Consider the following 57,370-nt stretch of genomic DNA (forward strand, 5'->3'; position numbering starts at 1 on the left):
CATATAAAGTCTCCAACTCTCATATAAAGTCTCCAACTCTCATATAAAGTCTCCAACTCTCATATAAAGTCTCCAACTCTCATATAAAGTCTCCAACCGTCTAAAAACGAATGGTTTCTGGGCACAATCCCATTATTAGTTGATAAGTGATGGCTATGGTACAATGGGCGTGTGGATATTAAAACGATTACTTTCGGGAAAGGTGGATTGCATGAAAATAAAAACAATTGAACCGACACCAAGTCCAAACACGATGAAGGTAATTTTAAACGAAGAGCTTGAAGCGGGTGTCAGCAACAACTATAAAAAAGAGCATATTGATTCGGCTCCGCCGTATATTAAGCAGATTCTTCAAATAGATGGAGTCAAGGGCGTTTACCATGTCGCTGATTTTTTGGCTATAGAGAGAAATGGCAAATTTCACTGGGAAGAAATTTTACCGAAAGTTAGAGAAGTGTTTGGAGAAGAGGCGGATACTTCAAATGACGGACAAATCAAGGCAGATGAACATTACGGTGAGGTAGAGGTCCAGGTGCAAATGTTTAAGGGTATTCCACTCCAGGTTAAGCTATCAACAGGAACGGAAGAAAAAAGATTTGGACTGCCGAACCGTTTTGCTGATGCCATGTCATCGGTACAATCGGAAGGGGATAATTATGTCCTGTTGAGAAAATGGAAAGACATGGGAGTCAGATACGGTGATCTTGATGAGATTGGACAACAGGTCACAGAAGAATTGGGCGCTGCATATCCTGGCGAAAGATTGAGACAGATTATATCAGATGCCAATAGGCCTGATGGCCAAAACGCGATTCAAACAAGAAGGTTGATCAAGCTCACTCCAGAAATGCTTGACGAGTCTGATTGGCGGAAAAGATATCAACTGTTAGAGCAAATGGACACGCCTGTGATGGAGGATATTCCGGTGCTTGAAAAAGCTCTGCATGATGAAAAATCTTCCATACGGCGACTTGCTGTTGTTTATCTTGGCATGATAGAGGATAAATGCGTTCTCCCTCTTTTATATGAAGGATTGCACGATCAGACGGTCACAGTAAGAAGAACGGCAGGTGATTGTCTTTCGGATCTTGGCTTTGTTGAAGCCATGGAGGAAATGAGTCAAGCATTGAAGGATAAAAGCAAAATTGTCCGTTGGCGCGCTGCGATGTTCCTGTACGAAGTGGGGGATGAGCGAGTTTTGCCAGCTCTTAAAGAAGCGGAAAATGATCCGGAATTTGAAGTCCAACTGCAAGTGAAAATGGCTATTGAGCGCATTGAAGGCGGGGAAGAGGCCAAAGGATCAGTTTGGAAACAAATGACGGAAGCAAGGAAACAAATTTCAAAGTAAAGAGATGGAGGAATGACTATGTCGATGGCATATGAGGAATATATGAAGCAAGTGGTCAAGCCGATGAGAGAAGAGCTTGTCCGTTCGAATTTCAAGGAGCTCTTGACTCCTGAAGAAGTTGAAGAGTTCATGAATAATGCAGCAGGGACCACCCTTGTTGTGGTTAACTCAGTCTGCGGCTGTGCTGCTGGGCTTGCGAGGCCGGCGGCTATCAAAGCAATTGAGGAAAGCTCTGTAACGCCTAATCAGCTTGTAACGGTTTTTGCTGGCCAGGAAAGGGAAGCGACCGCGAAAATGCGTGAGTATTTTACTGGATATGAACCATCATCACCTTCAATTGCGCTCCTACAAGGAAAAGAAGTTGTTCATTTCATCCCAAGGGAAGATATCGAGGGGAATGAAGTGGAACATATCGTAGACAACATAAAAAACGCTTTTGAAAAAAACTGTAAGTAAAAGGATTAAGAGCTTTGGGCACATGAGTAGCCCAAAGCTCTTAATCCGCAATTGATAAATAAACAAAAAAGCCTAGTAAAGCAATTAGTCCAATTGAAATTAATGCAGTCATCCATGACCCTCCTTATACAAAACAATACTCATATTATACCTCAACTTAAAATTTTTACCATTCATAACTTAAAAATCTTTCTTATAGGGCAATTCATTCGCATTTCATCAGGCAGTGAACACAATGAAATTCTTCTTCTAGCATTCTCTGTATCTCATGTTAAGTATGGTATAATTTAGACTATCCTCAACATAAAGAAGAGAAGAGGCAGCCTAGAATGCGCAAAATTTCATTAATCCTTCTTATTATACCTATCTTATTTCTTAATTCTGACTTTTCCAAAGCCATCAATATCGGGAAGCCGCTTGGCGAGAGCGAGCTTTATAGTTTGTTAGCTTTGCAGTCAGGGAAACTGCTTAAAGATACCATCATACTGCCGGAAAAAGAATTTGATAAAGAAGAAGCGGCTAAAATTATCAAGAGGTTGGATCACTTGCCGACTTCTATTTTATCTAATATAAACGAAAATGGAATTAAAATTATTCTTTTTGATGGAAAACTGACGGATCAGCCTTTTACAGAGAATTTAAAAGGAAAGGTGCCAAGGGGTTATCCAGAAACTATCTTATGGGATGATTTGCCAGGGGCTGGCGGATCACAATATGTTTTTGTCAAAATTGGCTCAAGTGAAAAAGGAAAAGGCCACAGCTCTGTAAATTTGGAATATCATGAGCTTGCGCATTCCCTTCAGAGATTTTCTTATAATCATGAAAAAGCTGACAAAATCATAACGCAAACGTGGAAAGAGGAAGCTGGCGTCCTATTTCCGAAGCGGGATTATTTTCTTGATTATAAAGAAGAGTATTTTGCTGAATGTTTCGCTTATTACTTTTATTCGAAAGAGACCCGGGAACAATTGAAAATGAAAGCCCCAAAGATGTATACTTTCTTAAACAGTTTATAATAAAGCGAGGGTGTTTTTTATGAAGCAGTATTTGGAATTATGCAATCATGTACTTAAAAATGGAACATTGAAGGAAGATCGGACAGGGACTGGAACAATCAGTACTTTTGGATATCAAATGAGGTTTGATCTGCAGGAAGGCTTTCCACTCTTGACCACAAAAAAACTCCATGTGAAATCAATTATTCATGAGCTGCTTTGGTTTTTAGCTGGAGATACAAATGTGAAATATCTGCAGGATCATGGGGTTAGGATTTGGAATGAATGGGCTGATGAATCTGGCGACCTTGGTCCTGTTTATGGAAAGCAGTGGCGTTCATGGCAGGGAGCTAACGGAGAAACAGTAGATCAGATTAAAGATATACTAGATCAGCTTAGCACAAAACCAGACTCTCGAAGAATGATCGTAAATGCCTGGAATGTAGGGGAGCTTGATAAGATGGCGTTGCCGCCTTGTCATTGTCTATTTCAATTCTATGTTTCAGATGGGAAACTCTCCTGCCAGTTATATCAGCGTTCTGCCGATATTTTTTTAGGCGTGCCATTTAATATAGCTTCCTATGCTCTATTGACCATGATGATGGCACAGGTTACGGGTCTGGAGCTTGGAGAATTTGTCCATACACTGGGCGATGCACATATATATAAGAACCATATCGAGCAGGTGGAACTGCAGTTAACAAGAGAACCAGGCCCACTTCCAAAAATGATCATCAATCCGGATGTAAAGGATTTGTTCGCATTCACCTTTGAAGATTTTTCATTGGAAGATTATAATGCTCAACCACATATAAAAGGAGCCGTGAGTGTATGATTTCTTTTTTGTGGGCCCAAGATGAAAATGGACTGATCGGAAATAATAATGACCTTCCTTGGAGCTTACCAGCCGATTTAAAGTATTTCAAAGAAACGACAATGGGCCATCCGATTGTAATGGGAAGAAAAACGTATGAATCTATCGGCAGGCCATTGCCTGGACGCACAAATATCATCTTGACAAGAGATCAGGATTATCAGGCTGAAGGTTGTCTCGTTTTTCATGCCAGAGAAGACCTGCTTGAATGGATTAAGGAAAAAGGATCAGAAGTATTCATCACCGGCGGTTCTGAAATATTTAAACTTTTTCTGGAAGACGCTGACCGATTGTATGTTACAAAGATCGGGGCTACATTTGAGGGCAATACATATTTTCCTGAACTTGATTGGAAAAAGTGGCGGTTAGTTTCTGCTGAAGAAGGCCCGAAAGATGAAAAAAATCCATATGATTATGAGTTCCAAATATACGAACGGGATTAAAAAAGCGAACCGGTGTGTTCGCTTTTTCTTATGCTAGCTCGCAAATAAAAGTATCAGCTCTGAGGATGTGTAGTATACAGTGATTAAAATTGTGACAGATTCAAGCAGTGACTTGACGACAGAGGAAGCGAATGAACTGGAAGTGATGATTGTTCCCCTAACTATATCCATTGGAGAGGAGTCCTTTTTGGATGGCGTTGATATAACTCCAGAAGAATTCATTCAAAAAATGAATAATTCGAAGGAGTTCCCAAAAAGCTCACAACCAGCGATTGGTGAATTGATTAAGCTGTATAGTCAGTTGACAGAGGACGGGAGTGAGGTCTTGTCTATTCACTTATCTGGGAAGCTAAGCGGAACAGCAGAATCAGCGAAGACAGCTGCAAAGATGGCTGACGGAAAAGTAAATGTGGTAGATTCCCTATTTATCTCCAAAGCGTTGGGCTTTCAAGTTAGGGAAGCGGCAAAAATGGCGAAGGAAGGACGCAGCGCAGACGAAATCATACGAAAAATACATGAGATTAGAAAAAATACCCATTTATTTGTTGTTGTCGATACTTTGGAGAATCTCGTTAAAGGCGGACGCATTGGGAAAGGGACTGCACTAATTGGCTCTATTTTGAATATTAAGCCGATCGCCATCCTGGAAGATGGGGAGTATTCCCCGGTCGCTAAGGTTCGAAGTCAATCACAGGCAATCAAATATATTGTGAAACAGTTTATGAAAGACGTGAAAGGGAAAACAATAAAATATGCTAGCATTGCTCATGCGAATGGACTGGATTTCGCCATAAAATTGAAAGAGCAAATTGAGGAAAAGGCAGATTTCCACTCTATTGAGATACTTTGGACCAGCCCAGTCATCAGCACTCATACTGGACAAGGAGCTATCGGCTTTTCATATTTTGCAGAATGACCAAAAATAGTTATAAAGATCGCTTCTAGATGGGACGCACGGAACAGATGCTTTCTTTAATGGTTTATATATCTTTTTATCCTAAACTGCATATGATGTTATAATGAAAGCATTTAAATAAAGTGAGTGGGCAAGCCAAATGAAAAAAATTGTATTTGCATTAATTTGCTTCATATTATTTCTTTCCGGGTGTGCAAATCAAATAAGGGAACTGACTAAGAAAGAAACGGCAATAGAAGAAAAACAGACGCCTCCCGCAGATTTTATTCCTCATGACATGAAGATAGTTTCTGTTGGGGATTCTTTGACCCAAGGAGTAGGCTCTGATGATCATCTTGGAGGATATATTCCCTTCTTAAAAGCGACCCTTGAGGAATTGAAAGGCATCAACAAAGCAGAATTTGCCAATCACGGCAAAAAAGGAAACAGAACGGACCAATTATTAAAGCGCCTAAAGCAGCCGAAGGTTATGTCAGACATCATGGATGCGGATTTGGTCATCATCACAATTGGCGGCAATGATGTCATGCAGGTTTTTAGAGAAAACCTCCTAGGTCTTAAACTGAATAAATTCATTAAAGCAGAAGATGAATATAAAGGCAGGCTTGATAACATATTAACTTTGATAAGGAGTTATAACAGCGATGCTGATATTATTCTCGTCGGAATCTATAATCCCTTTATTAAATGGTTTTCGGATATAAAAGAAATGGATCAAATTATCGACAACTGGAACAAGGTGAGTTCTGAAACGATCGCAGAGTTTGATCATGCGCTCTTTGTACCTGTCGCAGACATATTTGAAAATAATGAGGAGAGTCTGCTTTATACGGATTATTTTCATCCTAACACTCGAGGGTATGAGCTGATTGCAGAGCGGATTTATGATTACTTAAATGCCGAAAGAAGATTTTAAGTTGGAAGATTGCAGTACGGGGGAAAAATAATGGGTGATAAAAACTATTGGAAAATCGGCTTTTTAATCTTGGCTGCCGTGAACTTGATATTCATTTGCGGAATAGGGTTACTTCTGTTTTTGTCTTCGGATCAAACAGAAATTCCCAAAAATACAACTGACACAAGCACTTACTCTGAATTTACTATAGAGACCCGTAAAGAGGATTTGAACGACCTTATTAATTATTATATAGAAGAGGAAGGGTTAAATGGTCCCATCCACTATAATGTCTTTTTGACTGATGAGGTTGAGCTTTATGGAGAGGTTTCAGTATTTTCACAAGCGCTGCAGTTGAAAATGACTTTTGAACCTAAAGCATTAGACAATGGTGATTTGGTACTGGAACAGAAAGATGTTTATTTGGGCGATGTAAAATTACCAGTCTCTTATATCATGAAGTTTATCCGGGATGCCTATAAATTACCGTCGTGGGTCATCATTCAGCCAAATGATCAGCAAATATATGTGGCATTGCAGGAAATGAGGCTTAACAATGGAATTCAGGTAAGGGTGCAGGAATTTGACCTTGCAAGAGATCGGATATCCATGAAGATGCTCGTCCCTACTGAATAGAATAATGAGTCGTAAAAGGAGGAGTAGCAATGAAAATGGACGATCAGCTGCAATTGGCAACATTTGCTGGAGGTTGCTTCTGGTGTATGGTGAAACCGTTTGACGAGATGCCTGGCATCGAGAAGGTCGTGTCAGGCTACACAGGAGGAACAGTCGAAAATCCTACCTATGAGCAAGTCTGTTCAGGTGTGACTGGCCATACGGAAGCTGTACAAATCACCTTTGACCCGACAGTTATTTCATACAGCAAACTGATGGAGTTATACTGGCTGCAAATAGACCCGACCGATGCAGAAGGACAATTTTATGACCGAGGAGATTCTTATCGTCCGGCCATTTTTTATCATAATGAAGAGCAAAGGGCTATTGCAGAGGAATCAAAGGCAAATTTGGACAAAAGCGGGAAATTTTCTAAGCCTATCGTTGTTGCAATCGAGCCAGCTAAGCCATTTTATGAAGCAGAAGAATATCATCAGCAGTTTTATCAGAAAAACCCTGAACGTTACATGGCTTATCAGCACGGTTCAGGAAGAGCACGATTTATTGAGCGATATTGGGGTGAACACAATGGATCAAAATGAGCTTAAAAATAAATTGACGCCGCTTCAATATGAAGTGACCCAAAATAATGGAACTGAGCCTCCTTTTCATAATAAATATTGGAATAATAAGGCGGAAGGAATTTATGTAGATATCATTTCAGGAAAACCTTTGTTCAGCTCAAAGGACCAATATGATGCTGGCTGCGGTTGGCCAAGCTTTACTAAACCGATAGAAGACAGTGAAGTATTGGAAAAAAAGGATTTTACTCACGGGATGATAAGAACAGAAGTAAGAAGCAAGACTGCCGATTCCCATTTAGGTCATGTGTTTCCAGATGGCCCCGGTCCGGCTGGGCTTAGGTACTGCATCAATTCTGCTTCTTTACGCTTCATTCCAAAAGAAGAACTGGAAAAGGAAGGTTTCGGTGAATTTAAAAAGATGTTTGAATAGCCTATACCTCTGAGCCAATATCCCTCATTTATTAAAAAAATAGGCAAAAGCACATGCGGTCCACAAAACACCTACATAGTATATGGATGAAGAGACTATAAGAAATGAAATGAGGAGTGATGACATGTACGGTGGATATGGTGGATATGGCGGATTCGGTGGTTGTGGATGCGACGGTGGCTTTGTATCCCCAGCATTTGGATATGGCGGAGGATGTGGAGTAGGTGGAGTCGGATTTGGAGGCGGCTTTGCACTGATTGTTGTGCTGTTCATCCTGTTGATCATTATTGGCGCTTGCTGGTGTTTCTAAAAATATAGATGAGAAATTGGAAATTTCTAAAAAAGTGGGCCTCCTGAATAAATAGGGGGCTTTTTGAAACTGGTTAAGCATACTATTATAGAAAGACAACCTCAGGAGTTTTTTGTTTACAGAAATAGGATAATCAGCTATATTGAATGAACAACACAGCTGAAAGGCGTATGGAATCATGAAGAAATCTTTTTATCATTTTTTACTTAAATACCGGCAGCCTGGGTCAAAAGATGATTTAAGCTCTTTTGCTGAAGAAGTATATAAGGATCATGGTTTTCCAAAGGATTCATTGGATTACTATGAAATCAGCGATTACCTTGAATTGAATGGAGGATATCAAACAACGCTGTCGGTCTTCGATGAAGCTTGGGAATTGTACTTGGAAGCAGAGAGCAAAAAATAGAAAATAAAGGGGCGGAATGAAATGTGTGAAATCGATGTGTTTATTGATACAGAAGAAATTGCTGATTTTTTTTACCAAGAACTCATCAAAAGGGGTTTCATTCCTGCAGAAGACGAGATTAGGGAGCTCGCTGATATTACGTTTGAATATTTATTGAAAAAAGATATCATTGCTGAAGAATGGGATGAATGATCGATAAGAAAGGCGCAAGGCGTTGAGCGCCTGTCAGGCTCAGAACGTGACATCCTGTACAGAAATGGAAATTTGATTTTTGAAATGAAAACGATAAAAATGTTATACTTTCTTTATTTTCGATGAAAAGGGGGGAGCCACAGCTTCCCCTTAAGCTTTTTGATAATGTAACGTCTGTTCTTCCCTTGTTTTAAAAAAGTCTTCTAAATAATGCTTCTCAAAAGCGGCTGCAGCGGAAATCAGGCGTTGTTCATTTAATTTTCCTCCCACAAACTGAACACCTGCCGGAAGATTTTCGTCAGTGAGTCCAACCGGGATCGAGATGGCAGGGTGGCCCGTTAGATTGAAAAAGGATGTGTACCGAATCAGGCAGTCAAATAATTGCTCTGGCTCTCCGCCGATTTGGACAACTTCTTCTCCAATAGGTTTGGGAAGAGCCGGCAGGGTCGGTGTTACAATCAGGTCGATGTTGTTAAATACACGATTGAAATCTATGGTTATTTCTTCTTTCCGTCTTAAAGCATTAATATAGTCGACTGCCCGGATCGATGAACTGGATTCCATGACTGCTTTTACATCGTCTCCGTATTTCTCTAACTCACGCGCAATTTTCTCTTTATGAACATACCCCGCTTCTGCAACTGCCAAGGTAAATGTGATGGAAGATGCTTCTTCAACATGCGGAATTTCCACTTCAATCAGTGATGCGCCCAGTTTTTCAAGTTTATTTAACGTATCTTTGTATACCTCTGAAATCTTTGGCTCCATCCGCTCTGTAAAATAATTGACAGGGACGCCTATTTTCCAGCCTTTTAAACTAGCGTTATCATAGGAATAGCTGATATCCGTCATTGCCTTCATTACTAAAGCAAGATCAGCCGTATTTTTGGCAATCGGTCCGATATGGTCCAATGACCATGAAATGAGAGTAGTGCCGGCATTATTAATGAACCCGTGCGTGGGCTTTAATCCGATTAAGCCGCAGCAGGAAGCAGGAATTCTGATGGACCCTCCCGTATCTGTTCCGATGGAAGCAACGCTCAAATTAGCTGCGACTGAAACTGCAGAACCGCCGCTTGATCCTCCAGAAATATAGTCTGGATGCCAAGGGTTTCTCGCGGGACCATAGAAAGGATTATTGTTTGTGATCCCAAAGGCAAATTCATGCATATTCGTTTTTCCTATCATAACGGCGCCTTCATTCTGCAAACCTTGAATGACAGGGGCATTTTCAGCGGGGACAAACTGGCGGTCAATAATGGAGCCACTAGTTGCCGGTATTCCTTTTACATAAATATTATCCTTATATGAGAGCGGTATACCTTCCAGCTTTCCAGCCTGTCCTATTGACCAGCGGGTTTCGGCTATTTCTGCCTGATGCATAGCGGTTTGTCCGGTTATTTCGATAAAAGCATTAAGCGATTCAGCCTGCTTAGCTCTTTGTAAATACTCTTTCGTCACTTCAACAGGGGAAAACTTCTTTGTTCTATAACCTTCCAGCAAGTCCTGAATTGTTACCATATTTTTACCTCCTCTAAAAATGCTTTTAATCTTAATGAATACTAGTTTAGCATATATAGAGAATAACTTTATCCAAATTTCTAAAAATTTAGTTGATTAAATATAACTAAAAATGTATAATTCGTTTATAAAATGATATGAGAGAAGGGTACAGCCATGGCCAAAATGTATACGATGAGCGATCTGCAGAGGGTTGTGATGGAAGCGGAAACACCGCCTCCTTGTGACCATACAATGCAAATAAAAGTTAACAAAGCGGAAAATGGCATTTCTCGAGGTGATTGGAAGGTGGACGGTAAGTACATAAACGGATCGGGAATAATTCACTAAGAGCATTTGAAGTGAAAACGTTGATTTGACTGCATTTCGATGGTACGTAAAATGGATGAAATGATTAAAAATGAATAGGTTCTCCGCCAAGATTCCGCCAGAGGAAACGGAGAAAAACGAGGGATATTGTGTAAAAGCAGTATCTCTTTTTTATTTTTTATTTGTTTTGAAGTCGCTGTATATTAGGGTTTTTTGGGTATTCGTTTTTTAGAGAGTGAGATTAATATTTATAATATTATTAGTACTTCAATACTATCTTTGAAGGTTATTCTCCGCCAAAAGTTATTTTTAGTTGTGAACAAACTTAAGGAGTTGAATAAAAACTACTATTTGAATTAGGACAATTAAGTGAATCATTTAAAGGCTATTGACACACTAGGAAAAATTGTTAAAATAGTAATGTCCAATTATTTTGACATAGGTGATACCATTGAAAAATAAAATTAAAGAAATACGAAAAAAACTGGGGATAACACAAGAGCAACTTGCCAAGGAGTGTGGAGTTGTTAGACAAACAATAAATTGTATAGAAAATGATAAATATGATCCTACACTGGAGTTGGATTTTAAATTATCAAAAACATTAAAAGTAAAGGTAGATGAATTGTTTATTTATGAGTAAATTTCATTTGAATTATATGCTGACCATGAAAGATATTGTGAGGGAGGGTAATGAAATTCTACATCAACCAACACAAGATGTGATGATACCTCCTTTAGAAGAAGATAAGGAAATATTAATTTGTATGATGAATTTCTTGAAAAATAGTCAAGACCACGATTTGTCTGAAAAATATAAATTGCGAGCAGGAGTTGGCTTATCAGCAAATCAGATTGGTTTGAATAAGCGGATGTTCGTTGCTTTTTTAACAGATGAGAAAGGTATCCAACATGAATATATGCTTATTAATCCTAAAATAATCAGTCATTCAATTTCTATGATTTACCTACCACCGAGTGAAGGTTGCCTTTCAGTTGATAGGGATATAAAAGGATTTGTCCCTAGATATGAGAGAATTAAAGTGAAAGGATTTAATATAAAGGGAGAAGAGATAGTGTTGAAACTTAAAGGTTATTCCTCTATTGTTATTCAGCATGAAATAGATCACTTAAACGGAATCATGTTTTATGAGCGTTTTAATAAAGAAAATTCTTTTAAACTACCGGAAAATTGCAAAAGTTTGTACTGAATTTCCAAATTGTTGCTACAAGTTCATGTGAAATATAGTAAATACGAAAATAAACGTTTTATTTAAATTTTGTTTGTACTTTGGAAAGGATGTTTTATAAACTATATTACTGAAAGATGGAGAATGACAAGAAGTTTATGAATCATAAAACAATATATTATTTTTGTATAATCAATTCTATGAATGTGTAGTGTGTATCGTTGCTACAAAGGGAAACTATATAGAAATCCTTAGTTTTAAACACTTTCACAAGCATTTCGTGTTTGTAGGAGAAGGTGAAAAAACGAGAAATAAAGTACTGAAAAACCACATTACCGTTTCAGTGGTAATTGATCTGGGGTGTGGGAACACAATAGAATAAAAAATGTAAGGCGTTCAAATAAAATGAACGTCTTTTTTTACGCCTAAAAACGGAGAATAGAAGGTGGAATATGACAAAACTTACTTTAGGAAGTTTATTTGATGGGATAGGTGTATTTCCATTAGCTGCTTCTCATTATGGGATTCAACCAATATGGGCAAGTGAAATAGAAAAATCCCCCATATCTATTACGAAACGACATTTTCCTAACATCTATCATTTAGGGGATATTACAAAAGTAAAAGGGGGAGAAATCTCACCTGTTCATATCATTACATTTGGTTCCCCTTGTCAGAACCTATCCAATATTGGTAAACGAGAAGGTCTTACAGGAAGTCAATCGAGTTTATTTTATCACGCAATCCGAATTATAGAAGAAATGAGGTGTGCAACGAATGGAACATATCCAGTTATCGCTGTTTGGGAAAACGTCATGGGAGCTTTTTCATCAAATAACAGGCTGGATTTTAAGGCCGTGCTTGAATCGTTCACAAATACCGAAATTCCAATGCCTACTTCTGGAGTCTGGGCAAATGCTGGAATGGTCCGAGGGAATGATGTTGATATCGCTTGGCGATTGTTGGATGCCCAATATTGGGGAAAGCCCACACTCGCTCAAAGAAGAAGACGTATCTTTCTCGTGGCAGATTTTGGGGGATCACGTGCCACAGAAATATTATTTAAAGCCCGTGATTTGCAATCGGTTTTTACGTCTTGCAGAGAGAGCAGGCTGTCCTCCCCCATTACCAGTAGAATATCTACTCAAAAAGCAAGGGGGAAAATACCCATCATCCGACCCTTTCAAGAAAGAAGAATGCGAAGTACAGCCAAAGAAAAAAATAAAAAAGGGTTCCAAGGAAGCTTTGGAAAAACAAACGATCCCTTCCCCACTTTGTTAGCGGGATCAGTCAATAACTTTTCTTTTTGGTACGAAGACGAAGAAAAAGAGGGCTATATCCGACAACTTACTCCATTAGAATGTGAACGTTTGATGGGATTACCAGAGGGATGGACAGCCCTTGGACATAAAGACGAAGCGATAAGTGATTATGCTAGATATAAAGCAATTGGCAATGCGATAGCTGTACCATGTTCGGAATATATTATGGCTGGTATTGCAGAAGTTTTATAGATTAAAAAACTAACGTGTGACAAATTTTATCTGTCATGATTTTTTATTGCCCAAAATAAGGTGGTGTGTGATTTATGGACGTATAGATTATCGCATTCAAGAAGCGTAAGGAGTGTGATGTTAAATGAATATCTCTCGTTCTCCGCCTTAATTGAAAAGTGAAATTGGACCATTCAAAATAAAAAACACTTTGATACAGTCTAAAATACAACACTATTAATATTGTTTGTTATGAAGATAAATATTTTTATTGTATAAATTTTATTTAAGTTAAAATAAAGGGACATTTTCACGTTAAATCTATTAATCGTAAGTTTTAATCGGAAAAAGATTGCAAAACGTCAACTGAGATGATATGATACTTCTAAACTACATAGTTAGGAGTGTCTCTAATGGCTATCGCTACCGATATGGAACAAATCGTTATAGAAGGTATTTTACACGCAATGTCGATTACTAATAAAGATGTTGTAGATGATTTTGAAGAAGCAATTTCAAAAAGTAATAAAAATGGATTATATGCTAGTGTATGGGCAAGAAGAAGTGACGACTTGGAAGCTCAGTTTAGCAAATTCGATGAAATAGAAGTTTTTCATATTAAAAGGACAAGTCTTTGGCAAATTGACCCTGTTTTTGATCGTAGTAATGGAGTATTATATCTATTATTTTCCGCAAATAATTTGTCTCAAGTCAGAAAAAAATATATGAAAAAAGGAGAAAGCTCCCATTATTCTGTTAGTTTTTTGCTAAAAAACATAGGTTTACTGCCAATGGATAATGAACAATTGGAGTTTATTCCGATTGCTAATGAGGAGATAGAAGAACTAAATCTCAAAAGACAAAAAGATATTGAGAAAATGATTGGAAAAGATGCTTCGAATATAAAAAATGTGAAAATGGTAAGTGTTACTTACCATGAAGATGAAGCAATCGCAGCATTATTGCAAGAATATACTTCTGATTTCTTATTGTCGAGTGAGAGGGATATTTCTGATTTATTGGATACTCAATATTTTGGAGACAACATCATGAGTGATGATACAAGTGATTCTGTTGAGTCAAGACAGTCCTTGGTAACGTTAAAAGATATAAATAAAACAATAGATGATTAAGTAAATAGAAAGAGTGGTATATAATGACAATATCTTTCAATGGAGATAGATTGAAGGAAGCGCGTCGTTTTAGACAAATGTCCATCCCCCAACTAGCAGATAGGGTTGGAGTATCAAAACAAATGATTTCGAAATATGAGCATAACGATGCTCAGCCAAGTGCTAAAACATATCAAAAAATAATATTTGCACTTGGTTTTCCATTAAAATATTTTCAACAAGATGATGAATTTACTTACAATGAATTAGGTACATTTTATAGAAGTAGATTAACATCCACGCAATCTGAAAAAAAACCGAGTGAAATGTTAAAAAAATATCTAGCTGTATTAGCTAATTTCTTTGAAAACTATGTTAATTTTCCAGTTTTGAGAGAGTTGGAATTATCGGAAAACCCAGCTGAAGCAGCAAAGCAACTTCGCGAAAAATGGGAATTAGGGGATAAGCCAATCAAGAATATGCTTCACTTGCTTGAGTTACATGGATTTCAAGTTGCAGCAATAAATTCCCAATCTGAAAAAGTAGATGCATTTGGTAGTCAAACAAAGGTGAATGGGAAAAATTATTATTGCATTTTAATTGACCAAGATAATAACTCTTTCTTTCGTCAACAATTTAGTTTGGCACATGAATTAGCTCATTGGGTATTACATTCAGAAAAAGTAAATCCCCAAGAGTTAAATCCACAGGAATATCGTGAAATGGAGAAAGAGGCGAACATTTTTGCGTCTAACTTTTTATTACCTTCAGAAGCTTTTTGTGAAGATATAAAAGGATATGAAGATAACTTAGATGCGTACCTTAATCTAAAATCAAAGTGGAAAGTTTCTGCCGCAAGCATGGTATATCGATCAAAAAGTCTGGGATTAGTATCTTCAGAGCAGTATCTACGATTACAAAAAAGGATGAGTTCAAGGGGATGGAGGAGAAGCGAACCATTTGATACGGTTCATCCTATTTCTAAACCTACTGTTATGAAGCAAGCGTTTGAATTACTAGAACAAGCAGGGATCATTGGGGAAAACTCTCTATCAGATTTGTTGGAAAGGAAATACAAAATTAGTTTGCCGAATGATATTTTGGCAGAAATTTTAGGAATTCCATTGGAAAAGTTAGCAGACAATAACAGAGGGAATATTGTTCAAATGAGAAGAGATTAGATGTTAAAAGTTGAAATGACATTTAGTAATAGTGATATGTGAGGTGATAAATTTTGGTGAAACATAGTGGCGGAAAAGTAGGTAAGGCTGGTAAAACGCTCGCTTCAAAAAATAGTAGTAAATCTGCGAAATCTAAAGCGGGTAAAACTTTAAAAAGTCATCAAGATAAAAAGCATTAAATAATAATTCTCATAAAACGCAAGGATTTTATTATTCAATTATTAAAAAAGGTCTATATTTTGACTCATAGTTGGATTATAGAATCATTTAAGATAAACTCTAATCCCCTTTTAACAGGTTAAATCCTGAAAAAGGGGATTTTGGTATTTCTAAGTAGAAAGTAAAAAAGAAAAAGAGGTAATGAAAAATGGAATTAAAACATGTCATTCCAAACATGGAAAAAACATTTGGTAATTTAGAATATGCTGGAGAAGGTAAGGTGGAACAGCGTCGTATTAATGGGCGCATGACAACATTGTCACGTAGTTATAATTTGTATTCCGATGTTCAACGTGCAGATGATATTGAGGTGATTTTGCCACAAGAAGCTGGAGAGAAATTCTTTAAACATGAGGAAAAAGTGAAGTTAGTCAATGCCAAAATTACCGCAGAAGGCTATAAAATTGGTGATCGTGGTTTTACAAAATACATTTTACATGCTGACGATATGGTTAAAGCATAAGGAGGAAAAAGTGATGAGATTAGCAGAAGGAATTGTCATTGATAAAGAAAAGACATTCGGATTATTAAAGTTTTCGTCATTACGCCGGGAAGTGTTTTTACAAAATGAAGATGGTACGGTATCAACAGAAGTAAAGGAACGCACTTATGATTTAAAGTCACGTGAACAAGGTCGCATGATTCAAGTGAGTATCCCTGCTTCTGTTCCATTAAAAGACTTTGATTATAATGCAGAAGTAGAACTGATCAATCCTGTCGCAGATACAGTCGCAAATGCAACTTTTCGTGGTGCGGATGTGGATTGGTATATCAAGGCAGATGATTTAATTTTAAAAGGGAAAACGGCAACACCAAGCACTAATAATCAAAAATCTACACCTAACAAAGATAAATAATGAAATTTTACCGAAAAAGAGGGAAGCGAATCCGACCAAGTGACGCCTCTCTCTTTTTTCAATTTATCTTCTTTGGATTGTTTGGTGTATGGCTCGTTTTCTTTATCCCTTTTCATGTGAGATTTTTGTTTGCAACAACGTGGGAACTTGATCCATTTCAAACTCATTTTGTAAGTACGTATGGATTCACTTCACTAATCATTAGTTTGGTCATGGTGGCAATTTGTGCTTTTGTTTATTATCGGTATCGTTACAACCATCTAAAACAGTTGATGCATCGACAAAAGCTCGCAAAGATGATTTTAGACAATCAGTGGTATGTAACAAAACAGGTGATGAATGAAAGATTTTTCAAAGATATCCCATCTAGTAAGGCGAAAGAACAAATTAGTCATTTTCCAAAGATGTATTATCGGTATGAAAAAGGCATGATTCATATTCAAGTAGAAATAACACTTGGCAAATATCAAGAGCCATTGTTAAATTTAGAAAAGAAGTTAGAAAGTGGTCTGTACTGTGAACTGGTATCAAAAGAATTACACGATTCCTATGTGGAGTATGTCCTGTTCTATGATATGATTGCGAACCGAATTTCGATTGATGAAGTCATTGCGCAAAACGGTAGCTTAAAGCTCATGAAATCAATGGATTGGGAATATGATAAGCTGCCACATATGTTGATTGCTGGCGGAACAGGTGGTGGAAAAACGTATTTTATTCTTACGTTGATTGAAGCGCTGCTAAAAACCGATGCCAAGTTATATATTTTAGATCCGAAAAATGCCGATTTAGCCGATCTCAGTACCGTCATGCCTGATGTATATTATAAAAAGGAAGACATGATGGCAAGTATTGATCAATTTTATGAAGATATGATGGCTCGAAGTGAAGAAATGAAACAGATGGAAGGATATAAAACAGGGGAAAACTATGCTTATCTTGGCTTAGCTCCTCATTTTTTAGTTTTTGACGAATACGTAGCTTTTATGGAAATGCTTGCGTCTAAAGAAAGTACAGCTGTATTAACGAAACTAAAACAGATTGTCATGTTAGGTCGTCAAGCTGGATTCTTTCTTATTCTTGCTTGTCAGCGGCCAGATGCAAAATATTTAGGGGATGGGATTCGAGATCAATTTAATTTTCGTGTTGCTTTAGGAAGGATGTCTGAACTAGGATATGGCATGATGTTTGGAAGCGACGTCCAAAAACAATTTTTCTTAAAACAGATTAAAGGACGTGGCTATGTCGATAAAGGAGATAATGTCATTACCGAATTTTACACACCACTTGTGCCAAAGGATCATGACTTTTTAAAAGAGATAGAGAAACTAGCTCAATAAGGCTGCCCAGTGCGGCGGCGTGCGAAGCGTAAGCCGCTGTGCTGGGCAAAGCCTGCGTGGCGACAGCCACGCTTTACCCCCCATTTCTAACAGGGGGGTAGAAAAACAATAAGAAACTGTTCCAAAAGCCAATAACACCTGATGGCGCAACGGTTTGGAGCATATGGAGAAGATGTCAGCTTTTAACTTTTAGTTGACATCTTTTTTTGTTTGGAGGAATGCACATGAATCAAGTACCTTGGTATCAACAATTAAAGGAAAAACGACTGGAATACGGTGTATCGCAAAATAAACTGGCTGTTCATATTGGAATTTCAAGACAATATATTAGTGAAATCGAAACTGGAAAAGTAACTCCTTCCGATTCACTGCAAGTTGCTTTGTTCGATATTTTAGAGCAATTTAATCCAGATGCTCCTTTGGAAATCTTATTTGACTATGTACGGATTCGATTTTTAATGACAAATCCGAAGCCTGTCATTGAAGATATTTTAAAACTCAAAATGGAATACATGTTACACGAGGACTATGCGTTTTACTCCTATATGGAACAATACGTTTTTGGTGATATTGTCGTCATGGTTTCTCCTGATGAAGACAAAGGGTGTTTACTCGAACTTAAAGGGAAAGGATGTCGTCAATTTGAAAACTTTTTATTAGCCCAGCAACGAACATGGTTCGATTTTTTTATGGAAGTGTTTCGTGTTGGTGGCGTATTTAAACGAATTGATCTTGCGATAAACGATAAGACAAGCGTATTGGATATTCCGTTTTTAACGAATAAATGCCGTAATGAAGAATGTATCTCTGTTTTTCGTAGTTTTAAAAGTTACCGTTCTGGTGAACTTGTGCAGAGTGAAGACAAGCCTGACATGGGAAATACGTTATATATCGGCTCTTTAAAAAGTGACGTGTACTTTTGTGCGTATGAAAAGGATTATGAACAATACGTGAAGCATGGCACATCTCTCGAAGATACAGATGTGAAAAATCGCTTTGAAATTCGATTAAAGAATGATCGTGCATACCATGCAGTTGTGGATTTAATGATGTATGAAGATGCTGGGCGAACCGCCTTTTCTATTATTAATCGATATATTCGTTTTGTCGATAAAGACGAGGAAAAACGTCGCAGTAGTTGGAAAATGAATAAAGAATGGCAACGATTTTTGGATTTAGGCGTGAATAGAAAAATTTCTTTAACGACAAAACCTGAACCATATACGTTTGATAAGACACTCAGATGGCTAGCTCATCAAGTCGCCCCCACTTGGAAACTAGCGACAAAGATAGATGAACTCAATCAAACGAGTGTAATTAAGGATATGTTGGAACAGACAGAGTTATCCAAGCGCCATCAAAAAATACTCATGCAACAAACCATTCCTTTAGGGAAAGTGATTCAACCACAGTCAGATAACGAATGATTAACTTATGAAGGGAGAAAATCAAATGAACTTTGGCCAGAATTTATACAATTGGTTTTTAAGTAATGCACAATCTTTAGTATTAATGGCGATTGTCGTAATTGGAATTTATTTAGGCTTTAAACGGGAGTTTTCCAAACTAATTGGCTTTTTAATTATTGCTTTGGTTGCAGTAGGATTAGTCTTTAATGCGGCTGGTGTGAAAGACGTGTTGTTAAACCTATTTAATCGAATCATAGGGTCTTAAATTGTACCGTTTTTTTGTGGAAGATAAGTGGTCTTCTTATGTTCTACAAAAAAATGGTGGACCAAACGGTAGTGCGGTAGGGATTAACAAGCCTCATTTGTGTATCAGCAGATAATAAGCTGCTGCTTTTTTATGGCTATTTTTAATGAAAAGGATGTGAATTTTTATGGAAATGCAAGTTTTTATAACGAATCTTGGTAAATATAATGAAGGGGAAGTTAATGGTGCTTGGTTCTCACCACCTATTGATTTTGAGGAAGTGAAAGAACGTATCGGTTTGAATGGAGAGTATGAAGAATATGCAATCTTCGATTACGAACTTCCCTTTGAAATTGGCGAATATACACCTATTTCAGAAGTGAACCGATTATGTGCAATGGTCGCAGAAATTGAGGGTACGCCTCTTTATGATTCTCTTTCCGAAGTTCAAAGCTATTGGTTTAATAGTATAGAAGAATTGCTGGAGCACCAAGATGATATTATGTATTATCCTGATTGTGAGAATATGGCGGATGTCGCAAGGTATTTCGTAGAGGAAACAGGAGCACTTGGAGAAGTTCCTGCCAATCTACAAAACTATATTGATTATGAAGCTTTTGGACGTGACTTAGAAATCAGCGGTAATTTTCTTGTTACGTCTCATGGTGTGTTTGAATATATCCAATAGATGGAGAAGCAGCTTGTTATCGCACAGGCTGCTTTTTCTATTGATGAAAGGATGATTTCATGTGAAAAAACTAAAAAGTTATACCCGTATTTGGTCAGTCGAAAAAGTGATTTATGCCATTAATGATTTTCGATTACCTTTCCCAGTGACCTTTAACCAAATGTCATGGTTTGTGCTTTCTCTTTTAGCTGTCATGCTACTTGGAAACCGCCCTCCCCTCTCCTTGATTGATGGGGCGTTATTAAAATATGTTGGAATTCCAGTTGGTTTGACTTGGTTTATGAGTCAAAAAACATTCGATGGTAAAAAACCGTATAGCTTTTTCAAGTCTGCATTGACATATTGGTTTCGACCTAAAGTTACGTATGCAGGAAAACCTATCAAACTACAACGTGTGAAAGTAAATGAAAATATCACCGCTGTTAGGAGTGAAGTCCATGCGTTATCCGATTAAATACCTTGAAAATAATCTTGTTTTCAATCATGACGGCGAATGTTTCGCGTATTATGAGCTGTTGCCATATAATTATTCCTTTTTATCGGAGGATGAGAAAATACAGGTGCATGACCATTTCCGTCAATTGATTGCCCAAAATCAAGACGGTAAAATTCATGCTTTGCAGATCAGTACCGCAAGCAGTATCCGCTCGGTACAGGAACAAAGCAAGGAGCTAGTGACAGGGCGATTACAAGAGGTTGCTTATGAACGTATTGACGACCAAACGGAAGCCCTTGTCTCCATGATTGGCGAACATCAAGTCGACTACCGCTTCTTTATTGGTTTTAAGCTGTTGTTGAATGAAGAAGAAGTCAGTATGAAATCAATGGGGAAAAACATCAAAAATTCACTTTCTTCATTTGTCCTTGATGTAAACCATCACCTGATGGGAGATTTTGTCTCGATGCCTCATGAAGAAATTAGACGTTTCTCTAAAATGGAATCTTTATTGCAAAACAAAATTTCGAGACGTTTTAAGGTACGCCCTCTAGATAAAAATGACTTTGGCTATCTGATTGAACATCTTCACGGCCAAACTGGAATAGCTTATGACGAGTACGATTATGCCCTACCTCTTAAGAAGTTAAAAAAGAAAACTTTAGTGAAGCGTTATGATCTGATTAAACCGACTCGTTGTTTAATTGAGGAAAATCAACGTTATTTAAAAATTGAACAGGAAGAACAAACCACGTATGTGGCCTACTTTACGATAAATTCCATTGTCGGTGACCTTGAATTTCCGTCAGATGAAATCTTTTATTATCAACAACAACAATTTGATTTTCCAATTGATACTTCCATGAACGTAGAAATTGTAACGAATAAAAAAGCATTATCTACCGTTCGGAACAAGAAAAAGGAACTTAAAGACTTGGATAATCATGCCTGGGAATCCGATAATGAAACTGGCAGCAATGTCATCGACGCGCTGGAACAGGTAAATGAATTAGAAGATGTGCTCGACCAAAGTAAAGAATCGATGTATAAGTTAAGCTACGTGATTCGCGTGTCTGCTCCTAACTTGGACGAACTTAAACAGCGTTGTAATGAGGTAAAAGATTTTTATGATGATTTGAATGTAAAACTTGTTCGTCCATTTGGAGATATAATCGGTTTACACAGTGAATTTATCCCTGCTAGTAAGCGGTATATGAATGATTATATCCAGTACGTGACCTCTGACTTTTTGGCAGGCCTTGGGTTTGGTGCAACACAAATGCTAGGAGAAACAGAAGGAATATATTTTGGCTACAACTTGGATACGGGAAGAAATGTCTATCTCAACCCTAGCCTTGCTAGTCAAGGCGTCAAAGGTTCGGTCACGAATGCCTTAGCTTCTGCTTTCTTAGGCTCACTTGGTGGAGGTAAATCTTTTTCCAATAATCTACTTGTCTATTATGCGGTTCTCTTTGGTGGTCAAGCCCTCATTGTTGATCCAAAGGCGGAACGAGGGAAATGGAAAGAAACGTTACCTGAAATTGCTCACGAAATAAATATTGTTAATTTAACAAGTGACGATACCAACAAAGGATTACTTGATCCTTTTGTCATTATGAAAAAGAAAAAGGACTCGGAAAGTCTTGCGATTGATATTCTTACTTTCCTCACAGGTATATCCAGTCGGGATGGAGATAAATTCCCTGTATTACGACGAGCGATTCGAGCTGTTGGTCAACAGGAAGAACGTGGTTTGCTTCTTGTGATTCATGAACTTAGAAGTGATCCTAATCCATTAGCTGATCCAATTGCTGACCATATCGAAAGTTTTACCGACTATGACTTTGCCCACCTTCTCTTTTCGGATGGTACTGTGGAAAATTCGATTAGTTTAGAAAAACAGTTGAATATCATTCAAGTGGCAGATTTAGTGTTACCAGACGCAGAAACAAGTTTTGAGGAATATACGACGATGGAATTATTAAGTGTCGCCATGCTGATTGTCATTTCTACTTTTGCGTTAGACTTTATACATTCCGATCGTAGCATTTTTAAAATTGTTGATTTGGACGAAGCTTGGAGCTTTCTACAAGTTGCACAAGGAAAAACACTTTCAAATAAATTAGTTCGTGCAGGGCGTGCAATGAATGCTGGTGTCTACTTTGTTACCCAGAATGCCGACGATTTAACCGATGAAAAATTAAAAAATAACATCGGCGTCAAGTTTGCTTTCCGTTCCAGGGATATGACAGAAATAAAGAAAACCCTTCAATTCTTTGGTGTGGATGCGGAAGATGAATCGAATCAAAGGCGATTACGGGAACTGGAAAACGGCCAATGTTTAATTCAAGACTTATATGGGCGTGTGGGAATTATTCAAGTCCATCCTGTCTTTGAAGAATTATTCCATGCTTTTGACACGCGTCCACCGACACAGGAGAAGAAAGGTGGCGATTAATTTGAATAAACAAAAACTGAAAAAGATTGTCTTGACGGTGGTACTTATTGGTACTGCCGTTTTTCTATGTCTTCTTTTACTTGGAACATTAGCTCAAGCAGCTGGCTTAGTTGATGATACGGTGTCAGAAGATAATCTGTATTCTAAATATCCGCTTGATCATTACCAACTCGATTTTTATGTAGACACAGGTTGGGATTGGCTGCCATGGAATTGGAATGATGGTATCGGAAAACAAGTGATGTATGGCCTATACACAATCACGAATTTTATCTGGATTATAAGCTTGTATCTATCTAATGCGACAGGCTATTTAATCCAACAGGCTTATTCACTCGATTTCATTTCACAAACGGCAGACGCTATCGGAAAAAACATGCAAACATTAGCCGGGATTACGGCAAGTGGTTTCAGCAGTTCGGGATTTTATGTGGGTTTCTTGCTTCTTTTCATTTTAGTGATTGGAATTTATGTGGCTTATACAGGATTAATAAAACGGGAAACGACGAAAGCGATTCGAGCGATCCTAAACTTTTTAGTCGTTTTTATTTTGTCGGCCTCCTTTATTGCCTATGCCCCAACGTATATCGCTAAAATTAATGACTTTTCAGCAGATATTAGTCAAGCAAGTTTAGATTTAGGTACTAAAATCCTGATGCCGAATTCGAGTAGCCAAGGAAAAGATAGTGTCGATATGATACGGAATAACCTCTTTTCTATTCAAGTGGAACAGCCTTGGATATTATTACAATTTGATGATTCGGATAAAGAAACGATTGGCGAAGAACGTGTTGAAAACTTAGTTTCTATCAATCCTGATACGAATAACGGGAAAGATCGTGAAGATGCTGTCAAAGCAGAAATTGAAGATCACGACAATAAAAACTTAACCATTACGAAGACCACCACACGTTTAGGAATGGTCTTCTTTTTATTTCTGTTTAATATCGGTATCTCTATTTTCGTGTTTCTACTATCGGGAATTATGATTTTCTCGCAAATTTTGTTTATTATCTATGCGATGTTTTTACCAATTAGTTTTCTACTTTCCATGATACCCACCTTTGAAAACATGGGAAAACAGGCGATTATGAAATTGTTTAATGTAATTATGCTTCGAGCTGGTATCACGCTCATTATTACAGTTGCTTTTAGTATTTCATCCATGCTTTACAGTTTAACAACAAGTTTTCCATTTTTCTTGATTGCCTTTTTGCAGATCGTGACGTTTGCAGGGATTTACATGAAACTCGGTGACATTATGAGCATGTTTAAACTGCAAAGTAATGATTCGCAACAAGTCGGACGTCAAGTCATGCGTCGTCCTTATCGAATGTTCAATCGAGGTAGTCGTCGATTACAGCGAACAATCGGACGCACCCTTGCAGGGGCAACTGCTGGAGCAACGGTCGGGGCAATGGTTGGAAAGTCAAAGCAAACAAAAGGTTCGTTCTCTCCCCTACGCCCATTACAACGGTTAACATCGACTACCAAAAATAACAAAGAACGGCCAACTGATCGCACGAAATCAACATCTTTAAGTCAGAAAGTAGGTCAAGTCACAGGAAAAGTGCTTGGTGCGAAAAGTCAGTTCCGTGCAAATATAGATCATCGTAAAGAACAACTACATGATTTACCTACTACTGCTCAATATGCGGTGATGCAAGGAAAAGAACAGCTTACAAAACCAGCCCGTGATTTTAAAGAAGGCATGAAGCAAGCAAAGGAAAAGAGACAAAAAACACATGCAGACCGTCAAGCAAAACATCGTCAAACGATTGCAGATAGGCGACAAGCATTGGATAAAAAACGTACCCCTTTTCGAAAGACTGCTAGTTATGAACGACCAGTCACGCATGATATCAATGAATCTGCACATCAAAATAGATTAAAGAACCCAACTGTTCAACAAAAAGAAAAGACAAGACCTGTCGCAAAAAGCGAGCATATGAAGAAATTCAAATTACAACGACAGTTATCGAGTCCAGACAGAAAAGAGCATTTTACTGATAATCCCAAACAACCTGTTAAAAAAGAAAACCGATCTCCCAATGAAGAACTTTCCCGACCAAAAAATAGTCGGACAATCATCAAGCGTCCCTCTAAACCGTTGAAACGTACAAACCAGAAACAAATCACTAAGCGTCCAATCCATGCAACTAGGAGGAAACGCTGATGAAAGTCATGAAATTAAAGGTCATGTTAATTGCTGGGGGATTAGGTTTTCTTGCTTTTTTAGGGCTATTAGCATTTGTAGCTATTTTTATATCAAATGAAGAACATTCATCTGATAGCGGGGATTTCATCCATGATATAGATGATGTATCGGTCTCCAAAGATGTGTTAAAACATCAGCCAATGGTAGAAAAATATGCACAAGAATATGGAATTAGTGAGTATGTCTCTACCTTACTAGCCATTATCCAAGTAGAGAGTGGTGGAAAATTAAAAGATGTGATGCAGAGTAGTGAATCGTTGGGACTTCCACCCAATACTTTAGATACCGAAGCTTCAATTCAACAAGGAACTAAATACTTTTCAGATTTATTACATTCTGCAGAAAGAAGTGATGTTGATGGCAATACAGCTATTCAAGCCTACAACTATGGCGGTGCTTTTATTGATTATGTCGCGAAAAGAGGTTCCCAGTACAACTTTGAACTTGCAGAAAACTTTGCGAAGGAACGTTCAGGTGGCAGCAAAGTCACTTACTCGAATCCGATAGCTGTAAAGAAAAACGGTGGTTGGCGTTACCGTTATGGCAATATGTTTTATGTCGATTTAGTTAGTCAATATTTTATCTCACCGCAATTTGATGATGAATTAGTTCAGATCGTAATGAATGAAGCTTTAAAGTATGAAGGGTTCCCTTATGTCTTTGGTGGTGATAATCCAAAGACTTCATTCGATTGTAGTGGATTGACACAATGGAGTTATCAAAAAGCAGGGATTAACTTGCCTCGAACAGCACAGCAACAGTATGACGCAACCGAGTCGATACCTTTATCGGAAGCAAAGCCTGGGGATTTAGTGTTTTTTCATTCCACATATAATGCAGGAACCTATGTCACCCATGTAGGAATCTACCTTGGAAATAATCAGATGTATAATGCTGGAGATCCGATTGGTTATGCAGATTTAACTTCTTCTTACTGGCAAAAGCACCTGATTGGATCTGGACGTATTAAACAATAGAAAGGATGGGATAGCATGTACCTCCCTTTTAGTAAAAAAGAAAAACAGGAAAAGCCAAAGAAATCGAAAAAGGTAAAAGTGAAAACGGTTGGAAAGCGTAAAAAGTCCGATCTTTTTTTATGGATTCTATTAATCAGTAGTCTAGCGTTTGGAATCTATAAAAACTTTACCTCCATTGATCAACATACCATTCATGAAAGAGAAATTGTGCAGAACCATATGGTAGATACAACTGCGATTGAAAGCTTTACAAGAAACTTTGTGAAAGACTATTACACGTGGGAAAATGAAGCCGAATCATTGGAAGAACGAACAGAAAAACTTACTGATTATCTGACAGAAGAACTGCAAGCTTTAAATGTAGATACCGTAAGGAACGATATTCCTACCAGTTCTAGTGTAGGTAATATAAACATTTGGTCAGTATCGCAGGAAAACGAGGATACCTATGCTGTTGTTTATTCGGTAGAACAAAAAATTTCAGAGGATAAAAGTAGCCAATGGGTACGCTCTACCTATCGTATTCTACTTCATCAAGATAAGTTAGGAAACTTGGTAATTACTCAAAACCCTACCTTGTGGAGCTTACCGAAAAAATCTGATTATGAACCAAAACAGCCCGAAAGTAATGGGACAGTTAATTCCGATACTGTACATGAAGTAACAGAGTTTTTGGAAACATTCTTTACGTTTTATCCGACCGCCACTGATAAAGAACTTGCTTATTATGTGAAAGATAATGCCTTACCACCGATTAGGAAAAACTATATATTTTCAGAACTAATCAATCCAGTATTCCAAAAATCAGGACACCAGATACAAGTCTGGGTATCTGTGAAGTATCTGGATGAAACGACGAAGGGAGAGCAAATTTCACAATATGTACTCACTTTAGAGAAAGATATGAACTGGATGATCGTTCAATAAATCAAAAGAAATAAGAAAATATGATATTTATGACTTAAGAAATCATTATAAAATTTATAGTATATAACTCAAGTTTCGGAGTAAAGAAACACGCATAACTCCTTTCCGCACTTGGCTTTGGGTTGAAAAAGTTATCAAGAAAAAATCCCGTTCAAAATCTGATGCAGCAAATTTTTGGTACAGTTTATAGGCTTCATCAATTGATTCAGCTTCATAGATGTCAAAGAAATGCTCTTTAAGTTCGTATGCTTGACCAAGTAATGGGAACTTATCAGTCCATACTTGCAACTTTATTTGATCATCGAAGTCGTTATGGTCTTTTCGTCTTGTAGGAAGCACATAACGATCTCTCATAAGTTGTCTGCGTTCTTTGGCTGAGACATTTTGACGGTTAGCTTTTCGGATTTTCTCTAAGGCTTCATTAGCTAATTTTACAACATGAAACTTGTTAATTACGATTTTGGCATGTGGTATCACTGTATAAACAGCACTTTTATAAGGGTTCCACATATCCATTGCAACAAGTTCGATTTTATCAATGTTTTGAAGTTTTAACAGGTAACTGATAACGATATCTTTATTACGTTTTCGTAAAATGCCAATTACCGACTTGTTTTCTACATCTGTGATGACACAACGATAGTTCTTTAGCAGATGGACTTCATCAATACCAAGCCAGTTAGGAGTTCTGAAATCTGTTTGTGCTTCAAGTTCTGCAACGTAGTCATTAAAGATGTTTCGTACAGTCTTTTCATCAATGCCTATATCGTCTGCAATACTGGTGAATTTCTTTTCAAGACTGGCTTCTTGAATCCAATCTATAAGTCTATTAGTAACAGAACGATTGACATCCATATCAGACAAAGTTTCAAAAAACGTTTCATTGCACTCTCGACATTTATAACGCTGTCGTTTTATATAAATTCCAACACGTTTAGCGTGCATTGGTAGGTCGAAAAATAACTGCTTCTTTTTACCGTGCTTATATAAGTTTGCAACAGTACCACATTTTGGGCAGTAGGAGGGAGGCGGTAAAATGGTCTCAACTAAGAATCTATAATCAAATTCACTCTCATCCATATCAATAATTTTAAAATTTGGTAGGTTAAGCATATTAGATGTCATTATTTCATTTTCCTTTTGCAACATATTTTAAGACAATAAACAAAAACAGCATTACTTCTTGATTAGAGTAATGCTGTTTTTGTGTTCAGTCCTCAACTTTTACACGTTTGATAAAGAATGCTAAAACTAATCCAATAATCGACACCACCATTGCAAAAATAAAAGCATTTTGTACTCCTGATGTGAGAGAAACCACTATATTTTCAGGTGTTGTCGGGTCGGTGATGCCAGATAAATAATTTTGTTGTCCCATTGTCATCATTGTTGCAGCTGTAGCCGTTCCAATGGCACCTGCCACTTGCTGCATTGTATTTATTATTGCAGAACCATGTGGATATAGCTCTGTATCCAATTGATTTAATCCATTAGTTTGCACTGGCATCATAACCATTGAGGTTCCAAGCATCAAACACATATACTGTGTGATTATTACTTCAACAGATGTGCTCGATTCAACATTGGAGAAAATCCAAAGTACAACAAAGGCTATGAAAAAACCAGAAATCACTAACCATCTTGGACCAAATCGATCAAATAATCGACCAGTGATAGGTGACATAATCCCATTCAAGATTCCACCAGGAAGTAAAATTAGCCCTGCCACCAAAGCGGTGTAGCCCATACCGTCTTGAAGATAAATAGGTAGAAGAAGATTAGCTGTTAAAATAATAATCATATTAATTACCACAGTCAGAGTACCTAATGCAAACATCGGCTGTTTGAAAGCCTTCAAATTGACAATAGGGGATTTAATAGAGAACTGTCTAATAGAGAATAGTAATAATGATAAAATACCAATGATTATAGTCACTATGGCAATTGATGTACCTTCTGTTTGCCCTACACCACTAAAACCATATACTATTCCCCCAAACCCAACTGTAGATAGAAGAATAGACAATAAATCGATTTTTGGCTTGGTTATTGTAGAAACATTTTGCATATAGAACACACTACACAACAGGGCAATTACATAGAAGGGAATTGCTAACCAAAATAACCAATGATAACTTAGGGTTTCAACCACCAGCCCAGAAATTGCAGGACCAAGTGCAAGGGATGTCATCATTACTAATCCTATTAACCCCATAGCCGTCCCCCTCTTTTTGGGAGGAATAATTACTAAAACAACATTATACATTAATGGAAGGAGTATTCCTGTACCAATAGCTTGAAGCATTCTCCCTATTAATAACAAACTAAAATTTGGAGCAATTGCAGCACTTATTGAACCTAAAATAGAAAATACTACTGAAGTTATAAATAGCTTTCTTGTTGAAAACCATTGGATTAGAAGTGCCGAAATAGGTACTAAAACGCCAATGGTTAAAAGGTAGCCCGTTGTTAACCACTGAACGGTAGATGCATTTATTTGAAACACCTGCATTAAATCACTAAAAGCCATATTTAAGGCTGTTTCGAAAAATAAACCTATAAATCCCGCCAGCAACAAAGATATCATAATAGGAATCACACTAAATTGCTTTTCATTTCTTTGTACTTCCATATAACCCCACCTTACAAAGGATAAAAATAATCATATTTATATATTTCTTACTTGCTTTTCAAGGTATTCATTTTGCAAAAGCCCCATATGAATGATGTCATGCCATTCACCATTTCTAAATAGACTTTGTCTACTATTTCCTTCCTCCTGAAAACCGATTTTAGTGTACAAACGAATAGCTCTATCATTAAATGAAAATACTTTAAGGGAAACTCGATGGAGGTTCATTTCGTAAAAAACATAATCCAACAGTAATTTCAAACCCTCTGAACCATAGCCTTTTCCCCAATATTCCTTTTCCCCGATATCAATAATACATTCAGCATTTCTATTTTTATAATCAATGTTGATTAATGATACAATGCCAATTGGTATTTCATCTCCTTTTTCAACCATAATATAGCATTTGGCTGAATGAGATCCCAAAATAACATGATCTACAAATTCTTTAGTTGCTTCCATTGGATAAACATCTAAAGATGAGTTGGTGGAATGCATAACTTCCATATCGTTTCTCCACTTGTGATAAAGTTCTGTATCTTCCTTTGTCATCTTTCTTAATCTCACTCTTGATGATTCAAACAACATAGTGATCACTCCTTATAGTGCAGATTTTGGATTAATTAATTTTTCTAAAGAAAAAAGTAAGACGGATAATTGATTCTTTACTTTTGTTTGTTCATGTCCCAATTGAAATGTGTCCAACATTAAACCGTTTATAAATGATAGGAGATACCGTGCTATAGAACGAGTAGATTGTTGAGGTCTAAATTCTCCTTTAAGCATACCTTCATTCAATACTTCTTCTATAGCTTCAGTAGTTCGCTTATAGCGTTCAGAAATGTAAGGGAAATTATCTTTATTATTTGCGTAATTAGATGATAAAAAGAATTCTGCCTTTGCATAGAGCAGTGTTTGCTCAATTGCCTCAATATAAAATTGCTGTTCTTCAACCCATTTTTTTAATTGTGGCCATATTGGACCTTCATCAGATGACACAAAATATTGAATGTCTTTTTGGTCATCATATTTTAAGACTTCGATAAAAACGTGATCAATATTATCGAAATAACTATAGAATGCACCTCTGGATATTCCAGCCTTGTCCATAATATCTTGCATAGATGTGTGAACAAATCCTTTCTCGATAAACACCTTCTTGGCTACTTCTATCAATTCTCTTTTTCTTTCTTTTTTATATTCTTCGCTAACTTTTGGTGCCATAAAGCCACCTCCATAATGATTGACAAAGGGTATACAATAAACTATACACTTATGTCGTTTTATATGATAGATTATACCGACACCAGTGTATAGTTTCAACCCTTTATATTAATATTTTTGTTTTTTAGTTATGTAAATTATCTTGTAAATATAGGACGACCAGTCATAAAAAATCTACATTCTAATGAGAAAGAATGTGGTTAAGTTAGCAATTCATTAGGGTTAATGTAATAATTTCACCAGAAAACCCCGCAAATAATTTCTACTCCCAAAATTATTATGTTTCAGTAAATATATTTTTCTACATGATAATCCGAATTAGTGCTTTATGATCATTAATTAAATAAAAATGAGTTTCCACACTAAAATCCGATTACCCGAATAATTTACACACTTTAGTTGGTAAGCCCAAAAAATATACTTTACAGGTTTTCTATCTCCATATTTTATGGTCAACCATTTATGGTCGGTCATACCAACTATTTTTGGATTCATGTGATTAAACACTACTAGTTCCTTTTATCAATCTTTTCATCCAAAAAAAAGACCACGATTTCCGTCTGTTCCCTGGAAGAAAAACCCCCGGAATAATGGCACACGTGGTAAATCCGATTGTTCACCAGAAAGTATAATTGAACACATTGACCCATGATGCGACATCGAGCATCGGTCCATGAATTAATTGACTCTGTAAGTTGGCGGCACGCACTGCAGTTCCAAATGCTCCACCTACTTGTTGAGCAATCGCGTGATACTGATGCCATGAGAAACCTGTTTTTCCGGCATATCTTTATAAGTGGCATCTACAACAGGGATAAGCACTGCTCCAAATTCTACTCCTAACCTATGGCTCGCATGAGAAAATAGACGTTTAAATCTGTTTCTTTCCATAAGGTGGATTCGGGACACCAGTACCTGATTTTTTCAATTGAAGTTGATGATCTTGAAAACGCACTAGCTCGCATAAAAGAAACAGGATTTCCAATTGATTATGGATCAGCTCAGGAACCATAGGGTGTTCGGCGATTATGTAAGGGATTCAATCTGAAAGCTCGTCAATATTCTTATCCATTTGTAAATTAATGAAGGGTAATTTGAAATCTTCTAATTCCTAAGTATAGATAGCCAATTATCTTGAAAGTAAATGGTTATTTTTTATTGACTAAGTGTTCATTCAAAGATAAAATGTTGATAAACTTGAATTTTATGGGGGGATTTTAATGGATTTGTACTATGAGATTAATGGTACTGGACATCCAGTTGTTATGATCCATGGCGGAGGTACTGATTTGCGGGAATGGAATTACTTGGCACCTCTACTGGCTAAGTATTATCAAGTAATTTCTGTTGATGGTCGAGGTGTTGGTCAATCACCAACTCCGAAAGACCAAGTTAACTATGTGGAAGATATGCGGTTTTTTATAGATGAGCTTGAGCTTGATAAGCCAACCATCATCGGTCATTCCATTGGTGGGCAAATTGCAACTGAATTCGCTTTAACTTATCCGGAAAAAGTCACAAACCTTGTTTTAATTGCTCCTGCTTTATCAGGATTTCAAGGTTACACAGAATATGAGCAAATAATGCAAAAGGTGATGGGGGCTGCCCCGGATGTGGAGAAGATGGTAGATTTGATGCTGCATTCTCCAATGTATCAAGTCGTTATCCATAGTCCGCAAAGAAATCTTGCCACGCAAATGCTTCAAGATCAGTTTCAACGAGTGTTGGGTGGACCTGCTTTTGAAATGATATGGCCCAATCCTCCTGCCATCGACCGATTAGAAGAGTTGACAGCCAAAACATTATTTATTATTGGCGAAAAGGATTTACCTGAAAATTTTCTTGCTCTTGAACACTTTAGAAAAATTCAAAATATCAATTTTATTGAAATACCAAATGCTGATCATATCTTGACCTTGACACATTCTGAAGCGTTAAATCAGGCAATCACTGCTTTTATGGAGGAATGAAGTTAAAATGCCACGTACACCAGAAGAGAATAATCGTATTCGCCAAGCATCCAAAGAAAAAATTAGAGCTGCGGCTATGGAGTTATTTATGAAGCAGGGATATTACGCTACTTCTATAAGCGATATAGCTAAACAAGGGGGGATTTCGAAAGGTTTGCTCTATAACTATTACAAAGGAAAAGAAGAGCTGCTTGCTGAAATGGTAGAGACAAGAATCAGAGAAGTGGTTGAAGTCATGGAAGAAGCAACCACTTTAGAGACTGCTAGTGAACAGCTTGAATATATAGTCAATGGCGCCATTGATAACATTTATCAAAATCCGGAAGTTCATCGGTTCTATCTTCATTTGCAAACTCAGCCAGAAGCTGATGAAGAGTTGATAAAATACAGTTATCTCATTATTGAAGAAAATGCCAGGCAATTTGAGTTTCAATGTGAAATATTTGAAAGAATGGGAATAAATGAGCCGAGGAAACGGTCGCTATATTTTTCGTCCGTGCTTCAAGGCAGCATGCTGATGATATCTACCTATCCGCAGAAGTTTCCCATTGAAGAGATAAAAGCACAAATTATTCATGAATTTTGCAGATCATCTAATGTATAAAATAGATAAGGAACCTTAACAGTTCGATTAATGGTCCAATTGATGTTCCTGAGTCAAATGAAATGTGTACACACCATTTCGGTGAATGTCAGTCTGTTTCAATGTGAAAACTGTGGAGGAGAAATGAATCCAACGTACTATAAAGGAATTTATCGGCAGGTAACTTTCAGCTGTAAATGGAGAAAACAATCATGATAAAAGTCAATAAGGTTCATTACAGTTATGATTCAACCAAAATATTAAATGGCTTGAATTTGTTGGAGAGTGATCCAATCATCCTTGGACTTTGGGGGCGGAAGGGCACGGGGAAAACAACCTTAATGAAGCTGTTAGCTGGCCATTTAAAACCTGATCAAGGTGAAATAACTCTATTTGGATTTAATGCAAGAGGAACATCCATTCAGTGTGATTTGGAAGGTAAAAGATGCGTTTCGATGCGTTACGCTTTGGTGATTATTACAATCCAAATTTCGATATGAATTTTGCAAAAGAACTGTTAACTGATTTTAATTTACATGAAAACAAACATGTAACCAAACTCTCCAAAGGTATGAAATCCGCATTGCAATTTATTATTCTGCGAAAGAGTATATCAAAAGAAGATATATGCCGAAGGCATTCCAGCAACGATGTTTGGGGTTCAAGATATTCAAAAAGAGTACGAACAACTAGTGAAACTTGGAGTGAAGTTTACCATGGAACTGACAGAAATGGTGGAAGTCACAATAGCTGTCTTCGATGATACATGCGGCAATCTTATTCAGATCGCTCAGCAGAACTCATGACGAAAATGTGATGTATGAGAAGTTGTGAAAGCAGCTTTTTATTATTAGAAAAAATATTAATAGAATAGAGGTGCAATGTATGGGGGTAGAAATTTATCAATTAAGTAAGTCTTTTGGGGAAACGAAAGCTGTTAAAAATCTTAGCTTCTCTTTGAAAAAGGGGGAGGTACTCGGACTTCTTGGAAGAAACGGAGCGGGCAAGACAACTACAATTAAAATGTTGCTATGCTTATTATCACCGGATCGAGGGGAAATGAAGTGGGAAGGAAAAAGGCTTGATCAGGCAAATGTCTCAATCGGCTATCTTCCTGAAGAAAGGGGACTTTATCCGAAAACGAAGATTGTCACACAACTTCGTTATTTTGGTGAGCTTGAAGGTATGAGCCGCAAACAAGTTGATGAGGCAATTGATCATTGGCTTGAAAAACTTGAAATAACCGAATATAAAACAAAAAAAGCAAATGAATTATCAAAAGGAAACCAGCAAAAAATTCAATTAATCGCAACATTGTTACATGATCCGGAATTGATTATTTTAGACGAACCATTCAGTGGCTTAGACCCAGTAAATGCCAATCTGTTATCCTTGATCATTGAAGAGCAAATAAAAGCAGGAAAAACCGTCATTCTGTCGAGTCATCGAATGGAGCAAATTGAAAGCTTTTGCGAGCATATTTGTTTAATGAAAAAAGGAGAAGCGATCGTTAAAGGGAGATTGGATCAAATTAAACAAGATTACGGCTTCCGTAATTTAACGATTTCGAACAGTGAAGCTGTTGAAGCTGCACTTCATGATTGGAAAATACCTTTTGAAAAAGGACAAGCCGACATCGTCGTGAAAGTGACGGATGATAAAGAAGCGATTCAACTTCTCAACCGATTCGAGGAACGCTCGATCCCCATTCGCAATTTCAGGATGTTAGAGCCGACATTAAATGAAATCTTTATTGAAAAGGTGGGATAATATGGGGAAATTTATGACCGTTTTTAAGTTTCATTTGAAAGACGGATTGACTTCGAAGTCATTTATCTTCGGTAATCTAATTACAATTGTAATTGTACTTGGGATTTTTGGCTTTAGTCATTTTTCGTCGAACGGGTCAAAGGATGAAGTCGCATTCATTAATCCAACGTCCTACAAAACAAATATCGATCAGCTAAATAAAGGCCTGAATTCGGTAAAACTGTTTTTACAAGAAGAAGGCGATCTGGCGCAATTAAAGAAACTAGTTAGAGTCGGGGAGCTCGATGGCATTATCGAAATGAAAGAAAAGAACGGTTTACCCGCATTGACGTACACGTATAAATCTTTTGCTGATCAAGAGCTAGTGGCCATCCTAACTCAAAAAATCCAACAAGTAGGGATCAATAAAACAATTGCGGATTCGAACGTTAACCCGGAGGTTGCGGCTAAACTGGTAACACCCGTTCCAGTAGAAAACAAAGCATTAAAAGATACGACTGGAACAGTGGGGATCGTTTATATTTTCGTTATCCTAATGTATTTGTTAATCCTCGGTCAAGGTCAAATGATTGCAAATACCATTACTGCTGAAAAGGCATCGCGTGTTATGGAAATCATGATACCGAAAGTAAAGCCGATCTATATGATGTATGGAAAAATTCTTGTACAGTTAGTCACGGGACTAGTGCAAATTGTTATCATGCTTCTAGGCTTTCTTGCAAGTTACTCCTTAGGTTGGATTGATGGGAAACAATTTTCATTTTTCGGCTTTGATATTGATCTAAGCAATTTAACTGGAATCGTGATTGCTTCCTTTATCATTTATTTTATTCTCGGCTATCTATTATATGCGATTGGATATGCAGCAGTCGGTGCTGTCGTTAGCCGAACGGAAGACTTAGGTTCAGTTTCTTTCCCGATTATTATGTGCATCATGGTGGCTTTTTTTATCGGAATAAGCTCCATCTTTAACCCTGCATCAACACATGTTGTTGTTAGCTCCTATATCCCAATTACATCACCGATTGTGACATTTTCAAGAATCGTATCCGGCGAAGCGGGCTATGCGGAGATGGGCATTACCATCGTCATTCTTCTAGCTAGCATTGCAATCATTAACCACTTGGCAAGTAGAATTTACGTGAACGGCGTCATGAATTACAGCGGAAAAGTGAAATTTAAAGATGTTATTCAAATGGCACAAAAACATTAAAATAAGCTATTTTACGAGTCTAAAAAAATCAGCATGGATGGAAAGGGTCGTGCACTGGATAATATCATTATCGAACGTTTTTGGCGAAACATAAAGTACGAGGAGGTGTACTTAAAAGAATACGAGACTCCAAGGGAAACAAGGAAAAATATAAGGGACTATATAGATTTTTACAATCACGAACGTCCCCATCAGTCATTAAACTATGAAACACCAGCATCTATTTATTTCGGGTAGGTGGATCGCTGGTTGTCCACCACCATTGACCTTGCTTTTGTCCGTGTTCATTGAGCCCACGCAGGCCAAAAAATAGCCTGAAGGGGCTGATTCTTCTTTAAATTGTAACACGGACAAATCGATTCTAAGCATTCGTGGGCCCCCCTCCATCGCCTGCTAAGAATCGGGCGCGGCGGTCAATGGCAAGCAGCTGTCGCTAAGGCTGGCTCTAACATCGAAAAAGTGGTTCCCATTTTCAGTGAGGCAAGTACTCGCTTTAACCGTGAAAGGGCAAAGACACAATCTATTAACCTACCTTATTTTTAAAAAAGTATTGTCTTGACATTGGGGTCCACTTTAGTATTTGAAATAGCATCTATGCAAGTTTAAGAAGTAATATGATTATTAAGTGGAGAAAAGGAAATGGGGAGAAGCTATTGACTATACGAATTTTAAATGAGTCTGATGCTCAGTTATACCAAGAATTACGTTTAAGTGCATTAAAAATCAACCCTGAAGCATTTGGCTCAACTTATGAGAGAGAGGCTAAATTCACTCTTGAAGCTGTAGCAGAACGATTAAAACCAAACGATAACAAATTTGTCTTGGGTGCTTTTGAGGATAGAAATTTATTAGTGGGAATTGTGACTTTTGTGCGTGAAAGTAGTCTTAAAACTGCTCACAAAGGGAATGTTTTCGGAATGTTTGTGAAGCCAGAAATGCGAGGACAAGGGTTAGGGAAATTGCTCCTGCTTGAACTGATAAAAAAGGCAAAAGATTGCATCGGTTTGGAACAAATTAATTTAACAGTGATATCCAATAATGAGCCTGCAAAGAATCTATATAGATCCTTTGGATTCCAAATTTACGGGGTAGAAAAGAATGCTTTAAAAGATAACGGGAAGTATTTTGACGAAGATTTAATGGTTTTAAAAATCTAATTTTAATCTAACGTAGGGTGTTATTTTACAAGAATAATGGGTGGCCATATAATGAAGGTTTTCTTTGAATTTTACGCTTTATTAACATTAAAGTTTAATAAAATCTAAAAAAAAGAGGTGAATGATGATTTGATATCTAAACCGAGGAAAATAAAAACTCTTTTTCTTTTAATGGTTTGTGTATTTATCGCAACGGTTGCATTTGGGTTAATTATCCCGATATTGCCCGACTTTATGGATAAATTTAATACAAACGGACAAATGATGGGATTACTAGTAGCCACATACGGTATTATTCAGCTTTTTTTATCTCCAATTGCTGGACGTTTTGCTGATCGCTATGGTCGAAAAAGAATTATAGAGATTGGTTTAATTTGTCTCACTTTATCTCAATTAGTCTTTGCTTTTTCAGTTCATTTTTGGTTGCTATTTTTAGGGAGGTTTTTAACAGGTATCGCAGTATCACTTTTAATTCCCAGTGCTATGGCATGTATTATTGATATAACGACAGAAGAAGAACGTGCTAAGGGGTTAAGTTTCCTTAATGCCTCTATATCATTTGGTTTTGTCATAGGACCTGGAATTGGAGGTTTTCTAACAACGTATGGTTTATATGTACCTTTTTATTTTGCGTCTGCTATATCCTTTGTTTCCTTTTTACTGTCATTTTTTTTACTACCTGAAACCTTAGGGAAAAAGACACAGTTGACGGCAGAAGACAGCGTTTCCCCCCAACCAATGGTACAGCAATTATTACGTTCCATTCGAGCACCTTATGTTGTTCCATTGCTTTTGGTATTTCTCTATAGTGTAGCCTTATATATTTTTGAAGCCATTTTTGGGCTGTTTGTTGACAAACAATTTGGCTATACGGCAAAGGATATTGCGCTGGTAATCACAATTTCTGCATTTGTAAGTGTTATAATTCAACTGTCATTAACGAATAAATTTGTTTCCCTTTTTGGTGAATCGAGGGTTATGAATGGAACAATGATAGCGGGTGGCATTAGTTTTTTATTTCTCTTGTTCATCACACGCTTTTGGAGTATCTTATTGCTGACTTGTTTCCTTTATACCGCTACTTCCATCCTGCGTCCAGTTATCAATACAGTGTTATCCAAATTGGCAGTAAATGAGCAAGGATTTATTGCGGGTATGAATAATGCATATGTAAGCCTAGGGAGTGTGGTTGGTCCTATATTAGGGGGGATTTTATTTGATATTAACACTTATTTCCCTTATATAGTAGGAGTATTAGCCTTTTTGTCTGGTACAGTGCTTTTAACATGGAAGCATAATCCCTTATATCAACATGATCTAAAGCGTGAGAACAAACTATTTAATAATAACTAATGGGAGGATTTCAGTAATGTTCATGATAAAGAAGATAAAAAAGAAACAACCTTTTATAGATTAAAAGATGACGGACTTGTGAAAGCATATAGTCATCCGAATATTGATTTTGATCCTTTAGAGGAACAAGAACCTGATTATATAGAAGAAAAGGTGAAATTATTAGGAGTGATAGTATTGTCGAATTTTGAAGAAAATATAAAGGACATATTAAGACAAATAACTTCAAATCCATTAATTATTATGATGTGTGGTGTAGCGGGTTCAGGGAAGACGACATTCGCACAACGCTTGGAAACAGAAGGGTTTGTACGTCTTTCGATTGATGAAGAGATTTGGAAGGTTAATGGACGTTATGGAATAGACTATCCTGCTGAGAAATATGGCGATTATCAAGTTGAAGCTGAAAGAAGGCTTCAAAATCAATTGATACGTCTGATTCAGGATAAACGAAAGGTTGTGATTGATTTCAGTTTTTGGCAAAAAGCCAAACGAGATGGATACAAACAGCTAATTGAAAAAGCTGGTGGTGAGTGGAGACTTATTTATTTGAAAGTTAGTCCTGAAATTATTCGCAAACGGTTGGATATACGGAGTAAAAGATTTGATGCAAATGCAGCTTTTCCTATCACGGAAGATGCTTTAACTTCTTACTTAAACGGATTTGAAGTGCCTTCTTGCGAAGGGGAAGTAGTTATAGAGTCAATATGAAAAGTAATCTTAATAGGACAAATGAGTGTATCTTAAACACAGAAAATACAATAACCTTCAACAATCAAAAGATTGTTGAAGAAGAATAGTGGGCGTAGTGGTCAAACCTTTAGAGCTATAGTTGACAATCTTGTTTTTTTACATTATCGTTTTATAAAATGATAATGATATGGAGGTAATCCAATGAAAGGAAATGCTGATTTACTTCTTCATCCCGTGCGGATGCGAATTGTACAGCAATTGTTGCTAAACAAACCACTGACGATCGCTCAACTTGTGGAGATACTTGGAGATGTTCCTCAAGCTACGCTATATCGGCATATCAATCTTTTACTTGAGGCAAATTTAATTGAAGTGATTGAAACAAAAAAGGTGAAAGGAACAGAGGAGCGTAAATTCTCAGTCAAAATGGATAACTTGCAAATTCCTGAAGGCGAAATTGAAACGATCTCACAGGAAGATCATATCCGTCATTTTTCCGTATTTCACGGTAATTTACTTCAATTAGCAACGTCTTATTTGGCGAATACGTCCCCTGAACAGTATGAACAAGAAGGGTTTAGCTATGCGTATGTACCTTTGCATTTGTCAGATGAGGAATTCCAGGAGCTTACTCAGTCCATTCAACAGGAGATTGAGAAGGTGTTCAACAACAAATTAACACCTGAACGAACCACGCGAATTTTTGGGAGTATGTTTATTCCACAAAAACCACCAAAAGAGTAAGGGGGGCAACAGATGCATTATGGGTATCACATTGAAATTGATGAAATTGGAGCTTGGTTACCATTACTTTTGCCTATCTTAATCCTACATCTGATCTTATTTTCTGTGGCATTAGTGGATTTATTAAAAAGAGATCAAAGTACGGATTATAAATGGCTTTGGGGTGCTGTGATTATACTGGTTAACATCATTGGTCCCATTTTATATTTTGTCTTGGGAAGGAGGCAACGCTCAGATGCACCTACTTCAAGTAAGTCAACTCCAAAAAAAGTACGGAAATCATGAAGTTGTTCAAAATGTTGATTTTCATATTAATCAAGGAGAATGTGTGGCTCTTCTCGGTCCGAACGGAGCAGGTAAAACAACGATCATTAAAATGATACTAGATATAAACAAACTTACAGGCGGAAAAATCTTGCTTAACGGAAAACGCCATGACCAAATGCGTAAATTTATTGGGTATTTACCACAACACCCTACTTTTTATCCATGGATGACGGGAAGAGAATTGCTTATATTTATGGGCGGACTTTCAAATATAGAAAGGGATATTTTGGAAGAAAGGATCAACGAATTGCTGAAGTTGGTAGGACTGAGTGAGGTAGAAAATCAGCTTATTGGTACCTATTCGGGAGGGATGAAGCAAAGGTTAGGTATTGCACAGGCACTTATCCATCAACCAAAATTACTGATTATGGACGAACCAGTTTCTGCATTGGATCCATTAGGACGCAGGGATATATTGGAATTGCTTAAAGTGATCAAACAGAAATCGACGATTCTTTTTTCAACACATATTTTGCATGATGCCGAAGAACTTTGTGATAAGATGCTGATCATCAACAAAGGACAATTACTTGTTAACGGATCCATTCATCAAATTATTGAACAGACTCAAAAACCAATCTTTATCATTCAGGCACCTCGATTAAGCGAGTGGACACACCAACTTATGAATGAAGACCTTATTGAATCTATTGAGTTAACAGGAAATGCTGCCAAAGTACGAGTTAAAAATATCGAACAGGGAAGAGATTGGCTGTTAAGCCATATTTTAAAAGCACAGCTCCCAATTCAAAAGTTTGAATTAGTGCAAGAAAGCCTAGAAGAGATCTTCTTAAGGATGGTGAAGTCATCATGAATCGTTTCACAGTTCTGTTGCAGAAAGAGTGGCTTGATGCAAAAAGAAGCTATAAATTATTATGGTTGCCTGTCGTTTTTATGTTTTTGGGCATTCTCCAACCTTTATCGTCTTTTTATTTACCAGAAATTTTAAAAATGGCTGGTGGACTGCCTGATGGAATGACGATCACATTACCTGAGTTAACGGCTAGTGAAGTATTAGCTAGTGCCTTAACCGATCAATTTGACCAATTGGGCTTAATCGTGATTGTCATGGCAACGATGGGCATCATTGCATCAGATAAAAATAATGGCATGTTAGCGTTTATTCTGACGCGCAACACGACACTTGTTGAATATTTGCTAAGTAAGTTAGTAGGGCATGCTGTCATGATTGCAGGTTCCATATTCCTCGGATTTCTGACAGCAGTATTTTATACTTTTTATCTATATCAAGCTGTTTCCGTGGCCAGGATAGCAGCTGGGCTGGGGGTTTATTACATTTGGTGTCTGTTTATGTTGACCTTCGTAATCGCAATCGGCGCTTTATTGTCTAGAACACCGGCCATTGCATTGTTGTCTATTTTTGTTCTAATCTTTTTGAAAACTATTACATTGTTGGAGGGAGGATTTCAAATCCTAAATCCAGCACATTTATCAAATCAAGCTGTTAGCATCATAACGTCAGGGAATGTGTTACCGCACTTTTTCATCACCATGACGGTATCTGTATTACTCATTGTTTTCTGCTTAATATTTGCAACATCGTATTTATCCCGAAAGGAATTGCCTTCTATGTGATTTCCTTCATCGGGTCACTGGTTAAATAAACCATAGATGATTGGCTGTATAAATTGGAGGGGATACAAGATGGGTTTTCAAGTTGTGGCAGGTGATCGTGAGTTACGACTGAATATTTCGGGATGGACAGCGGCTTTAACTTTGAGGAAGGAGATCAAAATACCTTACACCTCCATTGAAGAAATTCGGGTGGGGAAATTTCATTTTCCATGGACTGCGGCTATTAAGAGAACTGGTATCACAACATCTGGCTATAAAGCTGGAATATTCATGATTGAAGATGAGAAATACTTTTTAGCCTATCATAACCAAAATGAAGTCGTCATGCTTCAATTGAAGGGTTGTGAGTTTGATCATGTTGTATTTGAAAGTGAAAACCCTAGACAATTGGTTCACGAAATGATGAGGAATTACCCTTCAATCAATCTAAGAGAAAACGCACAAAGGGAAGATGAAATATGATCGAAAACCTCTTTCCTATTCTAATTTTTACTGCATTATTGGGATCTGGGCTGATTGCAGGATTATTCTTTGCATTTTCGGCATTTGTCATGAAGGCTCTCTACCGGCTCCCTCCAGAGCAGGGAATTTCGGCTATGCAGTCCATAAATAATGTTGTGCTAAATCGACTATTCTTTACAGTGTTTATGGGGACATCTCTTGTTTGTATCCTGCTTGTGATTATTTCATTATTCAATTGGCAAGAACCGAATGCCATTTATATATTAGCTGGTAGTTTGTTTTATCTTCTGGGAAGCTTGCTGGTTACGGCGGTATGTAATGTCCCACTAAATGATGCATTAGCCAATATAAGAGCTACAGATGCAGAAAGTTTGGAGCTATGGAAAGATTACTATTTAAAATGGACAGCATGGAACCATGTTCGGACCATTTCAAGTTTAGCCTCATCAGCACTATTCGTCTTCGTTCTTTGGCGAATTTAGACCAAAATGGAATGGGGGATGAGGTTTCATATGAGTTATCGTCAATTCTGATGATTGTTTCCTGCTAACTCTATACAGGGAAAATAATAGCGATATAACTAAAGTGACGAGTATTCTAGTAAAAGGAGCGATATTTATATGATAGAGTTTTCAACATTAGGAACATTTTTTGTGGTGGTTTTAGGTTTATTTTTGGTACCCGGTCCTGCGGTACTTTTAACTTTGTCCAGCACCATACGAGGAGGTAGAAAAACAGGGATTCTAACAGGGCTAGGTATTGCAACAGGTGATTTTATACATACAATGTTTGCTGTTTTGGGGCTGTCTGCTATTTTGATGACTTCAGCTGCTGCATTTAACCTTGTCAAATATGCTGGGGCAGTTTATTTGATTTATATGGGGCTTAAAGCTATTGCAGAAAAGCCCAATAAACAAGACCTTCCTTCCGTCTCAAAGTCATCAAACCTTCAATCATACAGACAAGCCGTTTTGGCAGAGGTATTGAATCCAAAAACGGCTATTTTCTTTTTAGCTTTTCTGCCTCAATTTGTCCATCCTGAAAAGGGCACTGCGATAGTTCAATTCTTATTGCTAGGTTTGATATTTGTGATTATGAGTTGTCTTTACACTACCTTGATTGCTATCAGTGTTCGACTCATTGGCCGTTTGATGAAGAGAACTGCCAAACTTGGACAATGGAGTGGAAAATTTGCAGGTTTGATTTATATATGGCTTGGTGTAAAAGTAGCTTTTCAACAGCGATAAAAAATCCGTATGTGATCATGCAAATTGCCTCTGGTCGCCATTATTGGCGGAGGAAAAGCGGGAATCAATACGCCTGAGGCTTCTGAAGAAAGAGGGCAGGCCAGCACAAATAGCTTATCGATTGAATGGCCGGTTGTTCTGGCTAGTGCTTTCTTTGTCCATTCTCCATTACTTGTCCGATCGTTTAGGAGTTTCCCAACGGATCGGACCCTGTGAATTGATGATCTACTTTTGTTGTATTTACGTGCTAATACGTCGACTACTTTTTCGGGGAATTTTACCACCGTATCGACCACGAACATAACAAACTCCCATATTCCTCCCGATCTAACCAAAATCCTGAAAGAGATCAATGAGATATAAAGTGAAACTTCATTCAGTGGGGGTTTTTTTCATCCCCCACTGAATAGTAAGGATCAAAGGCTAAATTCGCAACATCCTGTCGGCAGGCTCAAAGCACGACATCCTGTCGTTTCGCCCGCACTAGTACGTCCTGTACGTCGCAACGCCTTTGTGACCTTCGTCCAGCAGGCCTGAACCAATCGGGTATTTACTGGCAGTTGTCCCCCACTTACAATTCTCGTTTTCACCTCGAATTCTTGAAGTGGGGGGCTTACTGTCAGTTAATTCGGGATCAATCCGTTCTCTATACACTTTTCTACAGCTTGGTCACGATTGTTTACACCAAGTTTGGCGTACATTTCGGAAGCATAATTCCTAACTGTACCTTCAGATAGAAAAAGTCTAGCGGCAATGGTCTTGTAACGCATACCTTTGGCTAAATAGTGAATAATTTCAATTTCTCGAGATGTCAGTCCATAATCATTTTTGTCATGTTTACCAGCTGAAATATTTTGCTCCTTCAATTTTTCAAACACCTGATTAGCAATTTCATGGTAGATAATGGTATCTCCACGGTGAATGAAACGAAGGGTATCAATGAGCTCTTTTGCTTGAATAGACTTAAGTAAATAGCCATTTGCTCCTTTTTGCAGAGCCTCTACCGCTTGATCGATATTCTCAAAAGATGAAAGAATCACAATCTTGATCATGGGATTCTTCTCCTTTATCGCTTCCATGGCTTCTATTCCATTCATATTTGGCATATTTACATCCATAAGCACGATATCGGGCTGGTTTAGGCTACTTAATGATAAGGCATCTTCTCCAGATTCAGCAATACCGACAATTTGCAGTTGATTGTGACTCTCCAAAGTTGTCTTCAACCCATCCAAAATGCCAGGTTGATCATCTACTAAGATTACCTTGAGCGTCTCGGTATTAGCTTCGCTGTTTCTTGGAATAGTACAGATAATCACCGTTTCTTCCATATTGTCTGTATGTATGGATAAATTTCCTTGCAAAGCCTGCAATCTTTCTTTCATCGCACGTAAGCCAAAGCCGAGTTCAATTTTTTTCGCTTGTTCCAATACACCATTGTCTTCAACTTGCAAGCGTAGCTCCAAGCTGTCGAAGTATAAAGATACTTTAATTTCACTTGCTTGCCCATGTCTAACAGCGTTCGTTAATGTTTCCTGAATGCAACGAATAATCGTTAATTTAACTTCCTTTGATAAGTTGTATTCATCTCCAAAATATCGAAATTTAACAGACGTATCCGTACTTTCCATAAATTTGTCAATTAACTGTTTTACATATTGAACAAGTGATAAATTCATTGCGGATGGTTCCAACTGATGTACAAGCTTTCGCATGTCTTGTAAACCGTCACGTGCCGTGTTCAGTAAAACGTTCAGTTTATGTCCAACCTTTTCATCCGCCAACGAAGAATGGATTGTCTCCATACCCATGATCATCGTGGTAAACGTATGACCGACCGTATCATGCAACTCCCGCGATAAACGATTACGCTCCTCCTGCAGAGTAAGTTGTTCCACCTCGTATACATATTGTTCAAGCACACTGTTTTGCTTATGGATGATCAAGCTTTGCTTATGGTTGGTCACAAGTAATTGAAAAGCATAACCAAGTCCAAATGCTACACCATAATTCGATATTAAACGAAGAAAAGTGTCGGTCAAAGATTGATCGGTTACCATTCCGATGATAAAAGGAATGACCACAATAGTTAAAGGTCCGGACCAAATATAGACTCTTAGGATACTGTAAAACCCTATCACAAAAGCAATCGGGATAAACTGCCATAATGCATCATGAAGAAGGAATGTCAAAAAAATGCAATAGCTTCCAGAAATGATGATCTCCGTAAGTATGAAGTATTTTCTAAAAAATTGCTGAATTAAAAATGGAATTGAAAAGACAATGAAGGGCAATCCAAACAGAATCCAAAACGGAAATGATAAAATATTATGAAATTCCCACAAGCCGATTAGGACAGAGAGTAACCAAATGGAGCGAACAGCAAATACCATCCAGTCATACCAGTACCACTTTTTGATGATGTCATACATAAGAGAACCCCGCTTATTTAATGATGTGACTATCACTATTTTACTACAAGTCATTATGAATATCAGTCATGAAAACAAATGACAAAATGTCACTATGCCTTATGACGTGAAGTATGGATAATGAAATAAGTATTGGACAGTGAGGAATCTAATGCTACTTCATTATTAAAAGAAAAGGTGGTTTTCTGTATGAAAATGCTTATCTTTAATTTTAAAAACTTTCTGTATTTGTTCCTTTGGTTTTTCATTGGCTTCTTATACTTCGCTTTTTATTTAATAAGCGTAACGTTTTCCGTAGGAGTAAGCTTTACAGTTGTCGGCATTCCGATTTTAGCTGGAGTTTTTCGAACGATTCCTTTTTTTCTGGATTTAGATCGAAAGGCAGCAGAAAAATATGCGTACATCAATATTCCTAACTTAAAGTGGGACCCACAGGATAAAGTGATAAAGGAAATTTCAGACAAAAGAAATTGGTTTGCTGTGGGGATCATGGTTTTTCCAAGATTTCTTCTAGGTTTCTTCACTTTTATTGCTGCTTTTGTCTGTTATTTACTGCCAATCGCGATGATTTTATCACCTTATTTGTATAGATTATTTGATATGACCGTCATGATGATCACGATTGATACATTACCACGTGCTATAGTAGCTTGCATAGCAGGAATCATTTTATTGTTATTGTTACCCCGTTTGGCGGAAAGAATTGTAAAGTGGGCAGGGAGTTATACAGAGAATATATTGGAAACGATTCGAAGCTGGCGATAAGCGTTTGATGATCGTATGTAATATAGGAGGATAAGGCTTTACTATATGTAGTGAATTTATCAAATGGAGATTAAAAAAATCTAAACCTCCGTTTCTCCCTTTAAAAAAGGATTTCATAAGGGGACATTAATTTTGCTTTTTTTAAGCTACGATATATCAAAAACATCTTGGATAATTATGAAACCATTATAGCAGTAATGTCACAACAAACAGCATCTAGTACAAATATCAATTTTTATGCCCAACTGGTTGATTATCAGTTGGGCCTTATATTTTTTAAAAAAATAAGATCACTGATATTTTTGGCATTTTATAAAAAATCTTGTTGAAGGTTATGAAAGGGGAAATCATCACCCACCTTTGCGGTTGCGAAGGGAGAGGATATGCATGATAGAACCAGATCGTACCGAATGGCAAGTTCGCTGTGCATTTAATGCTTTTTGTAAACGTGTGTTGAAGAATGAAGCAATCAATATTTTTAATGAAAGAAAACAACGACAAGCAAAGGAGATGACATTTTCTGATCTCACCCCACAAGAAGAAAATCAACTCTATACCTTAGATAAGCAATATGAAGGAGAAGAAGGACAAAGTTTTCAAGTGGCTGGAAAGAAAATCACTCCGAAATTACTTGCTGAAGCCATGCGTACCTTGCCAAAGGAAAAGCGTATCACTGTCCTACTATACTATTTTTTTCAACTGTCTGATGTGGAAATTGGTCAACTACTCGACATTCCACGTAGTACAGTTCAGTATAGGCGGACAAGCTCTTTTGAACGGTTAAAGCGATTTTTGGAGGAACATGCAGATGAATGGGGTGATTAATTCTAATATTGAAAACAACGAGCGTGGTTTATTGCCGTACCCAATTATTTTAGCTGCAAATAAGGGTGAGCCAGAAGCAATGAAAGTAGTTGTTTTGCATTATGGAAGCTACATGACAAGCTTATCTATGCGTAAGCTCCGTGATGAACAAGGAAATACTTATTGGGGCATCGATGAAGATACACGCGAACACTTACGAGCGAAGCTTATGCAATCTGTTTTAGCTTTCAAGATTTGATGAAATAATGGTTAGGTTTTCCCTTTCATTAATCATAATTTGATCTTTGACAAAGAAAGCATGGAAGATAACGCCATGCAGTATAAATAAAAAATCAGATACGTTTTACTGATGATGAGCCACTTGATTCATACGCCACGACTTTCGTTAGAAACGAGCGATAATCTATGAATCTAATGCAATCGTGGTGGATTGCTGGCGATAACTCATTAGTTAGGATAATGATACTCCCCTACCGTCATGGTTCGAGCGTTCAAAGCGTCGCAAACTATGAGTAGGGCTGGAAGAAATACTTGCAGGGGTGAAATTCCCGTGGAGCTGTACCGACAGCCGTCTGATTTTTTAATAGTATTAAATTATCGTTGTTTCTAGTATGTATTCTTCTGTTAGTGAAAGGGAGGTATATATAATGAAGGAACTGATTACAAAAGATGATTTAATTCAACTTGGGTATCCTAAATATACTTCGATACGAATTATTAGACAAGCCAAACAAATCATGGTACAAAAAGGGTATCCATTTTATAATAATAAACGCTTAGGGCGTGTACCAAAAATGACAGTCGAATCGATTCTAGGTTGTGAACTAGAATTGGAGGAAGACAGTCATGGCTAAAACCAAATATGTAGGGGTTTATATTGATAACAATGGTCAATATTTTTATGAAACGGAGTTAGGAACGGATCGCATTACTGGAAAACGACTCCGAAAAAAAGGACGTACGAACCAACAAGGAAGAAAGTTTACTTCTGCATTGCAAGCTTATAAAGAATTGGTACGGGTGAAAAATGAATACCATCAAGCAAATGGTTATGGAAATTATCACATGACATATGGTCAATTCATGGACACTGTGTACATTCCAGCTTATGAAACCGAGGTGGAAGAAAGTACTTTTTACGTTCGCAAACGAACTTTAGAAAGTATGAGAGATCGTTTTTCAAACATTGAGCTTCGTTCTTTAGCAGTAGAAGATGTCCAACGTTATCGAACCTGGTTACTTTCTGATAAAGGAGCTGGATATTCCCAAGCATATGCAAGTTTGGTATTTGGTATGTTTCGTAAAAGTCTGGATATGGCAGTTGATATGCAATATCTAGAAGTGAACGTGTCTAAAAAGGTGAAGGCTATCCCTAAAGGAAAAGCGGTTGTCCCATATTGGACAAAGAAAGAATTTGAAAAAGTTATCTCGGTTATTTGTCTGGATGACTTTTATGAACATTTATGTTTTGTGATGTTGTGGACGTATTTCATGACGGGGATACGGGTTAGTGAAGGAACGGCCTTGTGGTGGGATGATATAGATTTTAAAAACAAACGGCTTCGCGTTCATCACTCACTGTATTTAATAAATAAAAGCAATTGGAAACGAAAAGATTATACAAAAACAGAGGATGGTAAACGGATCATCTCTTTGGATGAGGATACGATACAAGTGTTGCAAGAATGGAAACAACGACAATCAAAAATAGGGATTGACGATTTTATTTTTAGTTATGATGGAGCGCCAATGATTAAATCGACGCTTGCTAGAATTATTCAACGTTATGCAAAACTTGCAGATGTTCATCGTATTCAAGCTAAAGGACTCCGACATTCGCATGCGTCTTATCTCATTAATGAATTTAATGTTTCTGTTTTGATTTTATCAAAGCGTATGGGACATTCGAGTCCAGAAATTACGTTAAAGCATTATTCACATATGTGGTCAGGTGTAGATGAACTAATTGCGGAAGAGATGACAGGTAACATTAATATACGAACAGCGGAAAAATCAAGTATATCATTTAATGGGAATCAAGCAGTAAAAAAATAAGTTCCGCCAGAATCCCCGCCAATACAATTTAAAGGTGTGATAAACGTTGATATAGCAATGTTTCGGCGTCACCTGCACACTTGGAGTGGGCGTAGTCATGGGAGGATTCTTAGCATCTGCTGCAGATATTATGATGGCCTATGCGATTTCGTCTTTGTTGTCTGATGATAACGGATTTGCCTCCATTGACTTAGATACTACATTTCATCGGCCGGCATTTGAAGGGATGATCGAAATCAAAGCGGAAGTGGAGAGGCTTGGACGCACGATTGGTTACGTGACTGCAGAGTTGGTTCAAAACGATAAGAAAGTGGCTTCATGTGTTTCATCTGTGTTAATCCAACAAAAATCAATAATCTTGCCGAAGGAAGATGCCTGAAAATGAAAAAAGTGGATGAAAGAAAAGTACATCAATCATTCTATAAGGATATCTTTTCCATAATGGAACAGGAGCCGTATGCCCAGCATTTGGGGATCAAGCTGGAAGCGTTAGGGGAGGGAACAGCATCTGCAAGATTAGAAGTAAAGAAATATATGCTGAATGCACATGACACAGTGCATGGGGCGATTTTATTCGCTCTGGCGGATTACGTGTTTGCTTCTGCCAGTAATTCTTATGGAAAGACAGCTGTTGGCCTTACTACAACAATGAACTTTATGGCTCCTGCCAAAGAGGGGGATATTCTGAGGGCGGAAGCGGTCGAGGAGAAGAAAAGCAACAGGCTTGCCTGGTATAAGATCAAAGTGTTCTGTGATGATGAACTGCTGGCAACGATGGATGCTACCGTTTATCGTAAAAATGATTTTTTTGTTCCAGTAGAGGAAATGGAGCAAGAGACCGGCTTCAAGAAATGAAGCTGGTCTCTTTTTTTCCTCCCAAATATGCGTCCCGGACACGGGGATCTTTCATCAGTTCTTTTGCATCTCCATTAATGACAATTTCTCCTCGTTCTAAAACACAGGCACGGTCTGCTACCTTTAGAGCCGCTTTTACATTTTGTTCTACAAGGATGATCGTTGTATTGAATTCTTTTCGAAGCTGATCAAGGATATTCATGATATCTTTCACAATCAAGGGTGCCAGACCCAACGACGGTTCGTCAAGCATCATCAATTTCGGATTAGACATCAAACCTCGGGCAATGGCCAGCATTTGCTGTTCCCCGCCGCTTAACAATCCGCCGGGGCGATCTTCCATCGTTTTTAATTTCGGGAACAATTCATAACAGCGATCCACGTCTCTTTGCAAAGTCTTTTTACCCTCTTTAATCCGATGGTAGGCCCCAAGCATAAGGTTATCTTTTACGGAAAGGGCATCAAAGATTTGTCTTCGCTCCGGGACAAGGCAAATCCCCTTCTTGACAATTTCCTCTACCTTTTTTTTGCCAAGGTTTTGGCCTTCATATATGATAACTCCTTCTTTTTGGAGATATACTCCAGCAATGGTGCCAAGCAGGGTGCTTTTTCCAGCACCATTGGAACCAACAATGGCAAAAATTTCTCCTTTTTCAAGCTTAAATGAAATCCCTTTTAGTACATGGAGGAACCCGTGATAGGTGTGAATGTTGTCGACTTGAAGCATCTATATCGCCTCCTCATCATCAGTACCCAAATAGGCAGCAATGACCTTTTCATTTTCATATATTTCAGCAGGAGTTCCCTCGGCGATTTTTTTGCCATAATCAATGACAACAATCCGGTCGGAGATCCCCATTACCGTTTCCATATCATGTTCCACAAACAGAAACGACATACCTTCAGCTCTCATTTGCTTGATAACCTGAACTAGCTGTGCTGATTCTTGAGGGTTTAAGCCAGCCATAGGCTCATCCAGCAAAATCAACTTTGGTGAAGAGGCCGCAGCACGGGCAATTTCCAATAAACGCTGATTTCCGTATGGAAGAACTTTGGAGTCCTCATCTGCTAGATCAGAAATCCCCACTTTATCCAAGTATTGCATAGCAATTTCGCTAGCTTGCTTCTCTTCTCTTCTAACGAGAGGGAGCCTAAAGCCTGAGGTCAAAAAACCGGTCTTTAGCCGACAATGTACACCGGTCATGACGTTTTCTATTACGCTCATATTCTCAAACACCTGCAGGTTTTGAAATGTCCGAGTGATTCCCGCCTCGGCGATTTGAAAGGGTTGTTTGCCAGTTATTTCTTCCTTATTGAAATAAACCTTACCCGACGTAGGAGGCAAGACACCCGTAATCATATTGAACAAGGTGGTTTTTCCGGCACCGTTCGGTCCGATGACTGCTACGATTTCACCGGGATGAAGGTGAAAATCGACCTCGTCTACCGCGACGACACCTCCAAACGACTTTGTAAGTCCATTTACTTCCAGCAAAGGATTGCTCATTATTTACTACCTCCTGCGGATACTTTAGGCTCGTTTTTCTTCTTGATGGGTGGGTATTCTTTTTTACTGCGAGAAGGGATCAGGTTCCAGAGCTTTCCTAATACTGGTGCAAGTCCCTGCGGCATATAAATCAAAATGACTACCAGCAAAATACCGAAAAAGATAATTTGGAATTCTCCGCCGATACTTGGAAGAATAACAGGGACAATATCTTTCAGGCCCTCATTAAGGAGAACATAGACAATCGCTCCGATCATACCGCCCCATATACTAGACGAACCCCCAATGACAACCATGATTAACAGGTTGATTGACTCCATGGCTGTAAACAGTTCTGGGTTGATGAAGGAGACGTAATGTGCGTAAAGGCTCCCAGCAATTGCGGCATAAATTGCACTTAGGACGAACACTTTTAATTTATACTGCTGGATATTGACGCCAATGGAATTGGCTGCAATATCACTTCCATGAATAGATCTTAAAGCTCTTCCAACCCGCGAGTGGATGATATTATTGGAAAAAAGAATGCTTAAGAAGAGCGTCAGCCAGACCAAATAGTAAAATTTCATATCTGTATTAAATGTAAAACCGAAAAGCTCAAAAGAAGGGATTCCAAAAAAGCCATTCAAACCTCCTGTGAGTGTTTTGAACTCCTTGAAGAATACAAAAATAATGATGCCGAATCCCAGTGTTGCAAGTGCTAAATAGTTTTCTTTGAGCTTCAAAGTCGGGATTCCGATAATTACGGCAATTACAGCAGCAATGATAACACCTGCCAAAATGCCTACAACACTTGGCAAACCATAGGTTCCTGTGACAATAGCGGCTGAATAAGCTCCAATCCCATAAAATGCTGCGTGCCCCAACGATATTTGGCCCGCATATCCCATCAACATAGTTAAACCGGAAGTTACGATGGCGTATAAACCGATCATAATCATGACACTAAGCATGAAAGAGTCTACAAAAAATGGGGTGACAGCAAAGAGAGCAATCAAGATTGCTACTCCAATCAGTTGTTTTGGTTGGTTACGTTTATCAATCATATGCTATACTCGCTTTCCGCTTGCTTTTGCAAATAGTCCGCTTGGCTTGAAAAATAAGACCAATAGCAGCAAGGCAAAAATAACGGCATCCTTGTAGCCTGAAGTCCATAGCCCTTCGGTAAAGGATTCTAAAATACCGATCATAAAAGCGCCAATGATGGCAGCAGGGGCATTAGTGAGTCCGCCGATGACCGCTGCAACGAAAGCCTTCACTCCCAGCATGAGCCCCATTTCATATGAAGCACCTGAAATAGGGGCGATGATAATTCCGGCAACTGCACCCAAGCCTGCACTAACAGAAATGGAAAGAAAGGACATCCATTCCGGTTTGATCCCCATTAAGCGCGCTGCACTGCGGTTGACTACGCAAGCTGTTACGGCTTTCCCAACAAAGGTTTTATTGAAAAAGTAAAACATCGCAATCAAACTGATGAATGAAATCCCAATGGCCCAAATGCTTTGTGGAAGCAAAACAGCATTCATAATATTAATTGGGTCGTTTTTCGTAAACGGAGCCAGTGATTTGGGCTGAGTTCCCCAAAGCAGAATCGCCAGCCCGCGCATGGCAATGGCCACTCCGATTGTAATGATAATAAGAGTAGGCAAGGAAGAATTTCTTGCAGGATAAATGGCAGATCGCTCAAACACCCCGCCTATAAGAGTGACAATTAGAATGCTCAAAATAATTCCGATCGGCATTGGTATGTTCATCGATACAAATGTGATGGCGAACATGGCACCAAGCATGGCAAATTCTCCTTGAGCAAAGTTCAGGACACCGGTGATATTATAGGTGATGACAAAGCCAATAGCGATAAGAGCATAAATACTCCCAATCGTTAAGCCTGAAAAAATTAATTGAAGTATTTGGGTCAAAAGCTCCATCATTAAACTCCTTTCAGTGTTAGTGCAAAGAAATTAGTTATGGAAGGAGAAAGCAGGGAATAGAACATATTCCCTGCCATACAATCACTCTCCTTTTGTCCAACTGCCATCCTTGATTTCAATTATTGCCAAGCTGTCGGATTTGAGACCGTTATGGTCTTCGGCAGACATATTGAATACACCAGAAATACCAACAAAGCCTTCGGTATTTTCCAATGCTTCACGCAATTTTTCCTTATCAGTTCCAGCTTCCTCCAATGCATTAACCAAAATATGTACAGCATCGAAGGCATGTCCGCCAAATGTGCTTGCTGCTTTATCAAATTTGTTTTCATAGCTTTCTTTAAATTGATTCAACACTTCTTTCTGCGAATCATCGTCTCCGAGCTGATCCACTACAAGCAATTTACCTGCCGGGAAGATGACCCCGTTGGCTGCATCACCGGCGAGTTCGATAAATTCCTTTGTACCAATTCCATGACTTTCAATAATTGGAACATCTAAACCAATTTCACGTATGTTCTTAGTCACTACTGCAGATTCCTGGGCTGTTCCCCAAACAACGATTGCTTGCGGATTTGCTTTTTTAACTCTAGTAAGCATCGATTTTGCATCATTAACTGTCGCTTCGAATTCTTCCTCAATGACAGTCTCAATTCCGTAGTCGCCTTTTAATTTTTCGAATTCCTCATGGCCGCTGGTTCCATATGAGTTTGCAACACCTAGCCACGCAACTTTTGTTAACTTTTTATCTTCTAAATATTCTAGCAATTTAGGGATTACTACATCATCACCTTGAGCAGTCTTGTAAGTCCAGTCACGCGGCGAATTGTCGTCAGGATGGTTCACTTGTTTACTCGCAGCAAGAGAAATGTAGGGCACCTGTGCTTTTTCAGCAAGAGGAATCATCGCCAAGCTGTTCCCGCTGATTGTCCCGCCAATAATTGCTGTAACTTTTTCCTGCTCAATTAATTTTTTCATACCCAAAACCGCTTCGTTTTGGTCAGATTTGGAATCTATTGAGATGAGTTTTATTTTTTTCCCATCGACTCCACCTTTTTCATTCACTTCGTCAATAATCATTTTGATTGTTTCTTCTTCGGGTTTTCCTAATGGAGCAGCACTCCCAGATGCGTCTATGATACTTCCGATTTTAATTTCCTCAGATTTATCCCCGCCATCTGAGCCTCCGCTAGAGGTCTCTTCTTTATTCCCGCATGCTGCCATTGCACCAACTAAGACAAAGGCCATAAGCCCAAAAATCCATAACTTGATATTCTTCATATACTTTTCCCCTTTTAACGAACTAGACTGAGTGTGTGTTTCCACGTTTTTTTACATTTCCTCTTTGTTTTTTTAGAATCAATGCGAATCTACAAGCTTAATCTTGTGATATTCACCTCCTAAAGAGCTTTATTACAAAAGAAAAACGAGTAGTAAGAAAGCCCTTACAACTTGAGACAAAGATACCATAATAAAAAAATGTTGTAAACATAATAATTAGAAAAATTACAAGTATATGACAATAGATAAGTCCGATAAACAAATTTAAGTATATAAGGGATTTTGGGACTCAAGAAGTGAATAATCACAAACAAATCAAATTTTCCGAAAAAACTGTTGACATTTTTTGATGAAGAGATTAAATTACACATATAACATATTTATTTAAAAATGACAGACCTTTGTTACATTAAAGCTACAAAGAAAAGCAAATGGAGGTAGATTCAATGATTTATAACCCTGGAATGGAAGCGTTATCAGTTGCGGAGAAAGAAGAATTACAATATGCACGATTACAGGAAACATTAGACAGGGTATATAACAAAGTGCCATTTTATAAAGAGAAATTTGATGAAAAGGGAATCAAGATAGATGAGATTAAAAACTTAAAGGATATTGAGAAGCTTCCATTTACACAAAAAAAAGACTTGAGAGATAACTATCCTTTTGGATTATTTGCCGAGCCGACTGAAAATATCGTCCGCTTACATGGATCATCTGGGACAAGCGGAAAGCCAACTGTTGTCAGCTATACTAAAAACGATATAAAAGTATGGTCCGAGCTGATTGCTCGAGCAATTGTGGCTGCAGGTGGAAGCAAAGGAGACGTTTTCCAGAATGCATATGGATATGGGCTGTTTACTGGAGGGCTAGGGCTACATTACGGTGCGGAACAATTGGGAGCAGCGGTCGTACCTATTTCTGGTGGAAATACAGAGAGACAGATTTTGGCCATTCAGGATTTTAAGCCAAAAGGATTGGCCTGTACCCCGTCTTACGCATTAAATATTGCGGAAAAAATGAAAGAGATGGGGCTTGACTCAAGAAATAACAGCCTGAAATATGGAATTTTTGGTGCAGAGCCATGGTCAGAAGGAATGCGTGCAACGATTGAGGAAATGCTCGGAATAAAAGCAGTTGATATTTACGGTTTAAGCGAAATCATGGGTCCTGGTGTATCGATTGAATGTCACGTAGCACAGGATGGCCTGCATATTGCTGACGATCATTTTCTGGTAGAAGTTATTGATCCGGAAACCCTGGAGACTGTCAAAGACGGTGAAGACGGGGAGCTTGTTTTCACTTCTCTCACAAAGGAAGCGTTCCCATTAATTAGATACCGTACTGGGGACATTGCATCCATTGTCCGTGAAAAATGTGAATGCGGAAGGACAACGACCAGGATGTCCAGAGTAAAGGGAAGAACAGATGACATGATTATCATAAGAGGGGTCAATGTATTTCCTTCAGAAATGGAACGTGTTCTTTTGCAAATTGATGGATTGGCGCCGCATTATCAAATCAAGCTCGTAAAAGACGGTCCGATGGATTGCGCAGAACTGCATGTGGAAATAAGTGAGGAACTTTACACCGGATTAAATGGGGATCTGGAGCATAAACAAGTAGTAATGCTTGAAAGAAAGATAAAGCATGAAATTAAATCGGCCTGCCTTGTTTCGGTGAAAACAGTGATTGGAACACC

Annotated in this window: 65 protein-coding genes and 2 pseudogenes (1 of these 67 running past the window's edge); 56 read left to right on the forward strand and 11 right to left on the reverse strand. The window is 37.9% G+C overall.

All coding sequences use genetic code 11. From position 1 onward, the window contains the following. Positions 1 to 211: 211 nt before the first annotated feature. The 13 genes from H9631_RS07295 to H9631_RS07355 all read left to right on the forward strand — a co-directional run bounded on the left by H9631_RS07295 (position 212) and on the right by H9631_RS07355 (position 8,464). Positions 212 to 1,348 carry a conserved virulence factor C family protein gene (locus H9631_RS07295; RefSeq protein WP_191811407.1) on the forward strand — a complete coding sequence of 379 codons (1,137 nt, stop codon included), beginning with the start codon at positions 212 to 214 and terminating at the stop codon, positions 1,346 to 1,348. Positions 1,349 to 1,366: 18 nt separating this feature from the next. After that, positions 1,367 to 1,804 carry a BrxA/BrxB family bacilliredoxin gene (locus H9631_RS07300; protein WP_191811408.1) on the forward strand — a complete coding sequence of 146 codons (438 nt, stop codon included), beginning with the start codon at positions 1,367 to 1,369 and terminating at the stop codon, positions 1,802 to 1,804. A gap of 329 nt (positions 1,805 to 2,133) precedes the next feature. Continuing rightward, the gene (locus tag H9631_RS07305; protein WP_191811409.1) at positions 2,134 to 2,820 is read left to right on the forward strand and encodes an anthrax toxin lethal factor-related metalloendopeptidase; all 687 of its coding nucleotides are present in this window, start codon (positions 2,134 to 2,136) and stop codon (positions 2,818 to 2,820) included. 19 nt (positions 2,821 to 2,839) lie between these two features. Next, entirely contained in the window at positions 2,840 to 3,634 is a 795-nt protein-coding gene (locus tag H9631_RS07310) for a thymidylate synthase (RefSeq protein ID WP_191811411.1), read from the forward strand. After that, positions 3,631 to 4,116: a dihydrofolate reductase gene (locus tag H9631_RS07315; RefSeq protein ID WP_191811413.1), complete on the forward strand. Its 486-nt coding sequence runs from the start codon at positions 3,631 to 3,633 to the stop codon at positions 4,114 to 4,116. The genes H9631_RS07310 and H9631_RS07315 overlap by 4 nt, the downstream gene beginning before the upstream one ends. A gap of 79 nt (positions 4,117 to 4,195) precedes the next feature. Next, positions 4,196 to 5,032, forward strand: coding sequence for a DegV family protein (locus H9631_RS07320; protein WP_191811415.1), 837 nt, complete (start codon positions 4,196 to 4,198; stop codon positions 5,030 to 5,032). A 139-nt stretch (positions 5,033 to 5,171) separates the two neighbouring features. Next, positions 5,172 to 5,948 carry an SGNH/GDSL hydrolase family protein gene (locus tag H9631_RS07325; protein WP_191811417.1) on the forward strand — a complete coding sequence of 259 codons (777 nt, stop codon included), beginning with the start codon at positions 5,172 to 5,174 and terminating at the stop codon, positions 5,946 to 5,948. 30 nt (positions 5,949 to 5,978) lie between these two features. After that, entirely contained in the window at positions 5,979 to 6,563 is a 585-nt protein-coding gene (locus H9631_RS07330; protein ID WP_191811419.1) for a YpmS family protein, read from the forward strand. A gap of 35 nt (positions 6,564 to 6,598) precedes the next feature. Beyond that, a complete protein-coding gene (gene msrA, locus H9631_RS07335) occupies positions 6,599 to 7,144 on the forward strand; it encodes a peptide-methionine (S)-S-oxide reductase MsrA (RefSeq protein WP_191811539.1) in 546 nt (181 codons plus the stop codon). Then, on the forward strand, positions 7,131 to 7,556 hold the full coding sequence (gene msrB, locus H9631_RS07340) for a peptide-methionine (R)-S-oxide reductase MsrB (RefSeq protein ID WP_191811421.1): 426 nt from the start codon (positions 7,131 to 7,133) through the stop codon (positions 7,554 to 7,556). Before msrA ends, msrB begins: the two co-directional genes overlap by 14 nt. Before the next feature lie 124 nt (positions 7,557 to 7,680). Further along, positions 7,681 to 7,866, forward strand: a complete 186-nt coding sequence (locus tag H9631_RS07345; RefSeq protein ID WP_191811424.1) for a YjcZ family sporulation protein — start codon at positions 7,681 to 7,683, stop codon at positions 7,864 to 7,866. A 178-nt stretch (positions 7,867 to 8,044) separates the two neighbouring features. After that, entirely contained in the window at positions 8,045 to 8,272 is a 228-nt protein-coding gene (locus tag H9631_RS07350) for a YozE family protein (protein WP_191811426.1), read from the forward strand. 21 nt (positions 8,273 to 8,293) lie between these two features. After that, on the forward strand, positions 8,294 to 8,464 hold the full coding sequence (locus tag H9631_RS07355) for a YozD family protein (RefSeq protein WP_191811428.1): 171 nt from the start codon (positions 8,294 to 8,296) through the stop codon (positions 8,462 to 8,464). 150 nt (positions 8,465 to 8,614) lie between these two features. Here H9631_RS07355 and H9631_RS07360 read toward each other — a convergent pair whose 3' ends face one another. Further along, the gene (locus H9631_RS07360) at positions 8,615 to 9,985 is read right to left on the reverse strand and encodes an amidase (RefSeq protein ID WP_191811430.1); all 1,371 of its coding nucleotides are present in this window, start codon (positions 9,983 to 9,985) and stop codon (positions 8,615 to 8,617) included. 156 nt (positions 9,986 to 10,141) lie between these two features. Between H9631_RS07360 and H9631_RS07365 the strand changes: the two genes are divergently transcribed. The 18 genes from H9631_RS07365 (at position 10,142) to H9631_RS07445 (ending at position 27,043) form a co-directional block, all read left to right on the forward strand. After that, positions 10,142 to 10,315: a hypothetical protein gene (locus H9631_RS07365; protein WP_191811432.1), complete on the forward strand. Its 174-nt coding sequence runs from the start codon at positions 10,142 to 10,144 to the stop codon at positions 10,313 to 10,315. A 430-nt stretch (positions 10,316 to 10,745) separates the two neighbouring features. After that, on the forward strand, positions 10,746 to 10,937 hold the full coding sequence (locus tag H9631_RS07370) for a helix-turn-helix transcriptional regulator (protein ID WP_077702570.1): 192 nt from the start codon (positions 10,746 to 10,748) through the stop codon (positions 10,935 to 10,937). Continuing rightward, the gene (gene def / locus H9631_RS07375) at positions 10,930 to 11,505 is read left to right on the forward strand and encodes a peptide deformylase (protein WP_077702571.1); all 576 of its coding nucleotides are present in this window, start codon (positions 10,930 to 10,932) and stop codon (positions 11,503 to 11,505) included. The genes H9631_RS07370 and def overlap by 8 nt, the downstream gene beginning before the upstream one ends. A gap of 431 nt (positions 11,506 to 11,936) precedes the next feature. Continuing rightward, positions 11,937 to 12,998: a DNA cytosine methyltransferase gene (locus H9631_RS07380; protein WP_188733405.1), complete on the forward strand. Its 1,062-nt coding sequence runs from the start codon at positions 11,937 to 11,939 to the stop codon at positions 12,996 to 12,998. A gap of 392 nt (positions 12,999 to 13,390) precedes the next feature. Then, on the forward strand, positions 13,391 to 14,110 hold the full coding sequence (locus H9631_RS07385; protein WP_188733404.1) for a DUF5986 family protein: 720 nt from the start codon (positions 13,391 to 13,393) through the stop codon (positions 14,108 to 14,110). A gap of 23 nt (positions 14,111 to 14,133) precedes the next feature. Then, the gene (locus tag H9631_RS07390; protein WP_077702576.1) at positions 14,134 to 15,270 is read left to right on the forward strand and encodes a helix-turn-helix domain-containing protein; all 1,137 of its coding nucleotides are present in this window, start codon (positions 14,134 to 14,136) and stop codon (positions 15,268 to 15,270) included. A gap of 56 nt (positions 15,271 to 15,326) precedes the next feature. Continuing rightward, positions 15,327 to 15,449, forward strand: coding sequence for a hypothetical protein (locus tag H9631_RS22565; protein ID WP_263600703.1), 123 nt, complete (start codon positions 15,327 to 15,329; stop codon positions 15,447 to 15,449). 188 nt (positions 15,450 to 15,637) lie between these two features. Beyond that, entirely contained in the window at positions 15,638 to 15,952 is a 315-nt protein-coding gene (locus H9631_RS07395) for a YdcP family protein (protein WP_077702577.1), read from the forward strand. Positions 15,953 to 15,965: 13 nt separating this feature from the next. Further along, positions 15,966 to 16,346, forward strand: coding sequence for a YdcP family protein (locus H9631_RS07400; protein WP_077702578.1), 381 nt, complete (start codon positions 15,966 to 15,968; stop codon positions 16,344 to 16,346). Beyond that, positions 16,346 to 17,686: an FtsK/SpoIIIE domain-containing protein gene (locus H9631_RS07405; protein WP_191811434.1), complete on the forward strand. Its 1,341-nt coding sequence runs from the start codon at positions 16,346 to 16,348 to the stop codon at positions 17,684 to 17,686. The genes H9631_RS07400 and H9631_RS07405 overlap by 1 nt, the downstream gene beginning before the upstream one ends. 224 nt (positions 17,687 to 17,910) lie before the next feature. Continuing rightward, positions 17,911 to 19,113, forward strand: coding sequence for a MobT family relaxase (mobT, locus tag H9631_RS07410; protein WP_188733402.1), 1,203 nt, complete (start codon positions 17,911 to 17,913; stop codon positions 19,111 to 19,113). Positions 19,114 to 19,138: 25 nt separating this feature from the next. Continuing rightward, a complete protein-coding gene (locus tag H9631_RS07415; RefSeq protein ID WP_077702580.1) occupies positions 19,139 to 19,360 on the forward strand; it encodes a hypothetical protein in 222 nt (73 codons plus the stop codon). Positions 19,361 to 19,526: 166 nt separating this feature from the next. Continuing rightward, on the forward strand, positions 19,527 to 20,027 hold the full coding sequence (locus tag H9631_RS07420; protein ID WP_077702581.1) for an antirestriction protein ArdA: 501 nt from the start codon (positions 19,527 to 19,529) through the stop codon (positions 20,025 to 20,027). A gap of 61 nt (positions 20,028 to 20,088) precedes the next feature. Beyond that, on the forward strand, positions 20,089 to 20,481 hold the full coding sequence (locus H9631_RS07425; RefSeq protein ID WP_077702582.1) for a conjugal transfer protein: 393 nt from the start codon (positions 20,089 to 20,091) through the stop codon (positions 20,479 to 20,481). After that, complete coding sequence (gene tcpF, locus H9631_RS07430; RefSeq protein ID WP_077702583.1) at positions 20,465 to 22,921, forward strand: conjugal transfer ATPase TcpF; 2,457 nt, start codon at positions 20,465 to 20,467, stop codon at positions 22,919 to 22,921. Before H9631_RS07425 ends, tcpF begins: the two co-directional genes overlap by 17 nt. Then, positions 22,872 to 25,097 carry an MFS transporter gene (locus H9631_RS07435; RefSeq protein ID WP_225220924.1) on the forward strand — a complete coding sequence of 742 codons (2,226 nt, stop codon included), beginning with the start codon at positions 22,872 to 22,874 and terminating at the stop codon, positions 25,095 to 25,097. The genes tcpF and H9631_RS07435 overlap by 50 nt, the downstream gene beginning before the upstream one ends. Positions 25,098 to 25,105: 8 nt before the next feature. Beyond that, the gene (locus tag H9631_RS07440; RefSeq protein ID WP_077706829.1) at positions 25,106 to 26,116 is read left to right on the forward strand and encodes a bifunctional lytic transglycosylase/C40 family peptidase; all 1,011 of its coding nucleotides are present in this window, start codon (positions 25,106 to 25,108) and stop codon (positions 26,114 to 26,116) included. Positions 26,117 to 26,131: 15 nt separating this feature from the next. Then, positions 26,132 to 27,043, forward strand: coding sequence for a conjugal transfer protein (locus tag H9631_RS07445; protein ID WP_077702584.1), 912 nt, complete (start codon positions 26,132 to 26,134; stop codon positions 27,041 to 27,043). A gap of 54 nt (positions 27,044 to 27,097) precedes the next feature. Here H9631_RS07445 and H9631_RS07450 read toward each other — a convergent pair whose 3' ends face one another. The 4 genes from H9631_RS07450 to H9631_RS07465 form a co-directional block, all read right to left on the reverse strand. Further along, positions 27,098 to 28,168 (reverse strand): ISL3 family transposase, encoded by a 1,071-nt coding sequence (locus H9631_RS07450; protein WP_225220925.1) that lies wholly within the window; start codon positions 28,166 to 28,168, stop codon positions 27,098 to 27,100. Positions 28,169 to 28,253: 85 nt separating this feature from the next. Beyond that, entirely contained in the window at positions 28,254 to 29,675 is a 1,422-nt protein-coding gene (locus H9631_RS07455; protein WP_077702585.1) for an MDR family MFS transporter, read from the reverse strand. Between the two features lie 36 nt (positions 29,676 to 29,711). Next, positions 29,712 to 30,263 (reverse strand): GNAT family N-acetyltransferase, encoded by a 552-nt coding sequence (locus H9631_RS07460; RefSeq protein ID WP_188733401.1) that lies wholly within the window; start codon positions 30,261 to 30,263, stop codon positions 29,712 to 29,714. A gap of 12 nt (positions 30,264 to 30,275) precedes the next feature. Then, entirely contained in the window at positions 30,276 to 30,899 is a 624-nt protein-coding gene (locus H9631_RS07465) for a TetR family transcriptional regulator (protein WP_077702587.1), read from the reverse strand. Positions 30,900 to 32,119: 1,220 nt separating this feature from the next. Between H9631_RS07465 and H9631_RS07470 the strand changes: the two genes are divergently transcribed. The 17 genes and pseudogenes from H9631_RS07470 (at position 32,120) to H9631_RS07550 (ending at position 44,014) form a co-directional block, all read left to right on the forward strand. Next, positions 32,120 to 32,869: an alpha/beta fold hydrolase gene (locus H9631_RS07470; protein WP_191811437.1), complete on the forward strand. Its 750-nt coding sequence runs from the start codon at positions 32,120 to 32,122 to the stop codon at positions 32,867 to 32,869. Between the two features lie 7 nt (positions 32,870 to 32,876). Next, the gene (locus tag H9631_RS07475; protein WP_191811439.1) at positions 32,877 to 33,473 is read left to right on the forward strand and encodes a TetR/AcrR family transcriptional regulator; all 597 of its coding nucleotides are present in this window, start codon (positions 32,877 to 32,879) and stop codon (positions 33,471 to 33,473) included. 191 nt (positions 33,474 to 33,664) lie between these two features. Then, complete coding sequence (locus tag H9631_RS07480) at positions 33,665 to 33,952, forward strand: ATP-binding cassette domain-containing protein (RefSeq protein WP_191811441.1); 288 nt, start codon at positions 33,665 to 33,667, stop codon at positions 33,950 to 33,952. Positions 33,953 to 34,054: 102 nt separating this feature from the next. Further along, positions 34,055 to 34,258: pseudogene (locus H9631_RS07485) on the forward strand (VOC family protein); the annotation flags it as partial. Between the two features lie 79 nt (positions 34,259 to 34,337). Next, on the forward strand, positions 34,338 to 35,222 hold the full coding sequence (locus H9631_RS07490) for an ABC transporter ATP-binding protein (protein ID WP_191811445.1): 885 nt from the start codon (positions 34,338 to 34,340) through the stop codon (positions 35,220 to 35,222). Between the two features lies 1 nt (position 35,223). Next, entirely contained in the window at positions 35,224 to 36,435 is a 1,212-nt protein-coding gene (locus H9631_RS07495; protein ID WP_191811446.1) for an ABC transporter permease, read from the forward strand. Between the two features lie 24 nt (positions 36,436 to 36,459). Next, a pseudogene (locus H9631_RS07500) lies at positions 36,460 to 36,672 on the forward strand (integrase core domain-containing protein); the annotation flags it as partial. A gap of 416 nt (positions 36,673 to 37,088) precedes the next feature. After that, on the forward strand, positions 37,089 to 37,592 hold the full coding sequence (locus H9631_RS07505; RefSeq protein ID WP_191811448.1) for a GNAT family N-acetyltransferase: 504 nt from the start codon (positions 37,089 to 37,091) through the stop codon (positions 37,590 to 37,592). A 129-nt stretch (positions 37,593 to 37,721) separates the two neighbouring features. Next, complete coding sequence (locus tag H9631_RS07510; RefSeq protein WP_225220926.1) at positions 37,722 to 38,945, forward strand: MFS transporter; 1,224 nt, start codon at positions 37,722 to 37,724, stop codon at positions 38,943 to 38,945. A 243-nt stretch (positions 38,946 to 39,188) separates the two neighbouring features. Next, the gene (locus tag H9631_RS07515) at positions 39,189 to 39,656 is read left to right on the forward strand and encodes an AAA family ATPase (protein ID WP_077706831.1); all 468 of its coding nucleotides are present in this window, start codon (positions 39,189 to 39,191) and stop codon (positions 39,654 to 39,656) included. Positions 39,657 to 39,839: 183 nt separating this feature from the next. Then, positions 39,840 to 40,382: a helix-turn-helix domain-containing protein gene (locus H9631_RS07520; RefSeq protein WP_077604227.1), complete on the forward strand. Its 543-nt coding sequence runs from the start codon at positions 39,840 to 39,842 to the stop codon at positions 40,380 to 40,382. A gap of 12 nt (positions 40,383 to 40,394) precedes the next feature. Next, positions 40,395 to 40,667 (forward strand): PLD nuclease N-terminal domain-containing protein, encoded by a 273-nt coding sequence (locus tag H9631_RS07525; protein WP_139344885.1) that lies wholly within the window; start codon positions 40,395 to 40,397, stop codon positions 40,665 to 40,667. Then, positions 40,618 to 41,523, forward strand: a complete 906-nt coding sequence (locus H9631_RS07530) for an ABC transporter ATP-binding protein (protein WP_077604226.1) — start codon at positions 40,618 to 40,620, stop codon at positions 41,521 to 41,523. The genes H9631_RS07525 and H9631_RS07530 overlap by 50 nt, the downstream gene beginning before the upstream one ends. After that, positions 41,520 to 42,305, forward strand: a complete 786-nt coding sequence (locus H9631_RS07535) for an ABC transporter permease (RefSeq protein ID WP_077702594.1) — start codon at positions 41,520 to 41,522, stop codon at positions 42,303 to 42,305. Before H9631_RS07530 ends, H9631_RS07535 begins: the two co-directional genes overlap by 4 nt. A 69-nt stretch (positions 42,306 to 42,374) precedes the next feature. After that, entirely contained in the window at positions 42,375 to 42,767 is a 393-nt protein-coding gene (locus tag H9631_RS07540) for a PH domain-containing protein (protein WP_077702595.1), read from the forward strand. Then, positions 42,764 to 43,249: an anthrone oxygenase family protein gene (locus H9631_RS07545; RefSeq protein ID WP_077702596.1), complete on the forward strand. Its 486-nt coding sequence runs from the start codon at positions 42,764 to 42,766 to the stop codon at positions 43,247 to 43,249. The genes H9631_RS07540 and H9631_RS07545 overlap by 4 nt, the downstream gene beginning before the upstream one ends. 138 nt (positions 43,250 to 43,387) lie before the next feature. Beyond that, a complete protein-coding gene (locus H9631_RS07550; protein WP_077604222.1) occupies positions 43,388 to 44,014 on the forward strand; it encodes a LysE family translocator in 627 nt (208 codons plus the stop codon). Between the two features lie 623 nt (positions 44,015 to 44,637). Here the strand turns inward: H9631_RS07550 and H9631_RS07555 are convergent. Beyond that, positions 44,638 to 46,446 (reverse strand): hybrid sensor histidine kinase/response regulator transcription factor, encoded by a 1,809-nt coding sequence (locus H9631_RS07555; RefSeq protein WP_176087275.1) that lies wholly within the window; start codon positions 46,444 to 46,446, stop codon positions 44,638 to 44,640. A 189-nt stretch (positions 46,447 to 46,635) separates the two neighbouring features. Between H9631_RS07555 and H9631_RS07560 the strand changes: the two genes are divergently transcribed. The 7 genes from H9631_RS07560 to H9631_RS07590 all read left to right on the forward strand — a co-directional run bounded on the left by H9631_RS07560 (position 46,636) and on the right by H9631_RS07590 (position 50,946). Then, a complete protein-coding gene (locus tag H9631_RS07560; RefSeq protein ID WP_191811450.1) occupies positions 46,636 to 47,211 on the forward strand; it encodes a sensor domain-containing protein in 576 nt (191 codons plus the stop codon). 387 nt (positions 47,212 to 47,598) lie between these two features. Beyond that, positions 47,599 to 48,036, forward strand: coding sequence for an RNA polymerase sigma factor (locus H9631_RS07565; RefSeq protein WP_191811452.1), 438 nt, complete (start codon positions 47,599 to 47,601; stop codon positions 48,034 to 48,036). Further along, a complete protein-coding gene (locus H9631_RS07570) occupies positions 48,020 to 48,274 on the forward strand; it encodes a helix-turn-helix domain-containing protein (RefSeq protein WP_191811453.1) in 255 nt (84 codons plus the stop codon). The genes H9631_RS07565 and H9631_RS07570 overlap by 17 nt, the downstream gene beginning before the upstream one ends. Positions 48,275 to 48,683: 409 nt before the next feature. Continuing rightward, on the forward strand, positions 48,684 to 48,890 hold the full coding sequence (locus H9631_RS07575) for a DUF3173 domain-containing protein (protein WP_077604216.1): 207 nt from the start codon (positions 48,684 to 48,686) through the stop codon (positions 48,888 to 48,890). Beyond that, positions 48,883 to 50,091 (forward strand): tyrosine-type recombinase/integrase, encoded by a 1,209-nt coding sequence (locus tag H9631_RS07580; protein ID WP_191811455.1) that lies wholly within the window; start codon positions 48,883 to 48,885, stop codon positions 50,089 to 50,091. The genes H9631_RS07575 and H9631_RS07580 overlap by 8 nt, the downstream gene beginning before the upstream one ends. Before the next feature lie 97 nt (positions 50,092 to 50,188). Further along, the gene (locus tag H9631_RS07585; protein ID WP_191811457.1) at positions 50,189 to 50,470 is read left to right on the forward strand and encodes a PaaI family thioesterase; all 282 of its coding nucleotides are present in this window, start codon (positions 50,189 to 50,191) and stop codon (positions 50,468 to 50,470) included. Positions 50,471 to 50,472: 2 nt separating this feature from the next. Further along, positions 50,473 to 50,946 carry a hotdog fold thioesterase gene (locus H9631_RS07590; protein WP_191811459.1) on the forward strand — a complete coding sequence of 158 codons (474 nt, stop codon included), beginning with the start codon at positions 50,473 to 50,475 and terminating at the stop codon, positions 50,944 to 50,946. Here the strand turns inward: H9631_RS07590 and H9631_RS07595 are convergent. From H9631_RS07595 to H9631_RS07615, 5 genes are all read right to left on the reverse strand, one after another. Further along, complete coding sequence (locus H9631_RS07595; RefSeq protein WP_191811461.1) at positions 50,936 to 51,673, reverse strand: ABC transporter ATP-binding protein; 738 nt, start codon at positions 51,671 to 51,673, stop codon at positions 50,936 to 50,938. The genes H9631_RS07590 and H9631_RS07595 overlap by 11 nt on opposite strands. Further along, positions 51,674 to 52,453 (reverse strand): ABC transporter ATP-binding protein, encoded by a 780-nt coding sequence (locus H9631_RS07600; RefSeq protein WP_191811463.1) that lies wholly within the window; start codon positions 52,451 to 52,453, stop codon positions 51,674 to 51,676. After that, on the reverse strand, positions 52,453 to 53,499 hold the full coding sequence (locus H9631_RS07605) for a branched-chain amino acid ABC transporter permease (RefSeq protein ID WP_191811465.1): 1,047 nt from the start codon (positions 53,497 to 53,499) through the stop codon (positions 52,453 to 52,455). The genes H9631_RS07600 and H9631_RS07605 overlap by 1 nt, the downstream gene beginning before the upstream one ends. A 3-nt stretch (positions 53,500 to 53,502) precedes the next feature. After that, the gene (locus H9631_RS07610) at positions 53,503 to 54,384 is read right to left on the reverse strand and encodes a branched-chain amino acid ABC transporter permease (RefSeq protein ID WP_191811466.1); all 882 of its coding nucleotides are present in this window, start codon (positions 54,382 to 54,384) and stop codon (positions 53,503 to 53,505) included. Between the two features lie 84 nt (positions 54,385 to 54,468). Next, positions 54,469 to 55,659, reverse strand: coding sequence for an ABC transporter substrate-binding protein (locus H9631_RS07615; protein WP_404801722.1), 1,191 nt, complete (start codon positions 55,657 to 55,659; stop codon positions 54,469 to 54,471). A gap of 455 nt (positions 55,660 to 56,114) precedes the next feature. Between H9631_RS07615 and H9631_RS07620 the strand changes: the two genes are divergently transcribed. Beyond that, positions 56,115 to 57,370: the 5' portion of a phenylacetate--CoA ligase family protein gene (locus H9631_RS07620; protein ID WP_191811470.1), read on the forward strand. 79 nt of this gene lie beyond the right edge of the window; 1,256 of the gene's 1,335 nt are visible here — the first part of the coding sequence; the start codon lies at positions 56,115 to 56,117; its stop codon lies off the right edge, out of view.

The sequence above is a fragment of the Bacillus norwichensis genome, assembly GCF_014836955.1.
Taxonomy (GTDB): domain Bacteria; phylum Bacillota; class Bacilli; order Bacillales; family Bacillaceae_C; genus Siminovitchia; species Siminovitchia norwichensis.

Bases quoted from the DNA above. Each gene is read 5' to 3' on its own strand.
- H9631_RS07435 (WP_225220924.1), top strand. From the start codon at position 22,872: ATGCTTTTGACACGCGTCCACCGACACAGGAGAAGAAAGGTGGCGATT.
- msrA (WP_191811539.1), top strand. From the start codon at position 6,599: ATGGACGATCAGCTGCAATTGGCAACATTTGCTGGAGGTTGCTTCTGG.
- H9631_RS07580 (WP_191811455.1), top strand. From the start codon at position 48,883: ATGGCTAAAACCAAATATGTAGGGGTTTATATTGATAACAATGGTCAA.
- H9631_RS07440 (WP_077706829.1), top strand. From the start codon at position 25,106: ATGAAATTAAAGGTCATGTTAATTGCTGGGGGATTAGGTTTTCTTGCT.
- H9631_RS07460 (WP_188733401.1), bottom strand. From the start codon at position 30,263: ATGTTGTTTGAATCATCAAGAGTGAGATTAAGAAAGATGACAAAGGAA.
- H9631_RS07520 (WP_077604227.1), top strand. From the start codon at position 39,840: ATGAAAGGAAATGCTGATTTACTTCTTCATCCCGTGCGGATGCGAATT.
- H9631_RS07605 (WP_191811465.1), bottom strand. From the start codon at position 53,499: ATGATTGATAAACGTAACCAACCAAAACAACTGATTGGAGTAGCAATC.
- H9631_RS07325 (WP_191811417.1), top strand. From the start codon at position 5,172: ATGAAAAAAATTGTATTTGCATTAATTTGCTTCATATTATTTCTTTCC.
- H9631_RS07445 (WP_077702584.1), top strand. From the start codon at position 26,132: ATGTACCTCCCTTTTAGTAAAAAAGAAAAACAGGAAAAGCCAAAGAAA.
- H9631_RS07585 (WP_191811457.1), top strand. From the start codon at position 50,189: ATGGGAGGATTCTTAGCATCTGCTGCAGATATTATGATGGCCTATGCG.
- mobT (WP_188733402.1), top strand. From the start codon at position 17,911: ATGAATCAAGTACCTTGGTATCAACAATTAAAGGAAAAACGACTGGAA.
- def (WP_077702571.1), top strand. From the start codon at position 10,930: ATGAGTAAATTTCATTTGAATTATATGCTGACCATGAAAGATATTGTG.
- H9631_RS07540 (WP_077702595.1), top strand. From the start codon at position 42,375: ATGGGTTTTCAAGTTGTGGCAGGTGATCGTGAGTTACGACTGAATATT.
- H9631_RS07535 (WP_077702594.1), top strand. From the start codon at position 41,520: ATGAATCGTTTCACAGTTCTGTTGCAGAAAGAGTGGCTTGATGCAAAA.
- H9631_RS07550 (WP_077604222.1), top strand. From the start codon at position 43,388: ATGATAGAGTTTTCAACATTAGGAACATTTTTTGTGGTGGTTTTAGGT.
- H9631_RS07315 (WP_191811413.1), top strand. From the start codon at position 3,631: ATGATTTCTTTTTTGTGGGCCCAAGATGAAAATGGACTGATCGGAAAT.
- H9631_RS07420 (WP_077702581.1), top strand. From the start codon at position 19,527: ATGGAAATGCAAGTTTTTATAACGAATCTTGGTAAATATAATGAAGGG.
- H9631_RS07490 (WP_191811445.1), top strand. From the start codon at position 34,338: ATGGGGGTAGAAATTTATCAATTAAGTAAGTCTTTTGGGGAAACGAAA.
- H9631_RS07300 (WP_191811408.1), top strand. From the start codon at position 1,367: ATGTCGATGGCATATGAGGAATATATGAAGCAAGTGGTCAAGCCGATG.
- H9631_RS07595 (WP_191811461.1), bottom strand. From the start codon at position 51,673: ATGCTTCAAGTCGACAACATTCACACCTATCACGGGTTCCTCCATGTA.
- H9631_RS07525 (WP_139344885.1), top strand. From the start codon at position 40,395: ATGCATTATGGGTATCACATTGAAATTGATGAAATTGGAGCTTGGTTA.
- tcpF (WP_077702583.1), top strand. From the start codon at position 20,465: ATGCGTTATCCGATTAAATACCTTGAAAATAATCTTGTTTTCAATCAT.
- H9631_RS07415 (WP_077702580.1), top strand. From the start codon at position 19,139: ATGAACTTTGGCCAGAATTTATACAATTGGTTTTTAAGTAATGCACAA.
- H9631_RS07495 (WP_191811446.1), top strand. From the start codon at position 35,224: ATGGGGAAATTTATGACCGTTTTTAAGTTTCATTTGAAAGACGGATTG.
- H9631_RS07515 (WP_077706831.1), top strand. From the start codon at position 39,189: ATGATGTGTGGTGTAGCGGGTTCAGGGAAGACGACATTCGCACAACGC.
- H9631_RS07565 (WP_191811452.1), top strand. From the start codon at position 47,599: ATGATAGAACCAGATCGTACCGAATGGCAAGTTCGCTGTGCATTTAAT.
- H9631_RS07455 (WP_077702585.1), bottom strand. From the start codon at position 29,675: ATGGAAGTACAAAGAAATGAAAAGCAATTTAGTGTGATTCCTATTATG.
- H9631_RS07465 (WP_077702587.1), bottom strand. From the start codon at position 30,899: ATGGCACCAAAAGTTAGCGAAGAATATAAAAAAGAAAGAAAAAGAGAA.
- H9631_RS07330 (WP_191811419.1), top strand. From the start codon at position 5,979: ATGGGTGATAAAAACTATTGGAAAATCGGCTTTTTAATCTTGGCTGCC.
- H9631_RS07555 (WP_176087275.1), bottom strand. From the start codon at position 46,446: ATGTATGACATCATCAAAAAGTGGTACTGGTATGACTGGATGGTATTT.
- H9631_RS07395 (WP_077702577.1), top strand. From the start codon at position 15,638: ATGGAATTAAAACATGTCATTCCAAACATGGAAAAAACATTTGGTAAT.
- H9631_RS07475 (WP_191811439.1), top strand. From the start codon at position 32,877: ATGCCACGTACACCAGAAGAGAATAATCGTATTCGCCAAGCATCCAAA.
- H9631_RS07345 (WP_191811424.1), top strand. From the start codon at position 7,681: ATGTACGGTGGATATGGTGGATATGGCGGATTCGGTGGTTGTGGATGC.
- H9631_RS07385 (WP_188733404.1), top strand. From the start codon at position 13,391: ATGGCTATCGCTACCGATATGGAACAAATCGTTATAGAAGGTATTTTA.
- H9631_RS07450 (WP_225220925.1), bottom strand. From the start codon at position 28,168: ATGACATCTAATATGCTTAACCTACCAAATTTTAAAATTATTGATATG.
- H9631_RS07545 (WP_077702596.1), top strand. From the start codon at position 42,764: ATGATCGAAAACCTCTTTCCTATTCTAATTTTTACTGCATTATTGGGA.
- H9631_RS07470 (WP_191811437.1), top strand. From the start codon at position 32,120: ATGGATTTGTACTATGAGATTAATGGTACTGGACATCCAGTTGTTATG.
- H9631_RS07310 (WP_191811411.1), top strand. From the start codon at position 2,840: ATGAAGCAGTATTTGGAATTATGCAATCATGTACTTAAAAATGGAACA.
- H9631_RS07560 (WP_191811450.1), top strand. From the start codon at position 46,636: ATGAAAATGCTTATCTTTAATTTTAAAAACTTTCTGTATTTGTTCCTT.
- H9631_RS07400 (WP_077702578.1), top strand. From the start codon at position 15,966: ATGAGATTAGCAGAAGGAATTGTCATTGATAAAGAAAAGACATTCGGA.
- H9631_RS07380 (WP_188733405.1), top strand. From the start codon at position 11,937: ATGACAAAACTTACTTTAGGAAGTTTATTTGATGGGATAGGTGTATTT.
- H9631_RS07295 (WP_191811407.1), top strand. From the start codon at position 212: ATGAAAATAAAAACAATTGAACCGACACCAAGTCCAAACACGATGAAG.
- H9631_RS07350 (WP_191811426.1), top strand. From the start codon at position 8,045: ATGAAGAAATCTTTTTATCATTTTTTACTTAAATACCGGCAGCCTGGG.
- H9631_RS07355 (WP_191811428.1), top strand. From the start codon at position 8,294: ATGTGTGAAATCGATGTGTTTATTGATACAGAAGAAATTGCTGATTTT.
- H9631_RS07360 (WP_191811430.1), bottom strand. From the start codon at position 9,985: ATGGTAACAATTCAGGACTTGCTGGAAGGTTATAGAACAAAGAAGTTT.
- H9631_RS07600 (WP_191811463.1), bottom strand. From the start codon at position 52,453: ATGAGCAATCCTTTGCTGGAAGTAAATGGACTTACAAAGTCGTTTGGA.
- H9631_RS07390 (WP_077702576.1), top strand. From the start codon at position 14,134: ATGACAATATCTTTCAATGGAGATAGATTGAAGGAAGCGCGTCGTTTT.
- H9631_RS07530 (WP_077604226.1), top strand. From the start codon at position 40,618: ATGCACCTACTTCAAGTAAGTCAACTCCAAAAAAAGTACGGAAATCAT.
- msrB (WP_191811421.1), top strand. From the start codon at position 7,131: ATGGATCAAAATGAGCTTAAAAATAAATTGACGCCGCTTCAATATGAA.
- H9631_RS07570 (WP_191811453.1), top strand. From the start codon at position 48,020: ATGAATGGGGTGATTAATTCTAATATTGAAAACAACGAGCGTGGTTTA.
- H9631_RS07365 (WP_191811432.1), top strand. From the start codon at position 10,142: ATGGCCAAAATGTATACGATGAGCGATCTGCAGAGGGTTGTGATGGAA.
- H9631_RS07610 (WP_191811466.1), bottom strand. From the start codon at position 54,384: ATGGAGCTTTTGACCCAAATACTTCAATTAATTTTTTCAGGCTTAACG.
- H9631_RS07590 (WP_191811459.1), top strand. From the start codon at position 50,473: ATGAAAAAAGTGGATGAAAGAAAAGTACATCAATCATTCTATAAGGAT.
- H9631_RS07575 (WP_077604216.1), top strand. From the start codon at position 48,684: ATGAAGGAACTGATTACAAAAGATGATTTAATTCAACTTGGGTATCCT.
- H9631_RS07480 (WP_191811441.1), top strand. From the start codon at position 33,665: ATGATAAAAGTCAATAAGGTTCATTACAGTTATGATTCAACCAAAATA.
- H9631_RS07305 (WP_191811409.1), top strand. From the start codon at position 2,134: ATGCGCAAAATTTCATTAATCCTTCTTATTATACCTATCTTATTTCTT.
- H9631_RS07405 (WP_191811434.1), top strand. From the start codon at position 16,346: ATGAAATTTTACCGAAAAAGAGGGAAGCGAATCCGACCAAGTGACGCC.